The following is a 55,590-nucleotide window of genomic DNA, read 5'->3' on the forward strand; positions in this document are numbered from 1 at the left end:
TTATTCTTTTAATAATGACAATAACGACCGGCAGCGGCCGGCAGGCAAACACAACCCGAGAAAAACTATTGAGGATTTATGGCACACAAAGAGAAACCGCAAGGGCTACACCGAGGCCTTGAGGCCCGGCACATCGAGCTAATCGCTCTCGGGGGCACCATCGGTGTCGGCCTGTTTATGGGATCGGCCAGTACGCTGAAATGGGCGGGGCCGTCGGTACTGCTGGCTTACATCATCGCCGGGCTGTTCGTATTCTTCATTATGCGTTCGATGGGGGAGATGCTATTCCTTGAGCCGGTCGCCGGGTCGTTCGCCGTTTACGCGCACAAGTACATGAATCCCTATTTCGGCTACCTGACCGCCTGGGGCTACTGGTTTATGTGGATCGCCGTCGGCATTTCGGAGATCACCGCCATCGGGGTGTATGTGCAGTTCTGGTTCCCGGAAATACCGCAGTGGGTTCCCGCGCTGATCGCCGTGGCGATGGTGGCGCTGGCCAACCTGGCGGCGGTGCGTCTGTACGGTGAGCTGGAGTTCTGGTTCGCCATGATCAAGGTCACCACCATCATCGTGATGATTTTGGTGGGGCTGGGGGTGATCTTCTTCGGTTTCGGCAACGGCGGTGAACCTATCGGTTTCGCCAATCTGACGGCGCACGGCGGCTTCTTTGCCGGCGGCTGGAAGGGCTTCTTGTTTGCGCTGTGCATCGTGGTGGCGTCCTATCAGGGGGTTGAGCTGGTGGGCATCACCGCCGGGGAAGCCAAAAACCCGCAAGTGACGTTGAAACGCGCGATCAACAATATCCTGTGGCGCATCCTGATCTTCTATGTCGGCGCGATCTTCGTCATCGTGACCATCTTCCCGTGGAACGGCATCGGCACCACCGGCAGCCCGTTCGTGCTGACCTTCGCCAAGATCGGCATCGTCGCCGCCGCCGGCATCATCAACTTCGTGGTGCTGACCGCCGCGCTTTCCGGCTGCAACAGCGGTATGTACAGCGGCGGCCGCATGCTGTACGCCCTGGCCAAGAATCGCCAACTGCCGGCGGCGCTGACCAAGCTTTCCGCCAGCGGCGTGCCGGTCAACTGTATCGCCGTCACCATTGGCTGCCTGTTGGTGGGCTCCGCGCTGAACTACATTATCCCTAATCCGGAGCAGGTGTTCGTCTATGTCTACAGCGCCAGCGTGTTGCCGGGCATGGTGCCGTGGTTCGTGGTGCTGATCAGCCAGCTCTATTTCCGCCGCGCGCACAAGGAAGCGATCAAAAACCACAGTTTTAAGTCGATCATGTTCCCGTATGTGAACTATCTGACCATCGCTTTTCTGGTTTGCGTGCTGGTCGGCATGGGAATCAACCCAGATACGCGAATTTCCCTGCTGGTCGGGGCGATTTTCTTAGCGGGCGTCAGCCTGTGCTACTTCGCTTTCGGCATGCATAAGAAACATCATCCGGCTGAAAATCGGGTAGAAACACGGCAATAAACGGTGAAAAGGGGCTACGGAGTGCGCTTTCCTGCGCAGGAGTGAGCAAAGCGTAATCAAACGCAACATTTCTGCGAAAAAGCACTAGACAGGATTGGCGTAAATCCGTAGTATCCCCTCCCGCAACGGCGCTACGCGCCCGTAGCTCAGCTGGATAGAGCGCTGCCCTCCGGAGGCAGAGGTCTCAGGTTCGAATCCTGTCGGGCGCGCCATTAAGTTTGTGCGCAGGAGCTGCGGTGGTAATATTACCGCGTGAGTAAGAAGAAGTAGTAATGGTGGCTATAGCTCAGTTGGTAGAGCCCTGGATTGTGATTCCAGTTGTCGTGGGTTCGAGTCCCATTAGCCACCCCACTTCCTGATGAAGTGAAGATTTAGCAGTATTTTGTGACAGTGCGAAGGTGGCGGAATTGGTAGACGCGCTAGCTTCAGGTGTTAGTGTTCTTACGGACGTGAGGGTTCAAGTCCCTCTCTTCGCACCACGCAAAATGTCTGATAAATATAAGATTTATATGGACAGCGGTCTGATAAATCGGGTAGTATGAGCAACACAAATCGGCGAGTAGCGCAGCTTGGTAGCGCAACTGGTTTGGGACCAGTGGGTCGGAGGTTCGAATCCTCTCTCGCCGACCACATTCGAAAAACCTGCTTTTAAAGCAGGTTTTTTTTCGTCTGTCGTTTATGAGGATGAGTACCTCCGCAGGAGGAGCCTCGCGAAGCGAGACGAGAAGGCAGGCCCGCGCAGCAATGTGCGGGCTTTTTGCATCCATGAGGGCTGGCATCTTGTGCCTGCCTGTGAGCGTGTTGGTTTTCAGCGACATGACCATCCAGCGCTGTCGTCAGGTTGAGACAAATAATTTATTGATTTTAAAAGATAAAACCGGATTTGGCTTAAGCCGTCGTTTTGAAGCGACATTCTTATAACGGCCGCTGGCATGGAATGCCAGGGAGAGGTATCAGGCAGGGAGGGTGGGGAGGAAGTATAAATTATTTATATTTCAATGCATTGAATTAAATTTCCTATTGGAGATGGGCTCAATCTAAAAGTTGGCACGTCAAATGCAATATCTATAGCGTAGATGCTCATTCCACCTCTTATGTTCGCCTTAGGCTTCATAAACCCTGGGAATGACGCAGAGCCGATTTAGGGTGCCTATCGCCCACGAGAACGATGACTAACCCGTCATCACGCTCAGGGCAAAACGTTGAGTGAGGCACCGCCCCTGTTGTCCTAGACCTGATTGCTTCTTTATACACTTGCCATACGGCAAGTGTTTTTTTTGCGCCACAGAAAACCCCGGGCAAAAAAAGCGCGGCATCGGAGCCGCGCTTTTCTCACTTGGGCAGGGCGTTATTCGCCGCCGTTCTGTTTCAGCGTCAACATCAGTCCCTCACGTCGCATCTGCGCCGCTTCATCCGAACGATGCAGTTTTTCCAGCGTATCGGCCAACCAGGCGTAGTCGTAAGCATCCGGGCGCTGTTTCAGCGCTTCGCGGAAGGCGTCGGCCGCTTGCTGCCACTCGCCGTGCTTCATCAGCAGTTGCCCCAGCGTGCTGTTTAACAGCGGCGTCGCGCCGTGTTGTTTCATCTGCTGACGCAGCGCTTTCTCAAGCTGCTCGGGGTTGCCGGACTTCAGCCGCGGCAGCAATAGCACCAGGCGCTCGTCGTATTGGCGCTTCAGGCTGTCGAGCACAATCTCCTGCGCCAGTTCGTGGTCGTTGCATTCGATCAGGTGTTCCACCATCGCGATTTGCAGCGGCACCTCGTGACGCGTCTTGCGGCTCTGATCTTTCCACCAGCGCTTCAGGCCTTCGCTGCCTTCGTCCGCCATCGCCTGATTCATCAGCCCGATATAAGCCTGTTGCTGCAATGCCTGCAACTGCTCTTCACTGTGGAGTTCGATTTTACGCATCGACGGCAGCACTTCCAGCAGCGACGCGTAGGCGCCGGTGCGCAGATAGGCTTGTTCCGCCAGGCGCAGCACTTCCGGATGGCGCGGCGCCTGGTTCAGCAGGCGATCGACGCCGTGGCGCGCGGCGTGGTTCTCGCCCTGCGCCAGTTGGATACGAACCCGGGTGATATCCACCGGCAGCTGATCGGTGTCGGCGGCTTCAGCGGCGCGCTCCAGATATTGGTTGGTGCGGAAGTCATCGCCGCGTTGTTGTGCGGCCTCGGCGGCCAGCAGGTAGTTCACCACCGGCTGTTCGGCGTGGTCGGCGTTGCGCGTCATCAGCTTTTCAACCTGCTTGTAGTCGCCTTCCGCCAGTTTGATCAGCGCGGCTTTGGTTTGCTGGCGCGCGCGGGTGCGCTTGCGGCCGATAAACCAACCGCGCGTACGGGCGCCGGTACGGAAGATACGGCGCAGGATCCATTCGATCGCCAGCAGCACCACGAACAGCAGCACCAACATGATCACCAGGCCGGTGACGCTGGTTTCGACATTGTAGTTATCGGTCTGGATCAGCACATAGCCCTGATGCCCGGCCAACATCGGCCCGAGCACTACGCTGGCGATCACCACCAGGAACAGAAATAGCACGCGTAACATGGCTTAACCCTCCTGGTGAGCGGCAGGGGACTGGGTCATCAGGTTGCGCACCCGGGTCTGCATCACTTTTTCGAGCAGCGGCTGGCTTTTCAGTTGATCCGGCACGTCCATCGAGATTGACTGTTGGCTCAGGTTGTCCAGCTCTTCCAGGAAGGCCTTGGTCGCCGGATCGGTGGTGTCGAAATAGGCGCGCACCCAGGTGGAGACGGTTTCCAGCGATTGCTTGTAGGTCTCGTTCTGATGGCGCGGGATGGCCTGTGCGGCCACCAGCAGGCGCGAACGGATATTTTCGCGCAGGTAGATGTCCTGGTTCGGCGCCAGCAGCGGTTCGGCGCTGGTGTCGCGGCGGCGGATGGTGATGAAGTCGGCCATGAAATTGCGCCAGCTTTTGGCCAGGTTCTGCCGCCATTCGCCGATCGAGCCGGAGAGCTCGCTGCTGTTTTGATCCATCGGCGCTTCGTCGGTGTCGTTGTCCGCCAGGCGCAGGTTATCCACCTGATTGGACAGCTGATTGACCTTGAGGATGATGCCGTCGTAATCGACCTGGGTCAGCGTGGAAAGCGTGCTGATGTCTTCGGTAATGGCGCGGCGCACATCAAGCAGGCTCGGATCGTTCATATCCGCCAGGCTGGCGTCGGCGCTTTTCAGCAGCGCGGCGGCGCTGGTCACGTCCTGATCGCTCCACAGCTTGCGGCCGGCCATTTTCACCAGGAAATCGGCCTGCGCCAGCAGCCAGGTTTTGGCGTCGCTGCCGGAGATGGTCGCCACTTTTTCCTGCAGCTCGCTCAGTTGGCGCGCCAGGTTCGCCTGCTCGCGATCGGCGGCGTCCAGGGTTTTACCCTGTTGCTGCAGCAGGCCTTCCAGCGCATTTCTTTCCTGCTGTTGGCTCTGCTTCACGCCTTCAAGCTGCTGCTGCAGCGCCTGATTGGCGGCGATCAGCTGTTGCGCCTGCTTGTGCGTGTGGTAATAGCCGCCCGCGCCGAGGGCGATGACCAGCACGATAGCGATCGCGCCGAGCACCGGGCCGGTGTTCTTGCCTTTGCGGCTGGCAGCGGCTGGCTGCTGGGAGCTCTCAACCGCGGTGGTTGGCTCTTCAACCGGGGCGGCTGGGGTATTTTGTTCCGTCATAGTGGCACATCCCATAGTCAGATTATTGTAGCGCGCGGATCAGCGCGTCATTATCGGCGTTGTCAGCTACCCGAATCGTACGCCAGCCCAAATCCCGGGCGAGGGTAGCCAGGCGTTCGCTCACTACTACCAGGCGGCAACGCAGCAGCCATGAAGAACGATAGTAATCAGGAACTAAAGTATAGAGCTGTTGTAACATTTCACCGCTGGTCACCACCAGCGTATCCACACCGGCGCGCTGCCAGTGGGCGCTTTGCTCGCTGCCGTCATAGTGCACCGGGCTGCGTTGATAGCATTCATAATAGCTGACGTCGGCGCCGCGCTCGCTCAGCGTCGACCCCAACAGTTCGCGGCCGCCGTTGCCGCGCAAAATCAACGCGCGTTTGCCCGCCAGCTTTTGCAGCGCCGGCAGCAGCAGCAGCGTTTCGCTGATCTCGCGTTCGCGCGGGTATTCCACCGGCAAACTGCTGATGCGGTGCAGCGCCAGCCCGGTGGTGCGGCCGATGGCGTAATAAGCCAGGTGAGCGGGCCAGCTCAGCCCGGCGCGGCCAATGACCGAATCGGCATAGTTCACCGAATGCTGCGACAGCACGAACACCAGATCGCCGGCGTTCAACTGTTGCAACGCCTGCGGCAGCTGCGGCAGATCGCCGCCGGGGGCGAAGTCGATCAGCGGCGCATGATAGGCAACCCGGCCGAGTGCGCGCAGCCGGCTCACTAACTGCTCTCCCGAAGGCGATGGGCGGGTTACCAAGATCGTCATGCCGGCGGATTTCCCTGATAAACTTCGCGCAGGATCTCGCGCGCGCCGCGCGCCAGCAGCTCTTCCGCCAGCTCAACGCCCATCCGTTCGGCTTCGGCGGCCGGGCCGCGGCGTTCGCCGCGCACCATCTGGCTGCCGTCCGGCGCGCCGACCAGGGCGCGCAGCCACAGGCTGTCGCCATCCAGTTCGGCATAGCTGCCGATCGGCACCTGGCAGCCGCCTTCCAGGCGGGTGTTCATCGCCCGCTCGGCGCGCACGCGGGTTTCGGTGGCCGCATGGTTCAGCGGCGCCAGCAGCGCGCGGGTGACGCTGTCGTCGAGACGGCATTCAATGCCGACCGCACCCTGGCCGACCGCCGGCAGGCACTCTTCGGCGCTCAGCGGGCTGCGGATGCGTTGCTCCAGCCCCAGGCGCTTCAGGCCGGCCACCGCCAGAATAATTGCATCGTAGTCGCCGTTGTCCAGCTTGGCCAGGCGAGTGCCGACGTTGCCGCGCAGGTCGCGCACGATCAGATCCGGGCGGCGTTCGCGCAGCTGGCACTGGCGGCGCAGGCTGGAGGTGCCGACCACGCTGCCCTGCGGCAGCTGATCGAGCGAGGCGAAACGATTGGAAACAAAAGCGTCGCGCGGATCTTCGCGTTCGCAAATGGTGGTCAAACCGAGCCCGGCAGGGAAATCGACCGGCACGTCTTTCATCGAGTGCACGGCGATGTCGGCGCGGCCTTCCAGCAGCGCCAGCTCGAGTTCTTTAACAAACAGGCCCTTACCGCCGACTTTCGCCAGCGGCGTATCCAGAATAACGTCGCCGCGCGTCACCATCGGCACCAACTCGACCTGCAGGCCGGGATGGCAGGCCATCAGACGTTGCTGCACATAATGTGCTTGCCAAAGTGCAAGCGGGCTTTGTCGGGTGGCAATTCGAATAATTTTGTCTAACATGCTTGTTACCGTTTTTATATTTCGCCATCCATCCTACCACTGAGAGCCAATACTGTCAGTGCAAGAAGCCGGAGGCGGAAAAAGGACAACGGAATCAAAGGGACGTGTGATGTGCTTTGGGGCAGTTAACACTGCGGGTAAATCGTTTAGGGAAGCGCTACAATAATTGTGAAGCGTTACCTCCTTTACGGTCAATCAGCAAGGTGTTAAATTGATCACGTTTCCAGCAATAAGTCGCCAAATATTCTTCTTACACTAACGGCGCTTATGGAATACGGGTTTTTTTCTAAACACCGGGATAATCAGGCGAGACGTCTTGTACCTCTACATCGAGACATTGAAGCAGAGACTGGATGCGATCAATCAGCTACGCGTCGATCGCGCCCTGGCGGCTATGAAGCCCGCGTTTCAACGGGTATACAGTCTGCTGCCCACCTTACTGCACCACCACCACCCGCTGATGCCGGGTTACCTGAACGGTAACGTTCCCCACGGCATTTGCCTCTACACGCCTGATGAAACTCAACAAGAATACCTGAACGATTTAGAAGACAAATGGGGCAGCCCGTTTGACAAACCGGCCAGCGGCGAGCTGCCGATCACCGGCGTCTACTCGATGGGCAGCACCTCGTCTATCGGCCAAAGCTGCAGCTCGGATCTCGACATCTGGGTCTGCCACCAGTCCTGGCTGGACAACGAAGAACGCACCCGCCTGCAGCAAAAATGCAGCCTGCTTGAGAAGTGGGCCGCCTCGATGGGGGTGGAAGTCAGCTTCTTCCTGATCGATGAAAACCGTTTCCGCCATAATGAAAGCGGCAGCCTGGGCGGCGAAGATTGCGGCTCGACGCAGCACATCCTGTTGCTCGACGAATTCTATCGCACCGCGGTGCGCCTGGCCGGCAAACGCATCCTGTGGAACATGGTGCCGGGCGAAGAAGAAGCGCACTACGATGAATACGTGCTGTCGCTGTACGCGCAGGGCGCGCTGACGCCGAACGAGTGGCTGGATCTCGGCGGTCTGAGTTCGCTGTCGGCGGAAGAGTACTTTGGCGCCAGCCTGTGGCAACTGTATAAGAGCATCGATTCGCCTTACAAGGCGGTGCTGAAGACCCTACTGCTGGAAGCCTATTCCTGGGAATACCCCAATACCCAACTGCTGGCGACGGACATCAAACACCGGCTGCATCAGGGCGAGATCGTCAGCTTCGGGCTCGACGCCTACTGCATGATGCTTGAGCGCGTGACCCGCTACCTGACCGACATCAACGACACCACCCGCCTCGATCTGGCCCGCCGCTGTTTTTACCTGAAAGTATGTGAAAAGCTGTCGCTGGCCAAGGCCTGCGTCGGCTGGCGGCGCGAGATCCTCAGCCAGCTGGTCAGCGAGTGGGGCTGGAGCGAAGAGCGTCTGGCGATGCTGGACAACCGCGCCAACTGGAAAATCGAGCGGGTGCGCGAAGCGCATAACGAACTGCTCGACGCGATGATGCAGAGCTACCGCAACCTGATCCGTTTCGCTCGCCGCAACAACCTCAGCGTCAGCGCCAGCCCGCAGGATATCGGCGTGCTGACCCGCAAACTGTATGCGGCGTTCGAAGCGCTGCCCGGCAAGGTGACGCTGGTGAACCCGCAGATTTCACCGGACCTGTCGGAAAACGATTTAACCTTTATTCACGTGCCGGTTGGCCGCGCCAACCGCACCGGCTGGTACCTGTACAATCAGGCGCCGGCCATGGATTCTATCGTCAGCCATCAGCCGCTGGAATATAACCGCTACCTGAACAAGCTGGTGGCCTGGGCCTATTTCAACGGCCTGCTGACGCCGCAGACCCGCCTGCACATCAAGAGCGGCAACCTGTGCGACACCGCCAAGCTGCAGGAGCTGGTGGCCGACGTTTCCCATCACTTCCCGCTGCGCCTGCCGGCGCCGACGCCGAAAGCGCTGTACAGCCCGTGCGAGATTCGCCATCTGGCGATCATCGTCAATCTGGAAAACGATCCGACCGCCGCCTTCCGCAATCAGGTGGTGCACTTCGATTTCCGCAAGCTGGACGTGTTCAGCTTCGGCCAGCAGCAGCAGTGTCTGGTGGGCAGCATCGATCTGCTGTACCGCAACTCCTGGAACGAGGTGCGCACCCTGCATTTCAGCGGTGAGCAGTCGGTGCTGGAAGCGCTGAAAACCATTCTCGGCAAAATGCATCAGGACGCCGCGCCGCCGGAGTCGGTGGAAGTGTTCTGCTACAGCCAGCACCTGCGCGGCCTGATCCGCACCCGTATCCAGCAGCTGGTGTCGGAGTGCATCGAGCTGCGCCTGTCCAGTACCCGTTTGGAACCCGGCCGCTTCAAGGCGGTGCGCGTCGCCGGGCAGACCTGGGGGCTGTTCTTCGAGCGCTTGAGCGTATCGGTGCAAAAGCTGGAGAATGCGGTGGAGTTTTACGGCGCCATCTCTAACAACAAGCTGCACGGCCTGTCTATCAAGGTGGAAACCGATCAGGTGCATCTGCCGCCGGTGGTGGATGGCTTCGCCAGCGAGGGGATCATCCAGTTCTTCTTCGAAGACACCTCAGACGACAAGGGCTTCAACATCTATATTCTGGATGAGTCGAATCGGGTTGAGGTGTATCACCACTGCGAGGGCAGTAAAGAGGAGCTGGTGCGCGACGTCAGCCGCTTCTACTCCTCGTCGCACGATCGCTTCACTTACGGCTCCAGCTTCATCAACTTCAATCTGCCGCAGTTCTATCAGATTGTGCAGCTCGACGGGCGCACGCAGGTGATCCCGTTCCGCAGCAACGTGCTGTCCAGCCTGTGCGTGACGGTGGCCGACGGCGCCGCTCAGCCGCTGAAGCAGCAGTTCCAGCTGCATTGACGCCGCAAGGGCTCGGTTGCCGAGCCCTGCTTAGCTTCAGGAAAAATGCAGTTCCTCGCCGGCCTGCGCGCTGGCCGCTTCGCTGAGCAGCTGATAAAACGGCTGCCCGCTGCGATCGCATAGCCAAACGCCGTCGCGGTAGTTGAAGTGGTAACCGCCGGCCTTGGTGGCGAGCCACACCTGGTGCAGCGGCTCCTGGCGGTTGATGACGATTTTGGTGCCGTTTTCGAAGCTCAGCGTCATCACGCCGCCATTGGTTTCGTAATCGATGTCCGCATCGCCGTCAAAATCGTCCAGTGTCTCTTCAATATTCAGCATCAGCTGGTCGGCCAACTGGTGAAACTCGCTGTCGTTCATATTCAATTCCTATTGCTTTTCATGATCCACCTGCGATTATAGAGACCTTGGACGCATGAATTACAGGCATTAATGCAAATGAAAAAACAACTACGCTATGCGCTGATGGCAGTTCTGGTTACCGGCCTCGCCGGCTGTGGTCTGAAAGGCCCGCTTTACTTCCCGCCTGCCGATCCCGCCAGCCAGAAACCGGCCAAGCCGCCGGTGCAAACGGGCGATCAGGTGCAAAAGAACCAGCAGGAGCAGTCTGGCTCTCAGCAAAAACCGTCGATGGTTGACCAGTAACACCCTGTTTGCGGTGGCGAGCGCCGCCGTAAAATCAAGACGGATAGCGCGTCCAGATAGCGGAGTATGATATGCAGTTCTCCAAAATGCACGGTCTGGGCAACGACTTTATGGTGGTCGATGCCGTTACACAGAATGTCTATTTTTCACCTGAGCTGATCCGCCGGCTGGCCGATCGGCACCTGGGCGTCGGCTTTGACCAGATGCTGGTGGTAGAACCGCCTTACGATCCCGAACTGGATTTTCACTACCGAATTTTTAACGCCGACGGCAGCGAAGTGGCGCAGTGCGGCAATGGCGCGCGTTGCTTCGCGCGTTTCGTGCGGCTGAAAGGGCTGACCAACAAACGTGACATCCGCGTCAGCACCCAAACCGGGCGCATGGTGCTCAGCGTCACCGACGACGATCTGGTGTGCGTCAACATGGGTGAGCCGAATTTCGACCCGCAGGCGGTGCCGTTCCGCGCCGCCAAGGCTGAAAAGACCTACATCATGCGCGCGGCGGAACATACCGTGTTGTGCGGCGTGGTGTCGATGGGCAACCCGCATTGTGTTTTGCAGGTGGACGACGTAAAAACCGCCAAGGTGGAGCTGCTCGGGCCGGTGCTGGAAGGGCATGAACGCTTCCCGGAACGGGCCAACATCGGCTTTATGCAGGTGGTCAGCCGCGATCACATCAAGCTGCGCGTTTATGAGCGCGGCGCCGGTGAAACGCAGGCCTGCGGCAGCGGCGCCTGTGCGGCGGTGGCGGTGGGGATCCAACAGGAATTGCTGTCAGAAGAAGTGCATGTAGAACTGCCGGGCGGCAGCCTGCATATTCGCTGGAAAGGGCCGGGCAACCCGCTGTTTATGACCGGTCCGGCAACCCATGTCTATGACGGATTTATTCATCTATGAAAAGCGTAGAAGAACAGAGCGTCGCCGGCCTGGCGCTGGATGACGACACCGTGATGCAGTACCTGCTGCAGAACCCGGATTTCTTTATTCGCAACGCGCGCCAGGTTGAGCAGATGCGCGTGCCGCACCCGGTGCGCGGCACCGTTTCGCTGGTGGAATGGCATCTGGCCCGCCAGCGCAATCACATCGAACGGCTGGAAGAAGAGATCACGCTGCTGATGGAGCAGGCCAGCGCTAACGAAGGGCTGTTCGCCCGGTTGCTGCACCTGCAGGCCGATTTGGCCACCGCCGACAGCTTGCAGGACATGCTCAACCGGCTGCAGCGCTGGGCGCGCGGCTTCGGTTTGGCCGGCGCCACGGTGCGCCTGTTCGCCGAGCGCTGGAATATCGGCGCGCCTTCCGATTTCACCCATCTGGCGCTGACGCGTTCGGCGTTCGAGCCGTTCCGCATCCAGCGGCTGGGCAGCGAACAACACTACCTCGGCGGCCTGAACGGCCCCGAACTGCTGCTGCTGTTGCCGCAGGCCAAACAGATCGGCCAGATTGGTTCGGTGGCGCTGTCGATGCTGGGCGACGACGGCGAGCTGGGCATGGTGATCTTCAGCAGCCGCGATACGCAACACTATCAGCAGGGCATGGGCACGGTGATGCTCAATCAACTGGCGCGCATGCTGCCGGAACTGCTGGAACGCTGGATCGAACGCGCATGACGCCGATTGCGCCCAGCCTGCAGCAGCCGGTGGACGCTTTTCTGCGTTATCTCAAGGTAGAACGGCAACTTAGCCCACTGACGCAGCTCAGCTATTCACGCCAGCTGGCGGCGCTGATGCGCCTGGCGCAGGAGATCGGCGTCACCGACTGGGCGGCGCTGGACGCCGCCCGGGTGCGCATGCTGGCGGCGCGCAGCAAACGCGCCGGCCTGCAGTCCGCCAGCCTGGCGCTGCGGCTCTCTTCGTTGCGCAGTTTCCTCGACTGGCTGGTCAGCCAGGGCGTGCTGCACGCCAACCCGGCCAAAGGCATCCGCACGCCGCGCAGCGGTCGCCATCTGCCGAAAAATATCGACGTCGATGAAATGAACCAGCTGCTGGAGATCGATCTCAACGATCCGCTGGCGGTGCGGGATCGCGCCATGCTGGAGGTGATGTACGGCGCCGGCCTGCGTCTCTCCGAGCTGGTGGGGCTGGATTGCCGCCATGTCGATATGGCGGCCGGCGAGGTGTGGGTGATGGGGAAAGGCAGCAAAGAGCGTAAACTGCCGATCGGGCGCACTGCCGTCACCTGGCTGGAACACTGGCTGGCGATGCGCGATCTGTTCGGGCCGGAAGATGACGCGATGTTCCTGTCCAATCAGGGGCGGCGCATCTCGACGCGCAACGTGCAAAAGCGCTTCGCCGAATGGGGCGTGAAACAGGGCGTCAACAGCCATATTCACCCGCACAAACTGCGTCACTCCTTCGCGACCCACATGCTGGAGTCGAGCGGCGATCTGCGTGCGGTGCAGGAGCTGCTCGGCCATGCCAACCTGACCACCACGCAAATTTATACCCACCTCGACTTTCAACATCTGGCGAACGTGTACGATGCCGCGCATCCGCGCGCCAAACGGGGGAAATCCTGATGCATTTTTATCGCCCGCTGCGCCCGCTGGCGGCGCTGACTTTCGATCTGGACGACACGCTGTATGACAACCGTCCGGTGATCCGGCAAACCGAGCAGCAGTCGGTGGCCTTCCTGCAGAGCTACCATCCCGGCCTGAACAGCTTCCAGTCGGCGGATTTCCACCGCTTGCGCCAGGAGCTGCGCGAGCAGGATCCGGAGATCTACCACGACGTCACCCAGTGGCGCTGGCGCGCCATTCATCTGGCGCTGAGCCGGCAGGGGCTGCGCGACGCCGAAGCGGCGATCGGGGCCGATGCGGCGATGCAAAACTTCGCGCTGTGGCGCAGCCGCATCGAGGTGCCGGAAGCGACCCACGCCACGCTGAAGGCTCTGGCCGCGCGCTACCCGCTGGTGGCGATCACCAACGGCAACGCCGATCCGGCGCAGTGCGGCCTGGACGGCTACTTCCAGTTCGTGTTGCGTTCCGGGCCGGACGGGCGCGCCAAGCCATACCAAGACATGTATCACCTGGCCGTCGAGCGGCTGGGCGTGGCGCCCGAGCAGATCCTGCACGTGGGCGACGATCTGACTACCGACGTCGCCGGCGCGCTGCGCGCGGGGCTGCAGGCGTGTTGGATCAACGATCGGCAACGCTGCCTGATGCAGGCCGCCGACAGCCGCCTGCTGCCGCATATTGAGATTTCGCAGTTGGCATCGCTGACAGCATTGTTATAATCCCTGCCAGAACTCTGTATAAATTTCCAGTGAAAAACCCGTCACCGGCGGGTTTTCCCTTAACCATTAGTGGTGCCTATGGACGTCTCCGATCTGCTCGACAGCCTGAATGAAAAACAACGTGAAGCCGTGGCGGCGCCGCGCAGCAACCTGTTGGTTCTGGCCGGAGCGGGCAGCGGCAAGACGCGGGTGCTGGTGCATCGCATCGCCTGGCTGCTGTCGGTGGAGAACTGCTCGCCGTATTCGATCATGGCGGTGACCTTCACCAACAAGGCGGCGGCGGAAATGCGTCACCGTATCGAACATCTGATCGGCACCAGCCAGGGCGGCATGTGGATCGGCACCTTCCATGGCCTGGCGCATCGTCTGTTGCGCGCCCACCACCTGGAGGCCAACCTGCCGCAGGATTTCCAGATCCTCGACAGCGACGACCAACTGCGGCTGCTCAAGCGCATCATCAAGGCGCTGAACGTCGACGAGAAGCAGTGGCCGCCGCGTCAGGCGATGTGGTACATCAACGGCAAGAAAGATGAGGGCCTGCGCCCGCAGCACGTCGAAACCTACAACAACCCGGTGGAGGCCACCTGGCTGCGCATCTACCAGGCCTATCAGGAAGCCTGCGATCGCGCGGGGCTGGTGGATTTCGCCGAGCTGCTGCTGCGCGCGCACGAGCTGTGGCTGAACAAGCCGCATATCCTCAACCACTACCGCGAGCGTTTCACCAACGTGCTGGTGGACGAATTCCAGGATACCAACAGCATCCAGTACGCCTGGATCCGTCTGCTGGCGGGCGGCAACAGCAACGTGATGATCGTCGGCGACGATGACCAGTCGATCTACGGCTGGCGCGGCGCGCAGGTGGAAAACATCCAGCGCTTCCTGAAGGATTTCCCCGGCGCGGAAACCATCCGCCTGGAGCAGAACTACCGTTCCACCAGCAACATCCTGAAAGCGGCCAACACCCTGATCGCCAACAACGACGGGCGCATGGGCAAAAACCTGTGGACCGAAGGCGGCGAAGGCGAGCCGATTTCCCTCTACTGCGCCTTCAACGAACTCGACGAAGCGCGCTTCGTGGTCAACCGCATCAAGACCTGGCAAGACAACGGCGGCGCGCTGAACGACTGCGCCATCTTGTACCGCAGCAACGCCCAGTCGCGCGTGCTGGAAGAGGCGCTGCTGCAGACGGCGATGCCGTACCGCATCTACGGCGGCCAACGCTTCTTCGAACGTCAGGAAATCAAGGATGCGCTGGCTTACCTGCGCCTGATCTCCAACCGCAACGACGACGCGGCCTTCGAGCGCGTGGTCAACACCCCGACGCGCGGCATCGGCGACCGCACCCTCGACGTGGTGCGCCAGGCGGCGCGCGATCGCCAACTGACGTTGTGGCAGGCGACGCGCGAACTGATGCAGGACAAGGTTCTGGCCGGCCGCGCCGCGTCGGCGCTGCAGCGCTTCATCGAGCTGGTGGAGTCGCTGGCTCATGAAACCGCCGATATGCCGCTGCACGTGCAGACCGACCGGGTGATCCGCGATTCCGGGTTGTTCATCATGTATGAGCAGGAAAAGGGCGAAAAGGGGCAGGCGCGTATCGAAAACCTTGAGGAACTGGTGACGGCGACGCGCCAGTTCAGCTATCAGGAAGAAGATCAGGATCTGATGCCGCTGCAGGCGTTCCTGTCGCATGCGGCGCTGGAAGCGGGCGAAGGCCAGGCCGACGCCTATCAGGATGCGGTGCAGCTGATGACCCTGCACTCGGCCAAAGGGCTGGAGTTCCCGCTGGTGTTTATCGTCGGCATGGAAGAAGGCATGTTCCCGAGCCAGATGTCGCTGGATGAAGGCGGCCGTCTGGAGGAGGAGCGCCGTCTGGCCTATGTGGGCGTAACGCGCGCCATGCAGAAGCTGACGCTGACCTACGCCGAAACGCGCCGTCTGTACGGCAAAGAGGTTTACCATCGGCCGTCGCGCTTTATCGGCGAACTGCCGGAGGAGTGCGTGGAAGAAGTGCGCCTGCGCGCCAGCGTATCGCGCCCGGTCAATCACCGCCGCATGGGCACGCCGATCAGCGAGAACGACACCGGATACAAGCTGGGTCAGCGCGTGCGCCATCCCAAGTTTGGCGAAGGCACCATCGTCAATCTGGAAGGCAGCGGCGAGCACAGCCGGCTGCAGATCGCCTTCCCGGGCGAAGGCATCAAGTGGCTGGTGGCGGCCTACGCTCGGCTGGAAACGGTATAAGAGAGGGGCGATTTGCAGGAGTTTAAGCCCCTGCAATCGTTCATCATCAGTGAGGGTAGCGATCGCCGACCTGCGCGGTGGCATACCAGCGCATCACCGCTTCGGTGCCTTCGCCGCCTTCCTGCGGCGCCCACGGCATGCAGTCTTCTTCGGTCAGCGCCTGATACGGACCCCGCTTCACTTCGAACACCACGCCGCCGGCATCGACCGACAGCACCGCATGCCAGGTAAATGCCGGCATCTCCAGCACTTTGGTTTCTTCGCCGAGCAGGGTGCGCTGCGTCACGACGCCGTCATCGTTGAACTGCAGCACGACAAAACGGCCGCGCAGCGGCGTCAGCAGCTCCCAGGTTTGCGGGTGGCGGTGCGGGCGGATATAGGTGCCGGGTTCCATGGCGATCGCCAGGCGTTGCACCGGGTCGCTCAGCTCTTCGTGTAAGGTGCGGTGCGCGCGCAGGCGGGGCACGCTGGCGGCCTGTTCGCTCATCGCGGTCAGTTCATGGGCGGTAATCTGTTTCATCGTTTAAATCCGCATGCTTGTCGTACCATTAGGGTGATGTCATCTTAGCAACATTCTTGGTGGCGGTAAGCGATCGCCGCGACTTTTTCAGTACGGTTTAAGCGCCATTTCTGCCATTGATCATCGTGATGATTTGTTGCGCAATTATCCCGCCTAACGTGTTGACAGGCTTTTTCTTCTCGGCGTAACATGCGCGCACTATTATCATTGAGGACAGACGCCTTGGACACACCCAGTAGATACTGGCTCACTGACCTGCGCCGCAGGTATAACTTCTAAGGCTCTCCGTTTTTGCTGATAGCCTTCGTGGTTGTCGGCGACCCCGCAAAGCGTCGCTATGAGTCAGATCTCTTCATGGTCTGAAACAATCGGTGATACGCATCCCCTCTGTTTCTGTGCTTCAACGCGTTGTCCGCACCCGTTACCTTCACGGAGTTTTGGCACATGCTGAGCGCTTTTAAATTAGATAACCGCCGCTTGTCCCGTCTGGAACTGGACGACTCGGATGATCTCACGTCATCGCTGTGGGTTGATCTGGTCGAGCCGGAAGAGGGCGAGCGTGAGCGCGTGCAGAATGAGCTGGGACAAAGCCTGGCGACGCGTCCCGAACTGGACGACATCGAAGCCTCCGCCCGTTTCTTCGAAGACGAAGACGGTCTGCATATCCACTCCTTCTTCTACTTCGAAGATGCGGAAGATCACGCCGGCAACTCCACGGTGGCCTTCACCATCCGCGACGGCCGCCTGTATACCCTGCGTGAGCGTGAACTGCCGGCGTTTCGCCTGTACCGCATGCGCGCCCGCAACCAGACCATGCTCGAAGGCAACGCCTACGAACTGCTGCTGGATTTGTTCGAAACCAAGATTGAACAGCTGGCGGACGAGATAGAGAACATCTACAGCGATCTGGAACAGCTCAGCCGGGTGATCATGGAAGGGCATCAGGGCGACGAATACGACGCCGCGCTGTCGACGCTGGCGGAGCTGGAAGATATCGGCTGGAAGGTGCGTTTGTGTCTGATGGATACCCAGCGCGCGCTCAACTTCCTGGTGCGCAAGGCGCGTTTGCCGACCGGCCAACTGGAGCAGGCGCGTGAAGTGCTGCGCGACATCGAATCCCTGCTGCCGCACAACGAATCGCTGTTCCAGAAGGTGAACTTCCTGATGCAGGCGGCGATGGGCTTCATCAATATCGAACAGAACCGCATCATCAAGATCTTCTCGGTGGTGTCGGTGGTGTTCCTGCCGCCTACGCTGGTGGCCTCCAGCTACGGCATGAACTTTGAATTCATGCCGGAACTGAAATGGTCGTTCGGCTACCCGGGCGCCATCACCTTGATGATCCTGGCGGGCCTGGCCCCTTACCTGTACTTCAAGCGCAAGAACTGGCTGTAACCCGGCGGCGCCGGGCTCAGCGCAGCTTGCGCTGGGTATAGAGCGCGTCGAGGGTGAACAGGATCAGCGCCGCCCAGATAAAGCCGAAGGTCACCAGCTTGTCCTGGCCGATGGTCTCGCCGTAGAAGGTTACCGCCAGCAGGAACATCAGCGTCGGGCCGAGATACTGGAAGAAACCGAGCGTCGACAGGCGCAGCCGGGTAGCCGCCGCGGTGAAGCACAGCAGCGGCACGGTGGTGACGATGCCGGCGGCGACCAGCAGCAGATTCAGCGACCACGGGTTGGCGCTCAGGTGGCTGGTGGGGCTGTCGGCGAACAGGAACAGGTAGCCCGCCGCCACCGGCAGCAGCCACAGCGTTTCAATCAGCATGCCGGTCTGCGCGTCGATGGCGATTTTTTTGCGCAGCAGGCCGTAGAAGGCGAAGCTGAACGCCAACCCCAGACCGATGATCGGCAACGAACCGAACTGCCAGAGCTGCACCAGCACCCCGGTGAACGCCAGCGCCACCGCCACCCACTGCATGCGGCGGAAACGTTCGCCGAGAAACAGCATCCCCAGCAGCACGTTAACCAGCGGGTTGATGAAGTAGCCCAGGCTGGCTTCCAGCATATGGTGATTGTTCACCGCCCAGATGAACAGCAGCCAGTTGCCGCCGATCAACAGCGCGGTGACCGCCAGCAACAGCAGCCGTTTGCGGTTTTGGCAGGCGGCGCGCACTTTCGGCCAGTTGCGGCCCAGCGAGATCAGCGCCAGCATGAAGAAAAACGACCAGATGATCCGGTGGGTGAGGATCTCGTCCGCGGACACTTGCTGGATCAGTTTGAAATAGGCCGGGGCGATGCCCCACATAAAATAGGCGGCCAGGGCGAAGAAAATGCCCTGACGCGTTTGCTTTGCGTCCATGACGTCACTCTGGTGGGGAACGTAAGATGCGGTGAGTGTACTGAAGTCGCTCACCGCACACAATCATCAGCCGACCAGATAGGTGGCGGTGGCGGTCGCGATATGCAGGCCGTCGTGGTTATGCAGTTCTACGCGCGCGACGGCGACCTTGTTGCCGCTGCGCAGCACGCTGGCGGAGGCGACGAAGTGTTCGCCGCGGCCGGGGCGCAGATAGTCGACGCGCAGATCGATGGTGCCCATGCGCGACAGTTTGGCGGCGATCTCTTCTTCGATCAGCGGTTCCAGGCGCGTCAGCACGCCGCCGGCGCAAGCCAGCCCGGCGGCGACGTCCAGCACCGCGGCGATCACGCCGCCGTGCAGAATTTCCTGTGCGGCGTTGCCCACCAGCTTGCGCTGGTTGGTGAAGCTCAGTTCGACGTAGTCATCGTCGAAGCGGCGCAGCTCCAGGCCAAGCTCGCGGTTGAACGGCATGTGGTAGACAAAAATTTCGCCGATCTTGCGGCGGGCGGCTTCCAGGGTCAGTGGTGTGGTCGACATAGCGGGTTTCCGTTTTTCTTTTGCGTTTTAAGGGAGCTAACTGGTCAGTCCAGGTTAATGGAATGTTGATTTTATGCTTAACCTTTGTTGCTTTTCAGACTATTCCAATAAAACCGGACCGCGCTGCGGTAAAGCCTCCTTTGTGTGTAAAATGGCCTGATTTTTTCCGGGCTTGCCCTTTTTCGTTGGAGTGAGGAGAGGTTATGCGCATTTTGTCAGGGATCGTTTCCGCCACGCTGCTGATGCCGGCGCTGGCATTGGCTGAGGAAGCCAAAGAGCAGCAGATTCACGATAGGCCGGCGGTGCGCGGCAGCATTATCGCCAACCTGCTGCAGGAGCACGATAATCCGTTCACGCTGTATCCTTACGATCCCAATTACCTGTTGTACACCGACACCAGCGATATCAACAAAGAAGCCATCAAGACGTACAACTGGGCCGACAAGGCGCGCAAGGACGAGGTGAAATACCAGCTTAGCCTGGCGTTTCCGCTGTGGCGGGGCATTGCCGGCGACAATTCGGTGCTCGGCGCGTCTTATACTCAGCGCTCCTGGTGGCAATTGTCCAACCGCGGCGAGTCTTCGCCGTTCCGCGAGACCAACTACGAGCCGCAACTGTTCGTGGGGTGGGCGACCGATTACCGCTTTGCCGGTTGGACGCTGCGCGATGTTGAAATCGGCGTTAACCATCAGTCTAACGGCCGCTCGGACCCGACGTCGCGCAGCTGGAATCGCGGTTATGCGCGACTGATGGCGCAAAACGGCAATTGGCAGGTGGATCTCAAGCCCTGGTTCCGTTTCTCGGAGAGCTCGAGCAACGACGACAACCCGGACATCACCAAATACATGGGATACTACCGGTTGAAGGTCGGTTACGCCTGGGGCGACAGCGTGTTCAGCGTCGACAGCCACTACAACTGGAACAGCGGCTACGGCGGCGCGGAACTGGGCTGGAGCTACCCGATCACCCGCAACGTGCGATTCTATACCCAGGTGTTCAGCGGCTACGGCGAATCGCTGATCGACTACAACTTCCGGCAGACACGGGTGGGCGTTGGTGTCATGCTGAACGATATTATGTAATCATACCCGGTGGGTGTGTACCGATGAAAAAATGGGGAAGTGTGTGTCAACCGCAGCAGTGATTAACAGAGAGTTGCTGGCCGAGCAGGTATTGCGCGATACCTTCGGCTACCAGCAATTCCGTCCGGGCCAACAAACGATTATCAATGCCGCGATCGGCGGGCAGGATTGCCTGGTGGTGATGCCGACCGGCGGCGGCAAGTCGTTGTGCTACCAAATCCCGGCGCTGGTGATGGACGGCCTGACCCTGGTGGTTTCCCCGCTTATCTCGCTGATGAAGGACCAGGTCGACCAACTGTTGGCCTACGGCGTTTCCGCCGCCTGCTACAACTCGACGCAAACCCGCGAGGAGCAGTTGGACGTCATGGCCAGCTGCCGCAACGGCACCATCAAGATGCTGTACATCGCGCCGGAACGGCTGATGATGGAAAGCTTCCTCAACCTGCTCGATCACTGCCCGCCGGCGATGCTGGCGGTGGATGAGGCGCACTGCATCTCGCAGTGGGGCCATGACTTCCGGCCGGAATATCGCGCGCTGGGCCAGCTGAAACAGCGCTTCCCGGCGATGCCGGTGATCGCGTTGACCGCCACCGCCGACGAAGCCACGCGCGGCGATATCGTGCGCCTGCTGTCGCTGCAGGATCCGCTGGTGCAGGTCAGCAGCTTCGACCGGCCGAACATCCGCTACACGCTGGTGGAAAAATTCAAACCGCTCGATCAGCTGTGGCGCTTCGTGCAGGATCAGCGCGGCAAGAGCGGCATTATCTATTGCAACAGCCGCGCCAAGGTGGAAGACACCGCCGCGCGCCTGCAAAGCCGCGGGCTGAGCGTCGGCGCCTACCACGCCGGGCTGGACAACGAGCGCCGCGCCCAGGTGCAGGAAGCGTTCCAGCGTGACGATCTGCAGGTGGTGGTGGCCACCGTCGCCTTCGGCATGGGCATCAACAAACCCAACGTGCGCTTCGTGGTGCATTTCGACATCCCGCGCAATATCGAATCCTATTATCAGGAGACCGGCCGCGCCGGGCGCGACGGCCTGCCGGCCGAAGCCATCCTGCTGTACGATCCGGCCGACATGGCCTGGCTGCGCCGCTGTCTGGAGGAAAAACCCGCCGGGCAACAGCTGGACATCGAGCGCCACAAGCTGAACGCCATGGGGGCGTTCGCCGAGGCGCAAACCTGCCGCCGCCTGGTGTTGCTCAACTACTTCGGCGAAGGCAAGCACGAGAATTGCGGCAACTGCGATATCTGCCTCGATCCGCCCAAGCGCTACGACGGGCTGGAGGACGCGCGCAAGGCGCTGTCCTGCGTGTACCGCGTCGGCCAGCGCTTTGGCCTCGGGTACATCGTGGAAGTGCTGCGCGGCTCCAACAACCAGCGCATTCGCGAATACGGTCACGACAAGCTGCCGGTGTACGGCATCGGCCGCGATCAGACCACCGAACACTGGACCAGCGTGCTGCGTCAGCTGATCCACCTGGGCTTTATCACCCAGAACATCGCCATGCACTCAGCGCTGCAATTGACCGAGGCGGCGCGTCCGGTGTTGCGCGGCGAGGTGGCGCTGCAGTTGGCGGTGCCGCGTATTCAGAGCCTGAAGTCGCGCAGCAGCGCCAACCAGAAATCCTACGGCGGCAATTACGATCGCAAGCTGTTCGCCAAGTTGCGCAAACTGCGCAAATCGATCGCCGACGAAGAAAACATTCCGCCTTACGTGGTGTTCAACGACGCCACGCTGCTGGAAATGGCCGAACAGATGCCGATCAAGGCCGGCGATCTGCTGAGCGTCAACGGCGTCGGCCAGCGCAAACTGGAGCGTTTCGGCGCGCCCTTTATGGCGATGATCCGCGACCATCTCGACAATGACGAAGACTGAGGGCGATATATCATGCTGATGCTGTTTCTCACCGTGGCGCTGGTGCATCTGATTGCGCTGATGAGCCCGGGGCCGGACTTCTTTTTCGTGTCGCAAACCGCCGCCAGCCGCTCGCGCCGCGAGGCGATGATGGGCGTGGTCGGCATTTCGCTCGGCATCGTGGTATGGGCCGGCGTGGCGTTGATGGGGCTGCATCTGATCCTGCAGAAGATGGCCTGGTTGCATCAGATCATCATGGTTGGCGGCGGCATTTACCTGTGCTGGATGGGGTGGCAACTGCTGCGTTCCGCGCGGGCGCAGCAAGCGCAGCCGGCGGCGGAGGCCCAGGTGGCGTTGCCGAAGGCCGGGCGCAGCTTTATTCGCGGCTTCCTGACCAATTTGTCCAACCCGAAAGCGGTGATCTATTTCGGCAGCGTGTTCTCGCTGTTCGTCGGCGACAGCGTCGGCGCCGGAGCGCGCTGGGGGCTGTTTTTGCTGATCGTCGCCGAGACCTTCGTCTGGTTCAGCCTGGTGGCGGTGGTGTTTGCGCTGCCGGCGATGCGCCGCGGCTATCAGCGGTTGGCCAAGTGGATAGACGGGGTGGCGGGCGTGCTGTTTACCGGCTTCGGGTTACATCTGATATTTACCCGCTAACCGCAGTGAAATGCCCAAGGCCGAGCAGCGATGCCCGGCCTTTTTTGTCAGGCTTTGCGGGCGGTCGCCAGCAGCCCCGCCACCAGAATGAACAGCGAACCGAACAGTCGGTTGAGCAGCTGCATCTGGCGCGGCGTTCTCAGCCAGCCGGCGATGCGCGTCGCCAGGGTGGCGTAACCGATCATCACCAGAATATCCACCACCACGGTGGTGACGCCGAGCACCAGATACTGCTCAGCCTGGGGCTGATTGGGCAAGATGAACTGCGGGAACAGCGCGGCGAGGAACACGATGCTTTTCGGGTTGGTCAGGTTGACCAGCACCGCGCGGCGGAACAGACGGCGGCGCGGCATGCTGCCCGCCAGCGCATGCAGATCCAGCGCCCCGGCGGCGCGCCATTGCTGGATGCCGAGCCACACCAGGTAGGCGGCGCCCAGCCATTTCAGCAGCTCGAACGCCAGCAGCGATTGCGATATCAGCGCGCCGAGGCCGATGCCCACCAGCACGATGTGCGCGCTCAACCCGACCTGCAGCCCGGCGATCGACGCGGCGGCGCCGCGATAGCCGTGGCTGATGCCGGTGCTCATGGTATTGATGGCGCCTGAACCGGGGGAGAGGCTCAGGATAAGCGTGGTCAGCAGATAGGTTAACCACCAGTCCAAGGTCATGGTGCTTCGGCTCCCTGAAAGTGTCGTTTTGTGCCACAATGCGCCGAGGCGGCGCCGTTTTTGTAAGAATTGAATCACAATACGCTAGTATGATTTCTTGTGCCAGCGGTCACATTTTTCCGCCGGCCCCACAGGGAAAACGCTCTCGATGACCTCGTTCACTCTCAGCTCCGATGACTGGTTAACGCGTGAAACGCAGTTCGCTGCCTTCGCCACCGGGCCGCTGCTGGATTTCTGGCGGCAGCGCGAAGAAGGCGAATTCAGCGGCGTGGACGGCGTGCCGATCCGCTTTGTGCGCTTCAGTTCCGCGCGGCATCAGCGCGTGGTGGTGGTCAGCCCCGGCCGCATCGAAAGCTATGTGAAATACCCCGAGGTGGCCTACGATCTGTTCCACTGCGGCTACGACGTGGTGATCGTCGATCATCGCGGCCAGGGGCGTTCCGGGCGTTTACTGGCGGATACGCACCGCGGTCATGTGGTAAACTTCGCCGACTACGTGGACGATTTCGAGCAGCTGTGGCTGCGCGAGGTCGAATCGCGCGGTTATCGGCAGCGCTTCGCGCTGGCGCATTCGATGGGCTGCGCGATCCTGGCGCAGTTCCTGCAGCGCCGGCCGCAGGCGTTCGACGCGGCGGCGTTTTGCGCGCCGATGTTCGGCATCCGGTTGCCGATGCCGGGTTGGCTGGCCGATCGCATTCTCGACTGGGCGGAGACCCGCCCGGCGATCCGCGATTATTACGCGGTGGGCACCGGCCAGTGGCGTCCGTTGCCCTATGTGGTCAACGTGTTGACCCATAGCCGCGAGCGTTACCGGCGCAGCCTGCGCTATTATGCCGATTACCCCGAGCTGCAGGTGGGCGGGCCGACCTACCATTGGGTGCGGGAGAGCATCCGCGCCGGCCGGCAGATTATCGCGCAGGCCGGGGAGATCACCACGCCGCTGTTGCTTTTGCAGGCCGGTGAAGAACGGGTAGTCGACAACCGTTCGCACCAGGCTTTTTGTCAGGCTCTGTCAGACGCGGGGCGCCCTTGCGAAGGGGGGCTCCCGTGGGTTATCAACGGCGCACGCCATGAGATCCTGTTCGAGCGGGACGCGCTGCGCGCCGAAGCACTGAACGCAATTCTGCGCTTCTTTGCTCAACACTTAGGCGGCGCGCTGCCGCCGACAACTCCATCAGAGGTTAGAACATAACGCTATGTATCACGTCGTCGCTTCCGATTTAGATGGCACGCTGCTGTCTCCCGACCATACCCTGTCGCCGTACGCTAAAGAAACGCTGAAGTTGCTGACTCAGCGCGGCGTGCATTTCGTGTTCGCTACCGGCCGCCACCATATCGACGTGGCGCAGATCCGCGACAGCCTGGAGATCAGCGCCTTTATGATCACTTCCAACGGCGCACGGGTGCACAACACCGCCGGCGAACTGATTTTCAGCCACAACCTGGACGAAGATATCGCCCGCGATCTGTACGGCATGCTGCACGACGATCCGGATATCACCACCAACGTCTACCGTAACGACGATTGGTTTACCAACCGCGAAAGCCCGGAGCAGGAAGAATTCTTCCAGGAGTCAGTGTTCAAATATCAGTTGTTTGAGCCGGGCCTGCTGGAAACCGACGGCGTCTGCAAGGTTTACTTCACCTGTGAAGATCACGAGCGGTTGCTGCAGGTGGAAGACGCCATCAACGCGCGCTGGGGCGATCGGGTCAACGTCAGCTTCTCGTTCCCGACCTGCCTGGAAGTCATGGCGGGCGGCGTGTCGAAAGGGCATGCGCTGGAAGAAGTGGCCAAGATCATCGGCTATACGCTGCAAGAGTGCATCGCCTTCGGCGACGGCATGAACGATCTGGAGATGTTGTCGATGGCCGGCAAGGGCTGCATCATGCGCGACGCGCATCAGCGCCTGAAGGACATGCTGCCGGAGCTGGAAGTGATCGGTTCCAACGTCGATAACGCGGTGCCGCACTACCTGCGCAAGATGTTCCTCTGAAATAACCTTTAAATAATAAGGGCGCCTTGCGGCGCCCTTGGCATTACTTGTGCTGGCCCTGCTTCTGCAGGAACTGCACGCCCTTGTCCGGGAAGTCGGTGAACACGCCGTCGACGCCGGCCTGGTTGTAAATCACGTCATACAGCTGGTTTACGTCGGTCACATACTTCGGCAGCGCATCGGCGCGGATGGTGAACGGATGCACCGCCAGCTTGCTGGCGTGCGCTTCTTTCACCATGTCGGTCAGCACGATGTGGCCCGGCTTGGATTGATCCGCCACCACCAGCATGTGGTAGTCCGGCCCGATGCCGTCGGCATACTGAGCGATTTTCTTCATCGCGCCCGGTTTGAACATCCAGTCGTAGTCGTATTCCACCCACTTGCCGTCGGCTTTCTGCTCGTAGGTTTCCTGCCAGTCGTTATAGGCGATCAGCTGCACCAGCTTCAGATCCATGCCCAGCTTCGGTTCCAGCTCGTTCTTGATGCGTTTGAGCTCGTTGGCGTCGAAGCACTGCAGGTAGACGTTGTCGTTCTTGCCGGTGTAGCCGTACTGCTTGAGCACCGCCAGCACTTTGCTGGAGATGTCTTTGCCTTCCTGTTTGTGGAACCACGGCGCCTTGATTTCAGGGTAGATGCCGATGTTCTTGCCGGTCGAATGGTTCAGACCCTGCACGAACTCGATCTCTTCCTGGAAGGTGTGCACGCGGAAGTCGGATTTGCCCATCGGGAAGCGGCCAGGGTAGCCCTGCACTTTCTTGCCGTTTTCGATTTCAAAGCCTTCGGTGAACTTCAGCGATTTGATCTCCGCTAGCGTAAAGTCGATGGCGTAATAACGGCCGTCTTTGCGCGCGCGGTCCGGGAAGCGTTCGGCGACGTCGGTGACGCGATCGAGGTAATGGTCGTGCAGCACCACCAGCTCGTTGTCTTTGGTCATCACCAGATCTTGTTCGAGGTAATCGGCGCCTTGCGCGTAGGCCATCGCCTTCGCCGGCAGAGTGTGTTCCGGCAGGTAGCCGCTGGCGCCGCGGTGGGCGATCACCACTTTGTCCGCCGCCTGCGCGGCGCTGACCATTGAGGTGGCGAGAATGATCCCTGTCAGCAGGGCTTTGACTTGAGTCCGCATTCCGTTTTCTCCATGTTGTTGGGGGCAGGGTAGTAAAAAGGCCGCAGGGCGGCCTTTAAATCATGCAAAAGTCGTGTGACGCTTAGCCGCGTTTGCCGGCTGCGATTTCCGCGTGGTGTTTCTTTTCGTTCAGCATGGTCAGCAGCAGCAGGATAACCGCCAGCACGCCGCCGCCGATCATCACCATGAAGCCGCCGTCCCAACCGAAGAAGTCTACGGTGTAGCCGACGATGGCGCTGGCCGCGACCGAGCCGCCCAGGTAGCCGAACAGGCCGGTGAAGCCCGCGGCGGTGCCGGCGGCTTTCTTCGGCGCCAGCTCCAGCGCGTGCAGGCCGATCAGCATCACCGGGCCGTAGATCAGGAAGCCGATGACCAGCATACAGATCATGTCTACGGTCGGGTTACCGGCCGGGTTCATCCAGAACACCACGGTGGCGATGGTCACCAGCGTCATGAAGAACACGCCGGTGGCGCCGCGGTTGCCTTTGAACACTTTGTCCGACATCCAGCCGCACAGCAGGGTGCCCGGGATACCGGCGTATTCGTACAGGAAGTAAGCCCAGGAAGACTTGTCCAGCGCGAAGTGCTTCACTTCTTTCAGGTAAGTCGGCGACCAGTCCAGAATGCCGTAACGCAGCAGGTAGACGAACACGTTGGCGACCGCGATGTACCACAGCAGCTTGTTCGGCAGGATGTACTGCATGAAGATCTGCTTGGCGGTCAGCTCTTCTTCGTCTTTTTCGCTGTAGTCGTCCGGGTAGTCGTTTTTGTACTCTTCAATCGGCGGCAGGCCGCAGGATTGCGGGGTGTCGCGCATCAGGGCGAAGGCGATCAGGGCCACCAGGATGGCGCCGAAGGCCGGCATGTACAGCGCCGCGTGCCAGTCGTTGAACCAGGCCATGCCCAGCAGGAACAGCAGCGGCGGCAGGCCGCCACCCACGTTGTGGGCGCAGTTCCAGATGGAAACGATGCCGCCGCGTTCTTTCTGCGACCACCAGTGCACCATGGTGCGGCCGCACGGCGGCCAACCCATGCCCTGGAACCAGCCGCACAGGAACAGCAGGACGAACATGATGGCGATGCTGGAGGTGGCCCACGGCACGAAGCCCATGAACAACATCACCGCCGCCGCCAGGATCAGGCCGGCAGGCAGGAACACTCGCGGGTTGGAACGGTCGGAGACCGAACCCATGATGAATTTGGAGAAGCCGTAGGCGATGGAGATGCCCGACAGCGCGAAGCCGAGGTCGCCGCGGCTGAAGCCTTGTTCGATCAGGTATGGCATGGCCAGGGTGAAGTTCTTACGCACCAGATAGTAAGCGGCGTAACCGAAGAAGATCCCCAGGAAAATTTGCCAGCGCAGCTTACGGTAGAGCGGGTCTACCTTATCGCTCGGCACACGGGCGATGTGTGCGGCCGGCTTAAAAATACTCAACATGAGCGCCTCCGATGGCTTTATCTGTTATCACATCAATATGACCTTTTACGTTCATTTGATGATTGAGCGGATATCGAATGTGGTGTTTTTGTGTTCCATAACGAGCGCCATTGTCATCAAATACGCCTGGTGTCGCTGTGACGAATGGCGCAATTGTTACACTTTCATGAAACCACGGCGGATTTTGAGCGATTCGTTAACGTTATGAAATAGAAAAACGTCCAAAAATCGTGATTATGATCACATTGATGGTTTTTTTTGGACATTTTTATTTCGTTTTATGTTCGTTCTTGTTCCTTATCAAACAAAGACCCTAATAACCGTGGCTCAATAGGCTCATAACTACCGATCCTGAGGGAGCGACATGAGCAGCTATTTTGACGGCGGCGAAACGGATGTGATCATCATCGGCGGCGGCGCCACCGGCGCAGGCATTGCCCGCGATTGTGCGCGGCGCGGCTTGCGCTGCATTTTGCTGGAGCGTCACGACATCGCCACCGGCGCCACCGGCCGCAACCACGGCTTGCTGCACAGCGGCGCGCGCTATGCGGTGACCGACGGCGAGTCGGCGCGCGAGTGCATCGAAGAGAACCGCATCCTGAAACGCATCGCGCATCACTGTATCGAGCGCACCGATGGGCTGTTCATCACCCTGCCGCAGGACTCGCTGGACTATCAGCAGCAGTTTATCGCCGCCTGCCGCCAGGCCGACATCGACGCCGAGGCGATCGACCCGCAGCTGGCGCTGCGGCTGGAGCCGGCGGCTAACCCGGCGCTGATCGGCGCGGTGCGGGTGCCGGACGGCACCGTCGATCCTTTCCGGCTGACCGCCGCCAACATGCTGGACGCGCGCGAACACGGCGCGCAGATCCTGACTTACCACCAGGTGGTGGGGCTGCTGCGCAGCGGCGACCGGGTGACGGGCGTGCGCGTTTACGACCATCAGAATCAGCGGCGCTATGAGCTGCACGCACCGGTGGTGGTTAACGCCGCCGGCATCTGGGGCCAGCAGATCGCCGAATACGCCGATTTGCGCATCCGCATGTTCCCAGCCAAGGGAGCGCTGCTGATCCTCGGTCACCGCATCAACAATATGGTGATCAACCGTTGCCGCAAACCGGCGGACGCCGACATCCTGGTGCCGGGCGACACCATCTCGCTGATCGGCACCACCTCGACCCATATCGACTACGACCAAATCGATAACATGCTGGTGACGCCGCAGGAGGTGGACATTCTGATCCGCGAAGGGGCGCTGCTGGCGCCCACTCTGGCGCAGACCCGCATTCTGCGCGCCTATGCCGGGGTGCGGCCGCTGGTGGCCAGCGACGACGATCCCAGCGGGCGCAACGTCAGCCGCGGCATCGTGCTGCTTGATCACGCCAGCCGCGACGGGCTGGAAGGGTTTATCACCATCACCGGCGGCAAGCTGATGACCTACCGTCTGATGGCGGAGTGGGCCACCGACAAGGTGTGCGAAAAGCTTGGCGTAAACCGCCCGTGCACCACCGCGCAGGACGCGTTGCCCGGATCCCGCCAGTCGGCGGAGGAAACGGTGCGCAGCGTGGTCTCACTGCCCGCCAGCATTCGCGGCTCGGCGATCTACCGGCACGGCGATCGCGCCAGCCAGGTGCCGGCGGCCGATCGGCTCGACACCAGCCTGGTGTGCGAATGCGAGGCGGTGACCGCCGGGGAAGTGCGCTATGCGGTCAATTCGCTGACCGTCAATAACCTGGTGGATCTGCGTCGCCGCACCCGCGTCGGCATGGGCACCTGCCAGGGGGAACTCTGCGCCTGCCGCGCCGCCGGACTGCTGACGCGCTTCAAGGTCAGCACGCCGCAGCAATCCATCGTGCAGCTGTCGCAGTTCCTCAACGAACGCTGGAAAGGCGTGCGGCCGATCGCCTGGGGCGACGCGCTGCGCGAGAGTGAATTTACCAGTTGGGTTTACCAGGGATTATGCGGGCTTGAGGCCCAGGCAGACAAAGAGCAGGAGGCGGATGATGCGATTTGACGTAGTGGTGATTGGCGGCGGCCTGGCGGGCCTGAGCTGCGCCATTGCCGTGGCCGAACAGGGCAAGCGCTGCGCGGTGGTCAGTTCTGGCCAGAGCGCGCTCTACTTCTCCTCCGGCTCGCTCGATCTGCTGGCGAGATTGCCGGACGGCACGCCGGTCGAGATGCCGCTGGCGGCGTTGCCGCAGCTGGCGCAACAGGCGCCGCAGCATCCGTACGCCCTGATCGGGCCCGGCCGGGTGGCGGCGCTGTCCGCCGCCGCGCAGCGGTTGCTGGAGCGCTGCGGGCTGCACCTGCAGGGCGAGGGAGCCAACAACCATCTGCGCATTACGCCGCTTGGCACGCGCCGCGCCACCTGGCTCAGCCCGCAGGCGATCCCGACGCTGCCGCTGACCGGCCAACTGCCATGGCGGCGCATCGCGGTGATCGGCATCGAGGGTTTCCTCGACTTCCAGCCGCAGATGGCCGCCGACGCCTTGAGCCGCGAGCTCGGCGTAGAGACGGAGGTAGCCTATCTGCACATGCCGGCGCTGGACAGATTGCGCAATAACCCCAGCGAGTTCCGCGCGGTGAACATCGCCCGGGTTCTGGATTTGATGGAAAACCTGCCGCCGATGGCCGAGGAGCTGCGGCGGCTGGCGGGCGAGGCCGAGGCGCTATTCCTGCCGGCCTGTCTGGGCCTGGAGGATGACGCGTCGCTGGCGGTGCTGCAGGATGCGGTCGGCAAGCCGATCCGGCTGCTGCCGACGCTGCCGCCTTCGGTGCCCGGCATGCGCTTGCATCAGGCGCTGCGGCGGCGTTTTCAGCAGCTGGGCGGCGTTTTCATGCCCGGCGACAGCGTGCTGCGCGCCGAGAGCGAGGCCGGTCGCATCACCGGTTTGTACACCCGCAACCACGGCGATATTCCGCTGCGGGCGCAGCAGGTGGTGCTGGCCAGCGGCAGCTTCTTCAGCAATGGGCTGGTGGCCGATTTCGACCGGGTACGCGAGCCGATCTTCGGGCTGGACGTGCACAGCCGCGCCGATCGCGCCGACTGGAGCCGGCGCGAGCTGTTCGCGCCGCAGCCTTATCTGCAGTTTGGCGTGCGCACCGACGGCAGGCTGCGGGCGATGAAGCAGGGAATGCCGTTCGACAATCTGTATGCCATCGGCGCGGTCGCCGGCGGCTACGATCCGCTGCAGCAGGGCTGCGGCGCCGGCGTGTCATTGATCGGTGCGCTGCACGTCGCGCAGCAGATCGCCGCGGAGGAGTGCGTATGAGCCTGCATCAGGACCACAGCTTTGAAAGCTGCATCAAATGTACCGTCTGCACCACCTACTGCCCGGTCGCCAAAGTGAACCCGCTCTATCCGGGGCCGAAACAGGCGGGGCCGGACGGCGAGCGGCTGCGGCTGAAAGACCCGGCGCTGTACGACGAAGCGCTGAAATACTGCACCAACTGCAAGCGTTGTGAAGTGGCCTGCCCGTCCGACGTCAAAATCGGCGACATTATTCAGCGCGCCCGCGCCGACTTCGCCCAGAGCAAGCCGACGCTGCGTGACGCCATCCTCAGCCACACCGATATCATGGGCTCGCTGTCGACGCCGTTTGCGCCGATCGTCAACGCCGCCACCGGGCTGAAACCGGTGCGCAAGCTGCTGGACAAGGCGTTGAAGATCGATCACCGCCGCGAACTGCCGAAATACTCGTTCGGCACCTTCCGCCGCTGGTACCGGCAACAGGCGCAGGCGCAGCAGCGTTACGCCGAGCAGGTGGCGTTTTTCCACGGCTGCTTCGTCAACTATAACCACCCGCAGCTGGGCAAGGATTTGATCCGGGTGTTCAATGCGCTGGATATCGGCGTGCAGTTGCTGAAGCGCGAGAAATGCTGCGGCGTGCCGCTGATCGCCAACGGGTTTATCGAGCAGGCCAAGAAGCAGGCCAGGGTTAACGCCGAGTCGCTGCATGAAACGGTGCTGGAGCGCGGCATTCCGGTAGTGGCGACCTCATCGAGCTGCACCTTCACCCTGCGCGACGAATACCCCCACTTGCTGGACGTAGACACCACCCCGGTGCGCGATCGGGTGGAGCTGGCGACGCGCTATCTCTATCGCCTGATCAATCAGGGGCGCAGCCTGCCGCTGAAACGCACGTCGCTGCGGGTGGCGTATCACACGCCTTGCCATATGGAGAAGATGGGCTGGACCGCCTACACCCTGGAGCTGCTGCGGCAGATACCGGGGCTGGAGCTGGTGGTGCTGGATTCGCAGTGCTGTGGCATCGCCGGCACCTACGGGTTCAAATCGGAGAACTACGCCACGTCCCAACGCATCGGCGCGCCGCTGTTCCGGCAGATAGAAGAGAGCGGGGTGGATCTGGTGGTGACCGACTGCGAGACCTGCAAATGGCAGATAGAAATGTCCACCAGCAAGCGCTGCGAACATCCGATCACCCTGCTGGCGCAGGCGTTGGCATAAAACGAAAGGGCCGGCAGGCCGGCCCCTGCGGGATTACTGTTTCAGCTTCAGGGTAGAGATGATGCCTTCGGCTTCAGTCTGCGCCTGCTGCTGATTGTCTGCCGGCAGCGTTACCTGGATGGTCAGCATGTTGTTGTTCAGCGAACCGATCAGGACGGAAGAATAAGCCTTTTCACCGCCGCTGGTGATGATGCTGTCCAGCTGACGCAGCGGCACGCCGTTGACGTCGAGCGCCTTGTTGGTGATCACCTGCAGGTTGGCGTCACGTGCGCGCTGGGTATTCTCCAGGCGTTTGGCCAGAGTCTCCAGGCTGTCGGCGGTCTTGTCGCCCAAGATGACGATCACCGCGCGTTGACCGGTGCTGTCTGCGTAAACATGCATGTTGTTGGCCTGGTTGCCCAGCTTACCGCTCTGATCCGCCATGCCGACCGGCAGGGTGAACGCCAGTTTACCGTCCAGCAGGCTCACCTGCTGCCCGGCCGGCGCGCTGGCCGCCGCGCCGTCTGGCGCTGCCTTGGTGTCTTTGGTTTCGCCGTCGCAGGCCGCGAGGCCAAGCGCCAGCAGGCTGATACCCATCAATTTCGCTACTTTACGCATCGGGCTTCCTTCTTCCTTTCCGGTAGGGATTCACTGTCGTATCGCAACCTATTCCAGGTTGAAATGCAAGGCAGATGTTGTCACAAGTTTTTTTCCAGTAATAGCCGATAATCAGCCACTTCGCCTTTCTTTTCCAGCTGAACAATCTGATAGTGGTGGGCGATCAGCATCGTCAGCATGGCGCGGAACCGGTTACGGGTTTTGACCGTCAGTTGGCGATAGCCCTGCGCCCGCGCCCAACGTTCCTGTTCAGCCAACAAGGCCTGCGCCACGCCGTGGCGACGAAATGCCGGCAGCACGCCGCCCAGCCAGCTGTAAAACACCGTTTCCTGCCGTTGATAACCGAGTTTGAAACCGGCCGGCTGTCCGGCTATCTCGGCGATCAACAGGCTGGCGGGGGCGGCGCCGATACGTTGCTGCAGATCGGCCAGGCTATGCAGGCCGCCGAATTCGGGGATGCGTTGGTAAAGGCGGTGGATGTCTTCGAGCGTGGCGGTGCGGACGATTGGGGTCATGAGCGGCCTCCAAAGGATAAGGCCGCCCAGAATAACACGACTCAGCCCGGCTGCAGGCCGCCGCTGCGCGCCGCGATGCGTTTGAGCAGCATGTTCAGCAACACGCCGTACATCGGCAGGAAGAACAGCAGGCAGATCATCACCTTGAAGCTGTAATCCACCAGCGCGATCTCCACCCAGTTGTTGGCCATGAAGGGATCGCTGCTCTTATAAAAGGCGATGAAGAAGAACGCCAGCGTATCGCTGATGTTGCCGAGGAACATCGCCGCCGCCGGCGCCACCCACCAGGCGCTGCGTTGGCGCAGGCGGTTGAAGACGTGTACGTCGAGGATCTGGCCGAGCACATAGGCCATAAAGCTGGCGACAGCGATGCGCGCCACGAACAGGTTAAAACTGCTCAGCGCCGCGAAGCCCTGCCATTCTCCCTGATAGGTGACGGTGGAGATCACATAAGAGATGAATAGCGCCGGCACCATCACCGCCAGGATAATGCGTCGCGCCAGCGGCGCGCCGAAAATGCGTACGGTCAGATCGGTCGCCAGGAAGATAAACGGGAAGGTAAAGGCGCCCCAGGTGGTATGGAAGCCGAAAACGGTGATCGGCAGCTGCACCAGGTAGTTGCTGGAGGTAATGATGGCGATATGAAACAGCGAAAGCCAGACCAACGCGGTGAAGCGCTGCTGTGCGGTAAACGAATACATGTTGTAGCCTTTTTAGCAGTGGGGTGAGGGAACCCAGTGTGTCTTGTCAAAACAGCAAAAAACGCTGCGCGGCGGCATGATACGCGTTTGCGCAACCAATGCAATGGTTAAATTTAACGCAAACGTTAACGCATCTTGCGCAGAAAAACTACCGGCGTAAACTAGGCGCTAATGAGATGCGGCGAGCGTTCGCCGATCGTTTTTGAACGAGAAAAATTGCATGACTGACTTATTTGCCCAGGCAGACCAGACGCTCGATGCGCTGGGGCTGCGTTGCCCGGAACCGGTGATGATGGTGCGCAAAACCGTGCGCCATATGGACAACGGCGAAACGCTGCTGATTATCGCCGACGATCCGGCCACCACCCGCGATATCCCGGGGTTCTGCCGCTTTATGGAGCACACGCTGGTGGCGCAGGAGACCGAGCAGGCGCCATACCGTTATCTGCTGCGTAAAGGCGTCTAACGGCGGCGCGGCCGAGTTAAAAGTTCCCTCCCCCAAATGACAACGGGCGCGGTATGCCGCGCCCGTGTTTGTTTCCAAACTTAGCTGCGCTTTCTCAATAGCCGCAGCGCGTTGGCGGTGACCAGCGCGGTGGCGCCGGAGTCGGCCAGCACCGCCAGCCACAGCCCGGTCAGCCCCAGCAGGCTGGTGATCAGGAAGACCCCTTTCAACCCCAGCGCGATGGTGATGTTTTGCCGGATATTGGCGTGGGTGGCGCGCGAGATGCGGATCATCTCCGCGACGCCCACCAGCCGATTGTGGGTCAGGGCGGCGTCGGCGGTTTCCAATGCCACGTCGGTGCCGCTGCCCATGGCGATGCCGATGCTGGAGGCTTTCATCGCCGGGGCGTCGTTGATGCCGTCGCCGATCATCGCCGTCGGGCGCAGTTCGCTCAGTTCGGTGACCGCGCTGACCTTATCTTCCGGCAGCAGACCGGCGCGATAGTCGAGGCCCAGCTCGCCGGCGATCGCCGCGGCGGCGCGCGGGTTGTCGCCGGTCAGCATCACGCCGCGAATGCCCAGCGCGTTCAGTTCGGCTATCGCCTGCCTGGCGTCGCCGCGCAGCGTATCGCGCAGCGCCAGCAAACCGATGGGCGCGCCGTCTTCCAGCACCACCACCGCCGTTTTACCGGCGTTTTCCAGCTTGTCTACCTGGTTCTGCCATTGGGTGGCGAGCAGGCCCGGCGCCAGCTTGCCCGGCGCACTGATCAGCACGGTCTTGCCGTCCACGATCCCTTCCACGCCGACGCCGGCCAGCGCGCGGCGCGCCTGCGCCAGCGGCAACTCAGCCCCGCTTGCGGCGGCGCGGTTGATGATCGCCTGCGCCAGCGGGTGATGTGAACCGGCTTCCACCGCGGCGGCAAGCTGCAACAGCCGTTGTTCGGTCAGCGCGCCGATAGGCAGCACGTCGGTGACCGTCGGCTTGCCTTCGGTCAGGGTGCCGGTCTTATCGAAGGCGATGGTTTGAATCTGGCCCAGTTGCTCCAGCGCCGCGCCGCCTTTAATCAGCGCGCCGCGCCGCGTGGCGGCCGCCAGCCCGGATGTGATGGCCGCCGGCGTTGAGATCACCAGCGCGCATGGACAGCCGATCAGCAGCAGCGTCAGGCCGCGATAGATCCAGGTCTCCCACGGCTGTGAGAACAGCAGCGGCGGTACCAGGATCACCGCGACCGCCAGCAGCATAATGGCCGGGGTGTAGTAGCGGCTGAAGCGATCGAGGAAGCGTTCGATCGGCGCGCGGCGCTCTTCGGCCTCTTCAATCAGCTGCAAAATGCGGTCGATGGCGTTTTTGCCAGGCTCGGAGATCACCTTCATCTGCGCCGCCTGATCGACGGACAGGCTGCCGGCGGCCACTTTCTCACCCTGTTGGCGCTCGACCGGCACCGATTCGCCGGTCAGGGCGCTTTCATCGAAGCTGGCGAACGGATTGAGCAGCTCGGCGTCGGCCGGCAGGCGCCCGCCGGGCGCGATTTCAATCACGTCGCCGGGGCGCAGGCTGGCGACCGGCACGCGTTTGCGTTCCGTGCCTTGCAGCAGCAGCGCATCTTCAGGCACCAGCTCCATCAGCGCCGTCACCCCGCGCCGTGCGCGGTTGGCGGCGTAGGATTCCAGCAGTTCGCCGACCATAAACAGCAGCAGCACCATCGCCGCTTCGGCGGTGGCGCCGATGAACAGCGCGCCGATGGCCGCCACGCTCATCAGCGTTTCGATGGCGAACGGCGTACCGGAACGAATCAAACGCAGCGCCTTGGCGGCGACCGGCGCCAACCCGACCAGCGTGGTGGCGATAAAGGCGATGCGGCCCAGCTCCGGGTTAACCCGATCCAGCGCCCAACTGACCACCATCAGGGTGGTTAACAGCAGCAGCGGCGCGAATTCGCCGAAGCGTGAGGTTTTCGGCGCGGCGGCTTTGGCGGTCTGAGCGCCGAGCAGGGTAAAACCGGCCTGAGCGACCGCGTCCTGGATCCGCAGGCTGATATCGGACTGTGCGTCGACCACCAGTTTCTCGGTGGCGAACAACACGCGCGCGCTGTCGACGCCGGGAAGTGCCGTGACGGCATTTTCGATTTTTTTGGCGCAGCTGGGGCAGTCCATGCCGGTGACTTTCCAGCTGAAACGTTGGCTGCCGGAAGGGGGAGCGGCGGCCAGCCTGTCGCTTTCCTCGTCCGGATCGTCGGGCGCGGCGGTGCAGCAGCCGCTATCGCCATGATCGTGATGATGGTGGGCGTGTTCGGCCTGTGCGGCGGCGTTTTTCGGTTCGCTGCTGCAGCCATGTTGAGTTTTGCTGTGGCTGTGGTTGCAGCCGCATCCGCCTTCGGCGTGGTAATGTTCCTGATGATTATGGTTTTGCTGATTGTGCATAACGTCCCCCTTCGGGCTGTTAAACGGGTTTGCTCAACTGACTCTACACCCTGGAGTCCACTCCAGAGTCAAGCGCCGGATGAGAATTATTGCTAACGACGTTCAAGCGTAGAAAGGGGGAATCATTCAATAATGAATAATGCGAATTTAAATATATCGGCTTTTCTTATCCCCTATTTGGGCGAAAAGGCTCGCTGCCGTTAGTTTAAATAAGAAAATAATATTCCTATAGAAACTAAAAAATCGCCCGACCTAATAATAAAGAGTTATTAATCTATAACGCTTTAGCAAAATTTACCTTTTCCCCCGAGTAAAGCCAGCATGATTCGCTTGAGTCTGCAGGCCGCATTGCTATTGAAGTTTGGTGCCAACTTATCCTCATCAAGTTTCATTTGCTTTGTAAAGAAGCCTAAAAAGCAGCATAACAAACTTTCGTTGCGATAATAAATGGTTGATTATTTTATGTGCAGTTTTACGGTCCTGCCTATAATTGGAATCGATTACCATTTTTAATGGTGATCTTATTTGCTGATATATATGCATTAATTCTACCTAACACACTGCCGGTAACGGCGCATAAGCCCCTTCCAGCAAGCTTGAGGTTCATTAACCGTGGCTTACGGGGAGGTTATGTCTATCTGTCTGATTGATATCAATCAGGTAATGAGTGGAATCGAACCAATGCAATCTACTAAAAAGGCAATTGAAATTACTGAATCCAGCCTCGCTGCCGCGACAACCGGTTACGATGCTGTAGACGACCTGCTGCATTATCATGAGCGGGGTAACGGGATTCAGATTAATGGCAAGGATTCATTTTCTAACGAGCAAGCTGGGCTGTTTATTACCCGTGAGAACCAAACCTGGAACGGTTACAAGGTATTTGGCCAGCCGGTCAAATTAACCTTCTCGTTCCCGGACTATAAGTTCTCTTCCACCAACGTCGCCGGCGACACCGGGCTGAGCAAGTTCAGCGCGGAACAGCAGCAGCAGGCTAAGCTGTCGCTGCAGTCCTGGGCCGACGTCGCCAATATCACCTTCACCGAAGTGGCGGCCGGTCAAAAGGCCAATATCACCTTCGGCAATTACAGCCAGGATCGTCCCGGCCACTATGATTACGGCACCCAGGCCTACGCCTTCCTGCCGAACACCATTTGGCAGGGCCAGGATTTGGGCGGCCAGACCTGGTACAACGTCAACCAATCCAACGTGAAGCATCCGGCGACCGAAGACTACGGCCGCCAGACGTTCACCCATGAGATTGGCCATGCGCTGGGCCTGAGCCACCCGGGCGACTACAACGCCGGTGAGGGCAACCCGACCTATAGAGATGTCACCTATGCGGAAGATACCCGCCAGTTCAGCCTGATGAGCTACTGGAGTGAAACCAATACCGGTGGCGACAACGGCGGTCACTATGCCGCGGCTCCGCTGCTGGATGACATTGCCGCCATTCAGCATCTGTATGGCGCCAACCTGTCGACCCGCACCGGCGACACCGTGTACGGCTTTAACTCCAATACCGGTCGTGACTTCCTCAGCACCACCAGCAACTCGCAGAAAGTGATCTTTGCGGCCTGGGATGCGGGCGGCAACGATACCTTCGACTTCTCCGGTTACACCGCTAACCAGCGCATCAACCTGAACGAGAAATCGTTCTCCGACGTGGGCGGCCTGAAGGGCAACGTCTCGATCGCCGCCGGTGTGACCATTGAGAACGCCATTGGCGGTTCCGGCAACGACGTGATCGTCGGCAACGCGGCCAACAACGTGCTGAAAGGCGGCGCGGGTAACGACGTGCTGTTCGGCGGCGGCGGGGCGGATGAATTGTGGGGCGGTGCCGGCAAAGACATCTTCGTGTTCTCTGCCGCCAGCGATTCCGCACCGGGCGCTTCAGACTGGATCCGCGACTTCCAGAAGGGGATCGACAAGATCGACCTGTCGTTCTTCAATAAAGAAGCGCAGAGCAGCGATTTCATTCACTTCGTCGATCACTTCAGCGGCACGGCCGGTGAGGCGCTGCTGAGCTACAACGCGTCCAGCAACGTGACCGATTTGTCGGTGAACATCGGTGGGCATCAGGCGCCGGACTTCCTGGTGAAAATCGTCGGCCAGGTAGACGTCGCCACGGACTTTATCGTGTAACACAGCAACGGAACGCCCGGCGCAGTCTCGGCCGGGCGTGATGCGGGAGCCCGGTATGAAAGGTACTTTAGCGCGCACCGCCTTGGCGGCGGGCGGCATGATGGTGACGAGCGCGGTGATGGCCGGCAGTTTGGCATTGCCGACCGCGCAGTCGCTGGCGGGACAATGGCAGGTGGCCGACAGCGAACGGCAATGCCAAATCGAGTTTCTGGCGGATGAACAAAGCGAGACCAACGGCTATCAGCTGGTGGATCGGCAACATTGTTTGCAGAGCGTGTTTGCGGCGGAAGTGGTGGGCTGGCGCCCGGCGCCGGACGGCATCGCCCTGCTGCGGGCGGATGGCAGCACGCTGGCGTTCTTCTCGCGCGACGGCGATCTGTACCGCAATCAGCTGGGTGCGGATGAGGCTTTGACGTTGAAAGCGCTGGCTTGATGAAGAAACGGGTTCGGCGCGCCGAACCCGCGGCAGGTCTCTACAGGTAGAGCGAACGCACGATCAGGAAGTGGCCGGAGAAGTAACAGAAAGCCACGATGGCGTCCGCCGCGCGGAAGGTGAAGCGGTAGCGGTTGAGCAGCCAAACCACGTTGGCCAGCAGCAGCAGCGAGGTGCCGATCAGCAGCGAGAAGCCGAAATCGGTGCTGCGCAGGAAATATTGTTCGCCCGCCAGCCAGACCATCAGCAGCGTCATCGCCACGTAGGTAACGATCGGCCAGCGCATCTCTTCCAGCCGGGTCCAGACGGTGGCCAGCAGCAGTGCGCCGATCGCCAGCAGCGCCAGCGGCAGCGGCCAGAACAGGCTGAACGTCATCTGGCTGGCGAAACTCAGGGTGTACAGCAGGTGGGACAGGAAAAAGGCGCCGATGGCGTACAGCACCCGTTCGCGCGGCAACAGGAGCAATGCGTCGCCGATCAGCGTCGCCAGCAGGCCGAGTACGATCAGATAACCCGCCGCGCCGAGCACCGGCGCCTGCCAGGCCAACAGCAACAGCAACAGCAGCGTGACGGGTTTGAACACCCAGCGCTGCCAGCGCGGCCCACGGTAAGAGGCGTCGACGAACAGCCAACCGGAAAAGAATACGGCAAGGAACGGCCAACTCATTTATGTCTTCCTTATGTATGAGGGAGCCGCAACCACCGGCTCCAAACTGTCACCCATGTCACTTCTTCATTTCAGTGTAGGTAGCCTGCCGGCGATCGACAATGCTTTCTTGAGAATGCTATGTTTACGCTGATTTAGCCGCGAAGGAAATGGGAAACCGATGAGTAAGCCACCGTTGTTTTTTGTCGCCGTGATGGCGTTGATCGCCGTGTTGGCCACGCAACGCTACTTCAAACAGCGCCAGCAGGAGGCGGAAAACGATCGCGCGCCGATGCGCAGTCTGCAGGTGACGGTGAGCGACAAACGCGCGGTGCCGGTCGCCAAGACCCGTGCGCCGCAGCGCGAACCGCTGGTCAATGAGCCGATGTATTACGAGGTGGTGTTCAGCCCGAACCAGGGCGGTGAAGACATCCAGCTGCGGCTGAAGCAATGGCAGTACAACCCGATTGAAAAAGGCGCGCAGGGCACGTTGAACATGCAGGGCACGCGCTTCGTCTCGTTCACCGCTCAGCCGTAGCGGTCACTTCTTCTTGATGGGCGGCTGTTTCTTTTGCCAGGCCAGCAGCTCGAACACGCCAAAGATAAAGATCTTGGCCTCTTGCCAGTAGCTGATCGGCTGATCCTTCGGCTGGGTGGATTTCAACAGCACCAGCTGCAGGCCGTGCATCACCACCATAAAGAACAGCGCCACGTCGATGAAATACTTCAGCGGCTTGGGAAATGGATGGAACAGGTTAGAGAGCAGGAAGCCCCACACGCACAGCATCAGCAGGCGGCCCAGATTAATCAGCATGATCGGTTTTCTCTTGCGAACGAATATAAAGGCGATAGGCCACCTGGCCGGCGACCTTCTCCCGGTGCAGCTGCCAGCTGGCAGGCACGTCCGCCGCGGCGCTTTCCGCCTCGGCTTCTACATAGATCCAGGCCTCGTCGGCCAGCCAGCCGCGCTGTTCCAGCAACAGGGCGGTCTCCGCCAGCAGGCCTTTGCGAAACGGCGGATCGAGGAAGACCACGTCGAACGGTTGACCGTCACCCGCCAGCCAGCTCAACGCGTTGGTGTTGATAACCACCCCTTTGCCCTGCAGCAGCGCCAGATTTCTTTCCAGCTGCTGCGCCACCGGCCGTTCGAATTCCAGCAGCGTGGCGCTGCCGGCATAGCGCGACAGCGCTTCCAGCCCCAATGCGCCGCTGCCGGCGAAGCAGTCCAGACAGCGCGCGCCCTGAATCACCGGCGCCAGCCAGTTGAACAGGGTTTCGCGCACCCGATCGGTGGTGGGGCGCAGCCCCGGGCTGTTCGGCACCGGGAGTTTGCGGCCGCGCCATTGGCCGCCGATGATGCGGATCTGTCCGGCTGCGGCCTGGGGCGGTTTTTTGGCCGCCGCCCGTGGCGAGAGTCTTGTCATAAGCGTTGTTTGGTTTCTTTCGCGGCGCGGGGCCGCCGAGGTTAACGAAAAGTTGTCCCTATTCTACCGGTGACGGGCGTCGGGGGGAACGGTAAAACGTTGTTGTCTGATTTCACGCCGGAAAGCATGCCGGATGCGTGTTGCTGCGCGAGGGAAAGTGATAGACTCGGCGGATTATTGTCAGCATATATCCTTCAGGTATGGAGGGTAAGCGAGCCTTCGGTACGGAGTAGAGTCATAACATGGCAAAAGATAAGAAACGTGGGTTTTTCTCCTGGCTGGGCTTTGGCCAGAAGGAAAAGGAAGAAGAGCAACAGCAACCTGAGCCGTCGGTAGAGCAGGCGGAACCTCAGGCCGCGGAGACGCCGGCTGAACCGGCCGCCGCCAAGCTGGATGACAAGCTCCCCGCCCAGGAATCTGAACCTGCCGCCTCCGTCGACACCCCGGGAGAGTGGGATAACGGTCAGGCCGGTGAACAAATCGCGGAAAACCTACCGGCGGCGGCTGAACATCCGGCGGCGCCGCAAGCGTTAGCTGAAGAGATCGTCAGCGTCACCGAGCAAGTGGCGGCGCAGCAGCAACCGGTGGTCGAGCCAGAGCCGGTCGTCGAGCCTGAGCCGGTGGTTGAACCTGAGCCGGTCGTCGAGCCTGAGCCGGTGGTTGAACCTGAGCCGGTGGTTGAACCCGAGCCGGTCGTCGAGCCAGAGCCGGTGGTTGAACCCGAGCCGGTGGTCGAGCCCGAGCCGGTCGTCGAGCCTGAGCCGGTCGTCGAGCCAGAGCCGGTGGTTGAACCTGAGCCGGTCGTCGAGCCAGAGCCGGTGGTTGAACCTGAGCCGGTCGTCGAGCCAGAGCCGGTGGTTGAACCCGAGCCGGTCGTCGAGCCAGAGCCAGTGGTTGAACCCGAGCCAGTCGTCGAACCTGAGCCGGTCATCGAGCCCGAGCCGGAAGAAGAGCCGCTGGAGCCTGTCGTGCCGGCCGTTGCGCAAGAGCAGGAGCGCCCGACCAAAGAGGGCTTCTTCGCGCGCCTGAAGCGCAGCCTGCTGAAGACCAAGCAAAACCTCGGTTCCGGCTTTATGGGGCTGTTCCGCGGTAAAAAGATCGACGACGACCTGTTCGACGAGCTGGAAGAACAGCTGCTGATCGCCGACGTCGGCGTGGACACCACGCGCAAGATCATCACCTCCCTGACCCAGCACGCCAGCCGCAAGCAGCTGAAAGACGCCGAAGCGCTGTACGGCAAGCTGAAGGAGGAAATGTCCGAAATTCTGGCCAAGGTCGATCGGCCGCTGGATGTCAGCGGGAAAACCCCGTATGTCATCCTGATGGTCGGCGTGAACGGTGTGGGTAAAACCACCACCATCGGCAAGCTGGCGCGTCAGTTCCAGGCGGAGGGCAAGTCGGTGATGCTGGCGGCGGGGGACACCTTCCGCGCCGCGGCGGTGGAACAGCTGCAGGTGTGGGGCGAACGCAACCGCATTCCGGTGGTGGCGCAGCATACCGGCGCGGATTCCGCTTCGGTGATCTTCGATGCGGTGCAGGCCGCCAAGGCGCGCGGCATCGATGTGTTGATCGCCGATACCGCCGGCCGTCTGCAGAACAAATCGCACCTGATGGAAGAGCTGAAGAAGATCGTCCGCGTCATGAAAAAACTGGACGACCAGGCCCCCCATGAGGTTATGCTGACGCTCGATGCCAGCACCGGCCAGAATGCCGTCAGTCAGGCGAAATTATTTAATGAGGCCGTGGGCTTAACCGGCATCACGCTGACTAAACTGGACGGTACCGCCAAGGGCGGGGTGATCTTCGCCATCGCCGATCAGTTCGGTATCCCGATCCGCTATATCGGCGTCGGGGAAGGCATCGAAGATTTGCGGCCGTTTAAGGCTGACGATTTTATTGAGGCACTTTTTGCCCGAGAGGATTAATACGGATGATTCGCTTTGAACAGGTCAGTAAAGCTTATCTGGGCGGACGGCAAGCGCTGCAGGGGGTCGATTTCCATCTGCGCCCGGCGGAGATGGCGTTTCTGACCGGCCATTCCGGCGCGGGGAAAAGTACCCTGCTGAAACTGATTTGCGGTATCGAACGGCCCAGCGCCGGCCACATCTGGTTTGGCGGCCACGACATCAGCCGCTTGAAAAACCGCGAGGTGCCGTTCCTGCGTCGGCAGATCGGCATGATCTTCCAGGATCACCACTTGCTGCTGGATCGCACGGTGTATGACAACGTGGCGATGCCGCTGATCATCGCCGGCGCCAGCACCGAAGATATCCGCCGCCGCGTTTCCGCCGCGCTGGACAAGGTCGGTTTGCTGGATAAAGCGAAGAACTTCCCGATTCAGCTGTCCGGCGGTGAGCAGCAGCGCGTGGGCATCGCCCGCGCGGTGGTGAACAAGCCGGCGGTGCTGCTGGCGGATGAACCGACCGGTAACCTGGACGATGCGCTGTCGGAAGGCATTCTGCGCCTGTTTGAAGAATTCAATCGCGTCGGCGTGACCGTTCTGATGGCGACGCACGACACCGGGCTTATCGCCCGCCGCAATTACCGCATCCTGACGCTGAGCCAGGGCCGCATGCAAGGAGGCGCTCACCATGGCCAATAACGCAAAAACCGCCAAGAGCAAGGCGCTGCGCGGCGGCTGGCGCGAACAGTGGCGTTACGCCTGGATGAATGCCATCAAAGACATGCTGCGTCAGCCGTTGGCGACGCTGCTGACGGTGATGGTGATCGCCATTTCCCTGACGCTGCCGAGCGTGTGCTATATCGTGTGGAAAAACGTCAGCACCGCGGCCAGCCAGTGGTATCCGACGCCGCAGCTGACCGTCTATCTGGATAAATCGCTCGATGACGACGCGGCGCTGAAAGTGCTCGACGCCATCAAGGCGGAAGCCGGCGTGGAGAAGGTGAACTACCTGTCGCGTGAAGAAGCGCGCGGCGAGTTCCGCAACTGGTCGGGCTTTGGCGGCGCGCTGGACATGCTGGAAGAGAACCCGTTGCCGGCGGTGGCGATCGTCACGCCGAAGCTGAGTTTCCAGAGTTCGGACACCCTCAACACCCTGCGCGATCGCGTGGCGGCGGTGCAGGGCGTCGAAGAAGTGCGTATGGATGACAGCTGGTTTGCCCGCCTGGCGGCGCTGACCGGGTTGGCGGGCCAGATTGCGGCGATCATCGGCGTGCTGATGATTGTGGCGGTGTTCCTGGTGATCGGCAACAGCGTGCGTCTGAGCATCTTCAGCCGTCGCGACACCATCAACGTGATGAAACTGATCGGCGCCACCGACGGTTTTATCCTGCGGCCGTTCCTCAACGGCGGGGCGATGCTGGGCTTTGCCGGCGCGCTGCTGTCGCTGGTGCTGTCCGGGGCGCTGGTGTGGCAGCTGGAGTCGGTGGTCGCCGGCGTGGCCAAAGTGTTCGGCACCACCTTCACCTTGCACGGGCTGGGCTGGGATGAGGCGCTGCTGCTGCTGATCATCTCCGCGATGATCGGCTGGATCGCCGCCTGGTTGGCGACGGTGCAACATTTACGCCGATTTACACCACAGTAAGATTTTTTTGGTATACTCTTCTCCTGCTGCTTTTGATCGCGTTGCGGGAGAAGAGTGACCTCAAGCGAAGTCAGCACCATCCCTCTCTTCTTAGCGCACAAATTCCCTATCGGCCTGCACCCTCGTCACGTATTGTCAGCGACAATGCTTGCAAAAAAGGGTGAACTTCTAGGGCGGAGTACGGTCAAAAATTGCAGCAAATGTTAAGGTGTCCGGCGTGTGGAACCGCTTTTGCTTCAGCAACTGCCGTAGAATCAATCATTTCCCCGCTGTAATAATCACCTGCATGATTTTGTATTCTCATAGAGAGGGTTTGAATGACCAAAGAAATGCAAACTTTAGCCTTAGTACCCCAAGGTAGCTTGGAAGCCTATATCCGGGCAGCCAACGCCTATCCGATGCTGACGGCAGAGGAAGAGCGGGAGCTGGCTGAACGGCTGCATTATCAGGGCGATCTGGATGCCGCTAAGCAGCTCATCCTGTCTCACCTGCGCTTTGTCGCTCATATTGCCCGCAACTATTCAGGCTATGGTCTGCCGCAGGCGGATCTGATTCAGGAAGGCAACATCGGCCTGATGAAAGCCGTTCGCCGCTTCAACCCTGAAGTCGGCGTGCGTCTGGTTTCCTTTGCGGTGCATTGGATTAAGGCGGAAATCCACGAGTACGTATTGCGCAACTGGCGCATCGTGAAAGTGGCGACCACCAAAGCGCAGCGCAAGCTGTTCTTTAACCTGCGCAAAACCAAACAGCGTTTGGGCTGGTTCAACCAGGACGAAGTGGAACTGGTGGCCCGCGAGCTGGGCGTAACCAGCAAAGACGTGCGCGAGATGGAATCGCGCATGGCGGCGCAGGACATGACGTTCGATCCGACTCCGGACGACGAGGCCCGCGATGGCCAGTCGATGGCGCCGGTGCTGTACCTGCAGGACAAGAGCTCGGACTTCGCCGAAGGCATCGAGGAAGATAACTGGGAAAGCAACGCCGCAGACAAACTGGCCTATGCGCTGGAAGGTCTGGACGAGCGCAGCCAGCATATCATTCGCGCCCGTTGGCTGGACGACGACAACAAATCGACGCTGCAGGAGCTGGCCGATCAGTACGGCGTTTCCGCCGAACGCGTGCGCCAGCTGGAAAAGAACGCCATGAAGAAACTCAAAATGGCGATCGAAGCCTGAGTCGATGCGAGATTCGATAAAAAAGCCCGGCAAGCCGGGCTTTTTAGTGCCTGAAATTCGGCGTTATGGCGCCACGGCGGCGAAGTCCGGCGCCGGGCAGTCGTAGCCGAATTTCGCCGCCCACGGATAACGGGTGCCGGTGTTGATATAGCGCTGATAAAGCGCGCGGCCGGTTTTGGCGTCGCGCTTGATAACCCAGCTGGCGGCGTTACACAGCACGGCGGCATAGGCCTGGCTCTTCGGCGGCAGCAGATCGGCCGCCTGTTGCGCCAGCCCCACCGCCTGCCAGCGATAGTGCAGGAAACGGTTGTCTTCCTCCGGTAGCGCCGCCTTGGCGCGCGCCGCTTCTGCGCTGTCGATCCAGCTTTTATGCTTCAGCTCGCGAGTATCGAACGCATCCCCCAGATAGGAATAGCCGGCGCCATAGATGGCGTAATCCGGCGTCATCTCATACCCGGTAAACTCCAGCCCCTGGGCGCGCAGCAGGTTGGCGGCGCGATAGTAAGCCTGCGCGCGCGTCAGCGGCGCGGCGGATTTGTCCTTGGCGGCCTTCAGCTCATCGGCATACTGCTGCGCCGCTTGCCGGTAGTTGGGAATATCGAAATAGGCCAGCGCTTCCGGCGCGCGTCCGACGCGCATCAGCCGCCGCGCCAGCAGTTCGCGCAGCTGCACTTCCGGCGTGATCTGCTGGCCGCCGTAGTCGTCCGGGTTTACCGGCTTGAGCGGCGTCGTCGGCGCCGGGGCGTGCTTATCGACAAAGCCTTTCAACTCATCGACGGTCAGCACCCGCTCCGCCACGTCGGCCACGTCGGCCCAGTAGAGCGCTTTGCCGCGATACAGCAGATCCATCGCCTGCAGATAGTCGCCGCGGTTCAGCGCCAGGATGGCCTGTTCGCCGGCCACCCGGCACTCGGGCACGATGGTTTCCGCGACGAAGTCGGCGTTGCGCTGTTCACCCCAGCTTTCGTCGGCGGGGAACGCGCTTGCCGCCTTGGCGTAGGCGGCGGTGGCGGCTTTCACGTCGCCGTCGCGCAGCGCCATTTTGGCGCGCAGCCACCACGCCAGGCCGCTGTCGCCGGCGTTTTTCAGCAGGCTCGCCGCCATCGGGTATTGCCCCGAACGGTAAGCCAGCGCCGCCAGCCGATCGCTGCCGGCGAAGCCGCTTTTCACTGAGCCGTCCAGCAGCGTCAGGATCTGGCTGATGATTTGCGCGGAGCGGCCGTTGCCGTCGGTATCCGCCATTTGCAGGTTGCCGCTGCGGGCGAACAGCTCAATGGTCACCAGCTGCTGGATCAACGGATCGCCGATAACCTGCTTCAGCGTGTCCAAATGGTCGGGATTGACCAGGAGGCTGGAGACGTACTGCAGCGACTGCCCGCCGCTCGGATCGCCCTGCGCCGCCTGTTGCGCGTACAGGTGGGCGGCGGGGGCGACGTCACCCAGCCACAGGTGAATGCGCGCCTGTTGCCCAAGACTGCTCAGCGCCAGCTGATCGGGATCGGCGACGCCGTTTTTCACCCGATCGATCACCTGCTGGAATGCCGCCAGCGCCTGTTCAAGCGCGGTTTTTGGCGGATGCTCGGCGGCGGGGGCGGTTTCACCAGATTCATTCACCGGCGTCCCGTGGTCCGCCATCAGTACCCGCCCCAGCGAATACTGCGCCCGCAGTCCCCAGTCGCCCTGCTCGGCGGCCGGTAGCTTCAGCACCTGCTGGAAATAGTCTGCGGCGCGCGGATCGTGGCTGGCGAAAGCCACGGCGCCCAGTTGATAGAGACGCGCGGCGTTGGACAACCCCTGCGTATTGACGGCGTCAGCCTCTTCCACCGTTTTGGCGGCGCGCATTTTGCCGATCGCGATCGTTTCCGGCGATTGCGGCATCGGTTTCGGCGGCATCGGCGGCGGCGGGGCTTGCCAGTGCGGCAGCTGTTTATCCATCGGCACCAGCCGGCCGGCTTCGAAGGCGAAATTGCCCTCCGGCATATACAGCAGGGTGCCGTTGCGGTCGATCAGCAGCCGGTTAGGAAAATCCGGGCCGCAGGCATAGCCGTTCAGCGGCAGCGCCAGCGCGGCGCCGATCAGCATGGCCAGCGGAAGAAGGCGGCGGGTGTTCCGTGCCGCGCGCGTATCAAGGTGTGACAAGGGTGCCTCCTGGCGTCAGTTGTTGGCAGCGCAGCCAGCCCAGCGGCCGGGATTGTCCGGCGCGCAGCTGATCGCCGCTGATTCGAATAAAGCGTTGCCGTTGCGGTGCGGACTCCAGCCGGTAGTTGCCGACCGCGTCCGCCGCCAGGCAGTCGTCGGCGCGGATGATGACTTCTTGCGGCAGCGGGGCGTCCACCGGCCCGTTGTTATGAATTATCAGATCATACAGCCCGTTTTGCTGTGGCTGAGGCCTAAATTTTACCTGCCAGTCGACATTCAGCGGCCGCCGTTCGATCACCGCTCGCAGCGTGGCGAGCGACCAGGCGCGCCGATCGTCCGCCAGCGGCAAGCGGAACCAGATAATGCCGCGCAGCCGGGGCGGCGTTTGCTGCGCCAGCGTTTGCAGAAAATCGGCGATCTGCTGCGGCGCGACCGCCAGCTCACGGCCGTTGCCCGCCACGCGCAGCGAGGATTCGCTCTCCACCTGCGCACCCTGCGCATCAAACCCCAGCAGCGCCATGCCATAAGCCGGCAGCGCGACGCGAAACGGCTTCGGTGTGACGGCGGCGTACTGCCGCACCCAGCGTAGCGCCAAGGGGCCGTCAAACAGCCCCTGCTGCGGCGAGAGCACCGCATGCACCTGCAGGACGGAGCTGTCGGCCTGTTGCAGTACGCCGGGCAGGTCGGGCGAGCCGATCCAGGCCGGCAGGGCGGTGATGCCGAGCTGCACAGCGACGGGCAGCCGTTGGCGTAACCGCTGCAGAAAGCGTTGGTAGTCCGGCAGGCGGGCGGTGGCGGCGTCATGATCGATCTCGACGCCGGTGACGGGCAGCCCGGCCGCCTGCCAGCGCTGGGTGAGCGCCAGCAGGCGCTGGATAATGGCCGCCTGGTCCAGCTGCGGCAGCTGGCCGTCGAGGCGCGCCACCAGCCAGAGCGGGCGGCCGTCCTGCTTCAGCAGGCTGAGATCGGCCGGGATTTCCCGCCAGCCTTCACGCGGATGCACCTGCAGCGCCAGCACTCGCACCCCGCTGAACAGATCGCGGCTGTGCGCCAGCGCATCGGCGTGCTGCGGCGTCCACACCCGCTGCCAGACATAAACCTGCTGATCCCAGCCTGAGGCCAGGCGCAGCGCCTGCTGATGCCCGGCGAACCAGGCCGCCAACCCCAGCGCAATCAAAACCAGCGCCGCCAACCGGCGTTTCATTTTTGCCAGAGATCGCCCTGCGGTGCAAAGCCGCAGGCGCGCATGAAGTTATCGACTTCCCCGCGTTCGCGCGGCGCCAGACCGGCGGTCGACAGCTGCCAGTGGGCGACCTGCGGCAGCTGACGCTGTGCATCCTGCACCAGGTAAAGACCGACGCCGCGGCGGCGCGTCACTTCGCGCACCAGCAGATCCTGCAGTTCGGCGCGGTCGTCCTGCAGCGCAATTTTCACCGCGCCCAGCAGACGCTCGTTGAAGCGGGCGGCGAACAGCGCCCTGCCGTCGCTTAGCCAGCGCTGCCACTGTTCCGGCTGCTGGTGCGGCCAAATTTTACCGAGGTCGATAAGGTCTTGCGGGGATAGCGCGGTCAGGCGCTCGATGGTCAGTTTCATGCAGAATTTCCGCGCAGCTAAATGATGCCGACAGTGTAATAGATCTTGTGCAGAGCGTTGTGTAAGTTTTTCTGTACGATTACTGTGCAATATGTTTTTTGCACGGGGCATTTTCCGAGTAAATAGTTAGTAAAGGGATTGTTAACCAGCACAACGCGCTACGCCTCAAGGTAAACGGCGCAGATTTAATTCGAATTTTATCCTGTTTACACCGCTTGTTTCTGCCTGATGAAGTTGATTTGCAGCAGAAAATTCCTGTTTAATGGCATGAAAAATAAAGTCTTATTAGAAAATAATGCCGACAAAGCGCCTAAATCATTATTACTTATAACAAAAGCGGTCAATAACGATCGGGCGCAGGCAAACACAACAGGTACGTTCACAACGACAGATGGGGATTTGCGGATGAAATTAACAACAGGTAAGGCACTGCTGGCGGGTTGCATTGCGATGGCCATGAGCCAGGCGGCCATGGCGAAAGACATCAAGGTGGCGATCGTCGGGGCGATGTCCGGCCCGGTCGCGCAGTATGGCGACATGGAGTTTACCGGCGCGCGCCAGGCGATTGCCGACATCAACGCCAAGGGCGGCATCAAGGGCGACAAGCTGGTCGGCGTGGAATATGACGACGCCTGCGATCCGAAACAGGCGGTTGCGGTCGCCAACAAGGTGATCAACGACGGCATTCGCTACGTGATTGGCCACCTGTGTTCCTCTTCCACCCAGCCGGCGTCCGATATCTATGAAGACGAAGGCGTGATCATGATTACCCCGGCGGCCACCAACGCCGATCTGACCACCCGCGGCTACAAGATGATCCTGCGCACCACCGGCCTGGATTCGGATCAGGGCCCGACCGCCGCCAAATACATCCTCAGCGACATCAAACCGAAGCGCATCGCCGTGGTGCACGATAAGCAGCAATACGGCGAAGGTTTGGCGCGCTCGGTGCGCGACAGCCTGAAAAAACAGGGCACTGAAGTGGCGATGTTTGAAGGCATCACCGCCGGCGACAAAGACTTCTCCACCCTGGTGGCGCGCCTGAAGAAAGAGAATATCGACTTCGTATACTTCGGCGGTTACTACCCGGAAATGGGCCAGATCCTGCGTCAGGCCAAACAGGCCGGGTTGACGACCCGCTTTATGGGGCCGGAAGGCGTGGGCAACTCCTCACTGTCCAACATCGCCGGCGCCGCTTCGGAAGGCATGTTGGTGACGTTGCCGAAACGCTACGATCAGGTGCCTGCCAACCAGCCGATCGTCGATGCGTTGAAAGCCAAGAAGCTGGATCCGACCGGCCCGTTCGTCTGGACCACCTATGCCGCGCTGCAGTCGCTGACCACCGGGATGGAGCGCAGCGGCAGCCAGGAGCCGGCGGACATCGTCAAGGATCTGAAAACCGGCAAGCCGGTGGACACCGTGATGGGGCCGCTGAGCTGGGATGACAAGGGCGACCTGAAAGGCTTCGAGTTCGGCGTGTTCGAGTGGCATGCCAACGGCACGTCCACACCGATCAAATAAGCCATAATGATTAGGGTGGGGCGCAGTTTGCTGTGCCCGGTGGGTCGGCTTGCCGGCCCCGTCTCCCTTTACCCGCCGGTTCTCCGTCGGCGGGTTTCGCAGCCAAGGGTTCAGAGTATGTCAGAGCAGCTCCTCTATTTTCTGCAGCAGATGTTCAACGGCTTAACGTTGGGCAGCACCTATGCATTGATCGCCATCGGTTACACCATGGTTTACGGCATCATCGGCATGATCAACTTCGCCCACGGCGAGGTGTACATGATCGGCAGCTATGTCTCCTTTATCGTTATCGCCGCCCTGATGATGCTCGGCATCGACGTCGGCTGGCTGCTGATCGGCGCCGCGTTTCTGGTCTCGATCGTCATCGCCAGCGCCTACGGCTGGAGCATCGAGCGGGTGGCCTACAAACCGGTGCGCAACTCCAAGCGCCTGATTGCGCTGATCTCGGCCATCGGCATGTCGATATTCCTGCAAAACTACGTCAGCCTGACGCAGGGCTCGCGCGATCTGGCGCTGCCCAGCCTGGTGACCGGCCAGTGGGTGCTGGGGGAAAGCAACGGCTTCGCCGCCACCATCAGCACCATGCAGCTGACCATCTGGCTCGTGACCTTCCTGGCGATGCTGGCGCTGACGCTGTTTATCCGCTATTCGCGCATGGGCCGCGCCTGCCGCGCCTGTGCGGAAGATCTGAAGATGGCCAGCCTGCTGGGCATCAACACCGACCGGGTGATCTCGCTGACCTTCGTCATCGGTGCGGTGATGGCGGCGGTGGCCGGGGTGTTGCTCGGCCAGTTCTACGGCGTCATCAATCCTTACATCGGCTTTATGGCCGGTATGAAAGCCTTTACCGCCGCGGTTCTGGGCGGCATCGGCAGCATTCCAGGCGCGATGATCGGCGGCCTGGTGCTGGGCGTGGCGGAAGCGCTGACCTCCGCCTATCTGAGCACCGAATACAAAGACGTGGTGTCGTTCGCGCTGCTGATCGTGGTGCTGCTGATCATGCCGACCGGCATTCTCGGGCGTCCGGAGGTTGAGAAAGTATGAAACTCAATCTGCTCAATGCGCTGATCGCCACGGCGGTGCTGTTCGTGATGGCGTCGTTCCTGATGGGCATGCAGCTCAGCCTGGACGGCACCAAACTGGTGGTGCACGGCGCGGCGGAAGTGCGCTGGATGTGGATCGGCATCGGCTGCGTCATCGTCTTTTTATTCCAGCTGTTGCGCCCGCTGCTGCAACAGGGATTGAAAAAAGTCTCCGGCCCGGCGTTCGTGCTGCCGAGCTTCGACGGCACCACGCTGCGGCAAAAGCTGCTGGCGGCTCTGCTGCTTGTGGCGGCGGTCGCCTGGCCGTTCCTGGTGTCGCGCGGCACGGTGGATATCGCCACCCTGACGCTGATCTACGTGATGCTGGGCCTCGGCCTCAACGTGGTGGTGGGCTTGTCCGGTCTGCTGGTGCTCGGCTACGGCGGTTTCTACGCCATCGGCGCCTACACCTACGCGCTGCTGAATCACTATTACGGTTTCGGCTTTTGGGAGAGCCTGCCGCTGGCGGGCATCGTCACCGCCGCCTTCGGCTTCCTGCTCGGTTTCCCGGTGCTGCGGCTGCGCGGCGACTATCTGGCGATCGTGACGCTCGGCTTCGGCGAGATCGTGCGCATTCTGCTGCTGAACAATACCGAGATCACCGGCGGGCCGAACGGCATCAGCCAGATCCCGAAACCGACCTTCTTCGGCCTGGAGTTCAACCGCAGCGTGCGCGACGGCGGCTGGGATACTTTCCATAACGTCTTCGGCCTGAAATACGATCCGAGCGATCGCATCGTATTCCTGTACCTGGTGGCGTTGCTGCTGGTGGTGCTGACGCTGTTCGTCATCAACCGCCTGCTGCGCATGCCGCTCGGGCGCGCCTGGGAAGCGCTGCGCGAAGACGAGATCGCCTGCCGCTCGCTGGGCCTCAGCCCGACGCGCATCAAGCTGACCGCCTTTACCATCAGCGCCGCATTCGCCGGGTTTGCCGGCACGCTGTTCGCCGCGCGCCAGGGGTTCGTCAGCCCGGAATCTTTCACCTTCGTCGAGTCGGCCTTCGTGTTGGCGATCGTCGTACTGGGGGGCATGGGCTCGCAGTTCGCGGTCATTCTGGCGGCAATCCTGCTGGTGGTGTCGCGCGAGCTGATGCGCGATCTGAATGAATACAGCATGTTGCTGCTGGGTGCGTTGATGGTGCTGATGATGATTTGGCGGCCGCAAGGGCTGCTGCCGATGAAACGGCCGCAGTTGAAGCTGCAGGCGGCGGACATTCACGCGGGCAAGGGGGAACAGGCATGAGCGTTCAACCTTTACTGCAGGTGGAAGGCCTGTCGATGCGTTTCGGCGGGCTGCTGGCGGTCAACAATGTGGCGCTGACGCTGAACGAAGGCGAAATCGTGTCGCTGATCGGCCCCAACGGCGCCGGTAAAACCACGGTATTCAACTGCCTGACCGGTTTTTACCGCCCGACCGGCGGCACCATCAAATTGCGCGATCGCCACCTGGAAGGGTTGGCGGGGCAGGCCATCGCCCGTATGGGCGTGGTGCGTACCTTCCAGCATGTGCGGCTGTTCCGTGAAATGACGGTGATTGAGAACCTGCTGGTGGCGCAGCATCAGCATCTGAAAAGCGGCGTGTTCGCCGGGCTGCTGAAAACCCCGGCCTTCCGCCGCGCCGAAGCCGAGGCGCTGGCGCGCGCGGCGGAGTGGCTGGAGCGCGTCGGCCTGCTGGAGATGGCCAACCGTTCGGCGGGCAACCTGGCCTATGGGCAGCAGCGGCGGCTGGAGATCGCCCGCTGCATGGTGACCCGGCCGGAGCTGCTGATGCTGGACGAACCGGCCGCCGGTCTGAACCCGAAAGAGACCGACGAGCTGGATCATCTGATCGTCGAGCTGCGCGATCGGCATAAGGTCTCGGTGTTGCTGATCGAGCACGACATGAAGCTGGTGATGGGCATCTCCGATCGCATTTACGTGGTGAATCAGGGCACGCCGCTGGCGCAGGGCACACCGGCGGAGATCCGCAACAACCCGGACGTGATCCGGGCTTATTTGGGCGAGGCTTAAGACTGTGTCCCATCATTGTTCGTGCCATCGTCGCAGACCCAAAAACCCGCTATCAAGGCGGAAGATGAAGAACATAGCGGGACTATGTTCGAATCTGACAACGCAGAGAGCGGGTTTTTGGGGCGCGACCCGCAGGGCTGGGGCTATTTCGCCGCGCCGCTGCGTTACTCACCGTTTATTTGGCCCACCAAACCTCACGGCTCGCGCCTTGCTGCGCAGCGAAATAATCACCAGCGATGCTCACGCACAATGACGGGGCGCAGTCTTTATGTTGTCATTCAATCAGGTATCCGCCCATTACGGCAAAATTCAGGCGCTGCATCAGGTCAGTCTCACGATAAGTCAGGGCGAAATCGTGACGTTAATCGGCGCCAACGGCGCCGGTAAAACCACGCTGCTCGGCACCCTGTGCGGCGAACCGCGCGCCAGCGAAGGCAGCATCGTCTTCCAGGGGCAGGACATCACCCAGTGGCAAACCTCGCGCATCATGCGCGAAGCGGTGGCGATCGTGCCGGAAGGGCGGCGCGTCTTCTCGCGCATGACGGTGGAAGAAAACCTGGCGATGGGCGGCTTCTTCGCCGATCGTCACCAATATCAGCAGCGCATCGAACGGGTGTTCACGCTGTTCCCGCGCCTGCTGGAGCGCCGAAGCCAGCGCGCCGGCACCATGTCCGGCGGCGAACAGCAGATGCTGGCCATCGGCCGTGCGCTGATGAGCCAGCCG

General features: G+C 61.1%; 51 protein-coding genes and 4 tRNA genes (1 of these 55 cut by a window edge). 34 read left to right on the forward strand and 21 right to left on the reverse strand.

All coding sequences use genetic code 11. The annotated features are described in order from the left end of the window. The first annotated feature begins 78 nt into the window (after positions 1-78). The 5 genes from thrP to ACJ8PL_RS20775 all read left to right on the forward strand — a co-directional run bounded on the left by thrP (position 79) and on the right by ACJ8PL_RS20775 (position 2,112). Positions 79-1,482: a bifunctional threonine/serine APC transporter ThrP gene (gene thrP, locus ACJ8PL_RS20755; protein ID WP_004934226.1), complete on the forward strand. Its 1,404-nt coding sequence runs from the start codon at positions 79-81 to the stop codon at positions 1,480-1,482. Positions 1,483-1,617: 135 nt separating this feature from the next. Beyond that, positions 1,618-1,694, forward strand: a tRNA-Arg gene (locus ACJ8PL_RS20760). A gap of 63 nt (positions 1,695-1,757) precedes the next feature. Further along, positions 1,758-1,833: transfer RNA gene (locus tag ACJ8PL_RS20765), tRNA-His, on the forward strand. A 41-nt stretch (positions 1,834-1,874) separates the two neighbouring features. Then, positions 1,875-1,961 (forward strand) — tRNA-Leu (locus tag ACJ8PL_RS20770). Positions 1,962-2,035: 74 nt separating this feature from the next. Beyond that, a tRNA-Pro gene (locus ACJ8PL_RS20775) sits at positions 2,036-2,112 on the forward strand. Between the two features lie 718 nt (positions 2,113-2,830). On the opposite strand, the gene hemY is transcribed toward ACJ8PL_RS20775, so the two are convergent. Genes hemY through hemC form a run of 4 tightly spaced genes read right to left on the reverse strand, consistent with a single transcriptional unit; the run spans position 2,831 to position 6,856 of the window. Beyond that, positions 2,831-4,027, reverse strand: coding sequence for a protoheme IX biogenesis protein HemY (gene hemY / locus ACJ8PL_RS20780; RefSeq protein ID WP_033639014.1), 1,197 nt, complete (start codon positions 4,025-4,027; stop codon positions 2,831-2,833). A gap of 3 nt (positions 4,028-4,030) precedes the next feature. Continuing rightward, positions 4,031-5,155, reverse strand: coding sequence for a uroporphyrinogen-III C-methyltransferase (hemX, locus tag ACJ8PL_RS20785; RefSeq protein ID WP_016929498.1), 1,125 nt, complete (start codon positions 5,153-5,155; stop codon positions 4,031-4,033). Positions 5,156-5,177: 22 nt separating this feature from the next. Further along, the gene (gene hemD, locus ACJ8PL_RS20790) at positions 5,178-5,918 is read right to left on the reverse strand and encodes a uroporphyrinogen-III synthase (RefSeq protein WP_028127629.1); all 741 of its coding nucleotides are present in this window, start codon (positions 5,916-5,918) and stop codon (positions 5,178-5,180) included. Then, positions 5,915-6,856 (reverse strand): hydroxymethylbilane synthase, encoded by a 942-nt coding sequence (hemC, locus tag ACJ8PL_RS20795; RefSeq protein ID WP_004934233.1) that lies wholly within the window; start codon positions 6,854-6,856, stop codon positions 5,915-5,917. Before hemC ends, hemD begins: the two co-directional genes overlap by 4 nt. Before the next feature lie 316 nt (positions 6,857-7,172). Here hemC and ACJ8PL_RS20800 point away from each other — a divergent pair, with 316 nt between their 5' ends. Further along, entirely contained in the window at positions 7,173-9,725 is a 2,553-nt protein-coding gene (locus tag ACJ8PL_RS20800) for a class I adenylate cyclase (protein WP_004934235.1), read from the forward strand. Between the two features lie 36 nt (positions 9,726-9,761). Here ACJ8PL_RS20800 and cyaY read toward each other — a convergent pair whose 3' ends face one another. Then, positions 9,762-10,082: an iron donor protein CyaY gene (gene cyaY / locus ACJ8PL_RS20805; RefSeq protein WP_004934237.1), complete on the reverse strand. Its 321-nt coding sequence runs from the start codon at positions 10,080-10,082 to the stop codon at positions 9,762-9,764. Positions 10,083-10,160: 78 nt separating this feature from the next. Between cyaY and lptM the strand changes: the two genes are divergently transcribed. The 6 genes from lptM (at position 10,161) to uvrD (ending at position 15,838) form a co-directional block, all read left to right on the forward strand. Beyond that, on the forward strand, positions 10,161-10,367 hold the full coding sequence (gene lptM, locus ACJ8PL_RS20810) for an LPS translocon maturation chaperone LptM (RefSeq protein ID WP_004934241.1): 207 nt from the start codon (positions 10,161-10,163) through the stop codon (positions 10,365-10,367). A gap of 71 nt (positions 10,368-10,438) precedes the next feature. Next, positions 10,439-11,263, forward strand: coding sequence for a diaminopimelate epimerase (dapF, locus tag ACJ8PL_RS20815; RefSeq protein ID WP_004934244.1), 825 nt, complete (start codon positions 10,439-10,441; stop codon positions 11,261-11,263). Then, the gene (locus tag ACJ8PL_RS20820; RefSeq protein WP_004934247.1) at positions 11,260-11,973 is read left to right on the forward strand and encodes a DUF484 domain-containing protein; all 714 of its coding nucleotides are present in this window, start codon (positions 11,260-11,262) and stop codon (positions 11,971-11,973) included. The genes dapF and ACJ8PL_RS20820 overlap by 4 nt, the downstream gene beginning before the upstream one ends. Beyond that, positions 11,970-12,881, forward strand: a complete 912-nt coding sequence (gene xerC / locus ACJ8PL_RS20825) for a tyrosine recombinase XerC (protein WP_016929495.1) — start codon at positions 11,970-11,972, stop codon at positions 12,879-12,881. The genes ACJ8PL_RS20820 and xerC overlap by 4 nt, the downstream gene beginning before the upstream one ends. After that, positions 12,881-13,597 carry a 5-amino-6-(5-phospho-D-ribitylamino)uracil phosphatase YigB gene (gene yigB, locus ACJ8PL_RS20830; RefSeq protein ID WP_016929494.1) on the forward strand — a complete coding sequence of 239 codons (717 nt, stop codon included), beginning with the start codon at positions 12,881-12,883 and terminating at the stop codon, positions 13,595-13,597. The genes xerC and yigB overlap by 1 nt, the downstream gene beginning before the upstream one ends. A 78-nt stretch (positions 13,598-13,675) precedes the next feature. After that, positions 13,676-15,838 (forward strand): DNA helicase II, encoded by a 2,163-nt coding sequence (gene uvrD, locus ACJ8PL_RS20835; protein WP_025304874.1) that lies wholly within the window; start codon positions 13,676-13,678, stop codon positions 15,836-15,838. Positions 15,839-15,884: 46 nt separating this feature from the next. On the opposite strand, the gene ACJ8PL_RS20840 is transcribed toward uvrD, so the two are convergent. Next, entirely contained in the window at positions 15,885-16,358 is a 474-nt protein-coding gene (locus tag ACJ8PL_RS20840; RefSeq protein WP_016929492.1) for a WbuC family cupin fold metalloprotein, read from the reverse strand. A 444-nt stretch (positions 16,359-16,802) separates the two neighbouring features. Here ACJ8PL_RS20840 and corA point away from each other — a divergent pair, with 444 nt between their 5' ends. Next, complete coding sequence (gene corA / locus ACJ8PL_RS20845; RefSeq protein ID WP_004934262.1) at positions 16,803-17,753, forward strand: magnesium/cobalt transporter CorA; 951 nt, start codon at positions 16,803-16,805, stop codon at positions 17,751-17,753. 16 nt (positions 17,754-17,769) lie between these two features. Here the strand turns inward: corA and rarD are convergent, their stop codons facing one another. Together rarD and ACJ8PL_RS20855 are read right to left on the reverse strand one after the other, a co-directional pair. Further along, on the reverse strand, positions 17,770-18,657 hold the full coding sequence (rarD, locus tag ACJ8PL_RS20850) for an EamA family transporter RarD (protein ID WP_016929490.1): 888 nt from the start codon (positions 18,655-18,657) through the stop codon (positions 17,770-17,772). Between the two features lie 66 nt (positions 18,658-18,723). Then, complete coding sequence (locus tag ACJ8PL_RS20855) at positions 18,724-19,194, reverse strand: thioesterase family protein (protein WP_016929489.1); 471 nt, start codon at positions 19,192-19,194, stop codon at positions 18,724-18,726. Between the two features lie 203 nt (positions 19,195-19,397). On the opposite strand from ACJ8PL_RS20855, the gene pldA reads away from it, so the two are divergent. From pldA to rhtC, 3 genes are read left to right on the forward strand one after another with little or no spacing between them, the layout of a single operon-like run. Next, a complete protein-coding gene (gene pldA / locus ACJ8PL_RS20860; RefSeq protein ID WP_016929488.1) occupies positions 19,398-20,276 on the forward strand; it encodes a phospholipase A in 879 nt (292 codons plus the stop codon). A gap of 43 nt (positions 20,277-20,319) precedes the next feature. Beyond that, on the forward strand, positions 20,320-22,152 hold the full coding sequence (gene recQ / locus ACJ8PL_RS20865; RefSeq protein WP_442531360.1) for an ATP-dependent DNA helicase RecQ: 1,833 nt from the start codon (positions 20,320-20,322) through the stop codon (positions 22,150-22,152). A 12-nt stretch (positions 22,153-22,164) separates the two neighbouring features. Then, positions 22,165-22,785 (forward strand): threonine export protein RhtC, encoded by a 621-nt coding sequence (gene rhtC / locus ACJ8PL_RS20870; protein ID WP_016929486.1) that lies wholly within the window; start codon positions 22,165-22,167, stop codon positions 22,783-22,785. Between the two features lie 47 nt (positions 22,786-22,832). On the opposite strand, the gene rhtB is transcribed toward rhtC, so the two are convergent. Beyond that, positions 22,833-23,453, reverse strand: coding sequence for a homoserine/homoserine lactone efflux protein (rhtB, locus tag ACJ8PL_RS20875; RefSeq protein ID WP_004934282.1), 621 nt, complete (start codon positions 23,451-23,453; stop codon positions 22,833-22,835). Between the two features lie 148 nt (positions 23,454-23,601). Here rhtB and pldB point away from each other — a divergent pair, with 148 nt between their 5' ends. Together pldB and yigL are read left to right on the forward strand one after the other, a co-directional pair. Then, positions 23,602-24,645: a lysophospholipase L2 gene (gene pldB / locus ACJ8PL_RS20880; RefSeq protein ID WP_079452296.1), complete on the forward strand. Its 1,044-nt coding sequence runs from the start codon at positions 23,602-23,604 to the stop codon at positions 24,643-24,645. A 4-nt stretch (positions 24,646-24,649) separates the two neighbouring features. After that, on the forward strand, positions 24,650-25,447 hold the full coding sequence (yigL, locus tag ACJ8PL_RS20885) for a sugar/pyridoxal phosphate phosphatase YigL (RefSeq protein ID WP_047025953.1): 798 nt from the start codon (positions 24,650-24,652) through the stop codon (positions 25,445-25,447). Positions 25,448-25,490: 43 nt separating this feature from the next. On the opposite strand, the gene glpQ is transcribed toward yigL, so the two are convergent. Together glpQ and glpT are read right to left on the reverse strand one after the other, a co-directional pair. Beyond that, positions 25,491-26,570, reverse strand: a complete 1,080-nt coding sequence (gene glpQ / locus ACJ8PL_RS20890; RefSeq protein ID WP_015376272.1) for a glycerophosphodiester phosphodiesterase — start codon at positions 26,568-26,570, stop codon at positions 25,491-25,493. An 82-nt stretch (positions 26,571-26,652) separates the two neighbouring features. After that, complete coding sequence (gene glpT / locus ACJ8PL_RS20895; RefSeq protein ID WP_004934295.1) at positions 26,653-28,008, reverse strand: glycerol-3-phosphate transporter; 1,356 nt, start codon at positions 28,006-28,008, stop codon at positions 26,653-26,655. Between the two features lie 364 nt (positions 28,009-28,372). Between glpT and glpA the strand changes: the two genes are divergently transcribed. The 3 genes from glpA to glpC are packed head-to-tail and all read left to right on the forward strand — an operon-like array spanning position 28,373 to position 32,476. Then, positions 28,373-30,022 carry an anaerobic glycerol-3-phosphate dehydrogenase subunit A gene (glpA, locus tag ACJ8PL_RS20900; protein ID WP_016929484.1) on the forward strand — a complete coding sequence of 550 codons (1,650 nt, stop codon included), beginning with the start codon at positions 28,373-28,375 and terminating at the stop codon, positions 30,020-30,022. Further along, positions 30,012-31,280, forward strand: coding sequence for a glycerol-3-phosphate dehydrogenase subunit GlpB (gene glpB / locus ACJ8PL_RS20905; RefSeq protein WP_442531364.1), 1,269 nt, complete (start codon positions 30,012-30,014; stop codon positions 31,278-31,280). The genes glpA and glpB overlap by 11 nt, the downstream gene beginning before the upstream one ends. Then, a complete protein-coding gene (gene glpC / locus ACJ8PL_RS20910; protein WP_442531361.1) occupies positions 31,277-32,476 on the forward strand; it encodes an anaerobic glycerol-3-phosphate dehydrogenase subunit GlpC in 1,200 nt (399 codons plus the stop codon). Before glpB ends, glpC begins: the two co-directional genes overlap by 4 nt. 33 nt (positions 32,477-32,509) lie before the next feature. On the opposite strand, the gene ACJ8PL_RS20915 is transcribed toward glpC, so the two are convergent. The 3 genes from ACJ8PL_RS20915 to ACJ8PL_RS20925 all read right to left on the reverse strand — a co-directional run bounded on the left by ACJ8PL_RS20915 (position 32,510) and on the right by ACJ8PL_RS20925 (position 34,289). Next, a complete protein-coding gene (locus ACJ8PL_RS20915; RefSeq protein WP_016929481.1) occupies positions 32,510-33,073 on the reverse strand; it encodes a DcrB family lipoprotein in 564 nt (187 codons plus the stop codon). 80 nt (positions 33,074-33,153) lie between these two features. Continuing rightward, positions 33,154-33,588 carry a GNAT family N-acetyltransferase gene (locus ACJ8PL_RS20920; protein WP_016929480.1) on the reverse strand — a complete coding sequence of 145 codons (435 nt, stop codon included), beginning with the start codon at positions 33,586-33,588 and terminating at the stop codon, positions 33,154-33,156. Positions 33,589-33,629: 41 nt separating this feature from the next. Continuing rightward, complete coding sequence (locus ACJ8PL_RS20925) at positions 33,630-34,289, reverse strand: 7-cyano-7-deazaguanine/7-aminomethyl-7-deazaguanine transporter (RefSeq protein ID WP_016929479.1); 660 nt, start codon at positions 34,287-34,289, stop codon at positions 33,630-33,632. A 220-nt stretch (positions 34,290-34,509) separates the two neighbouring features. Here ACJ8PL_RS20925 and tusA point away from each other — a divergent pair, with 220 nt between their 5' ends. Beyond that, on the forward strand, positions 34,510-34,755 hold the full coding sequence (gene tusA, locus ACJ8PL_RS20930; RefSeq protein WP_025304890.1) for a sulfurtransferase TusA: 246 nt from the start codon (positions 34,510-34,512) through the stop codon (positions 34,753-34,755). Between the two features lie 80 nt (positions 34,756-34,835). Here tusA and ACJ8PL_RS20935 read toward each other — a convergent pair whose 3' ends face one another. Beyond that, complete coding sequence (locus ACJ8PL_RS20935) at positions 34,836-37,154, reverse strand: zinc/cadmium/mercury/lead-transporting ATPase (protein ID WP_442531362.1); 2,319 nt, start codon at positions 37,152-37,154, stop codon at positions 34,836-34,838. 681 nt (positions 37,155-37,835) lie between these two features. Here ACJ8PL_RS20935 and ACJ8PL_RS20940 point away from each other — a divergent pair. Together ACJ8PL_RS20940 and ACJ8PL_RS20945 are read left to right on the forward strand one after the other, a co-directional pair. Beyond that, complete coding sequence (locus ACJ8PL_RS20940) at positions 37,836-39,299, forward strand: serralysin family metalloprotease (protein ID WP_016929476.1); 1,464 nt, start codon at positions 37,836-37,838, stop codon at positions 39,297-39,299. 55 nt (positions 39,300-39,354) lie between these two features. Then, entirely contained in the window at positions 39,355-39,732 is a 378-nt protein-coding gene (locus ACJ8PL_RS20945) for an AprI/Inh family metalloprotease inhibitor (RefSeq protein ID WP_016929475.1), read from the forward strand. 40 nt (positions 39,733-39,772) lie between these two features. Here the strand turns inward: ACJ8PL_RS20945 and ACJ8PL_RS20950 are convergent, their stop codons facing one another. After that, positions 39,773-40,399, reverse strand: coding sequence for a lysoplasmalogenase (locus ACJ8PL_RS20950; RefSeq protein ID WP_016929474.1), 627 nt, complete (start codon positions 40,397-40,399; stop codon positions 39,773-39,775). A gap of 160 nt (positions 40,400-40,559) precedes the next feature. On the opposite strand from ACJ8PL_RS20950, the gene ACJ8PL_RS20955 reads away from it, so the two are divergent. Further along, entirely contained in the window at positions 40,560-40,916 is a 357-nt protein-coding gene (locus ACJ8PL_RS20955; protein ID WP_028127633.1) for a DUF2500 domain-containing protein, read from the forward strand. Positions 40,917-40,919: 3 nt separating this feature from the next. Here the strand turns inward: ACJ8PL_RS20955 and ACJ8PL_RS20960 are convergent, their stop codons facing one another. Both ACJ8PL_RS20960 and rsmD read right to left on the reverse strand, forming a co-directional pair. Further along, positions 40,920-41,192: a DUF1145 family protein gene (locus ACJ8PL_RS20960; RefSeq protein WP_004934327.1), complete on the reverse strand. Its 273-nt coding sequence runs from the start codon at positions 41,190-41,192 to the stop codon at positions 40,920-40,922. Beyond that, positions 41,182-41,802, reverse strand: coding sequence for a 16S rRNA (guanine(966)-N(2))-methyltransferase (rsmD, locus tag ACJ8PL_RS20965; RefSeq protein WP_016929471.1), 621 nt, complete (start codon positions 41,800-41,802; stop codon positions 41,182-41,184). The genes ACJ8PL_RS20960 and rsmD overlap by 11 nt, the downstream gene beginning before the upstream one ends. A 242-nt stretch (positions 41,803-42,044) precedes the next feature. Between rsmD and ftsY the strand changes: the two genes are divergently transcribed. The 4 genes from ftsY to rpoH all read left to right on the forward strand — a co-directional run bounded on the left by ftsY (position 42,045) and on the right by rpoH (position 46,522). After that, entirely contained in the window at positions 42,045-43,727 is a 1,683-nt protein-coding gene (ftsY, locus tag ACJ8PL_RS20970; RefSeq protein WP_123867935.1) for a signal recognition particle-docking protein FtsY, read from the forward strand. 5 nt (positions 43,728-43,732) lie between these two features. After that, a complete protein-coding gene (ftsE, locus tag ACJ8PL_RS20975) occupies positions 43,733-44,404 on the forward strand; it encodes a cell division ATP-binding protein FtsE (protein ID WP_004934337.1) in 672 nt (223 codons plus the stop codon). Then, positions 44,394-45,347 (forward strand): permease-like cell division protein FtsX, encoded by a 954-nt coding sequence (gene ftsX / locus ACJ8PL_RS20980; RefSeq protein ID WP_004934340.1) that lies wholly within the window; start codon positions 44,394-44,396, stop codon positions 45,345-45,347. Before ftsE ends, ftsX begins: the two co-directional genes overlap by 11 nt. A 317-nt stretch (positions 45,348-45,664) precedes the next feature. Beyond that, positions 45,665-46,522, forward strand: a complete 858-nt coding sequence (gene rpoH, locus ACJ8PL_RS20985; RefSeq protein ID WP_004934345.1) for an RNA polymerase sigma factor RpoH — start codon at positions 45,665-45,667, stop codon at positions 46,520-46,522. A gap of 63 nt (positions 46,523-46,585) precedes the next feature. Here the strand turns inward: rpoH and ACJ8PL_RS20990 are convergent, their stop codons facing one another. The 3 genes from ACJ8PL_RS20990 to panM are packed head-to-tail and all read right to left on the reverse strand — an operon-like array spanning position 46,586 to position 50,254. Continuing rightward, the gene (locus ACJ8PL_RS20990; protein WP_016929468.1) at positions 46,586-48,604 is read right to left on the reverse strand and encodes a hypothetical protein; all 2,019 of its coding nucleotides are present in this window, start codon (positions 48,602-48,604) and stop codon (positions 46,586-46,588) included. Between the two features lie 43 nt (positions 48,605-48,647). After that, complete coding sequence (locus ACJ8PL_RS20995; protein ID WP_239442382.1) at positions 48,648-49,865, reverse strand: DUF3142 domain-containing protein; 1,218 nt, start codon at positions 49,863-49,865, stop codon at positions 48,648-48,650. Then, entirely contained in the window at positions 49,862-50,254 is a 393-nt protein-coding gene (panM, locus tag ACJ8PL_RS21000; RefSeq protein ID WP_016929466.1) for an aspartate 1-decarboxylase autocleavage activator PanM, read from the reverse strand. The genes ACJ8PL_RS20995 and panM overlap by 4 nt, the downstream gene beginning before the upstream one ends. A 405-nt stretch (positions 50,255-50,659) precedes the next feature. Between panM and ACJ8PL_RS21005 the strand changes: the two genes are divergently transcribed. From ACJ8PL_RS21005 to livF, 5 genes are all read left to right on the forward strand, one after another. Continuing rightward, complete coding sequence (locus ACJ8PL_RS21005) at positions 50,660-51,775, forward strand: branched-chain amino acid ABC transporter substrate-binding protein (protein WP_015376289.1); 1,116 nt, start codon at positions 50,660-50,662, stop codon at positions 51,773-51,775. Positions 51,776-51,892: 117 nt separating this feature from the next. After that, positions 51,893-52,819: a high-affinity branched-chain amino acid ABC transporter permease LivH gene (gene livH / locus ACJ8PL_RS21010; RefSeq protein ID WP_015376290.1), complete on the forward strand. Its 927-nt coding sequence runs from the start codon at positions 51,893-51,895 to the stop codon at positions 52,817-52,819. Then, on the forward strand, positions 52,816-54,099 hold the full coding sequence (locus ACJ8PL_RS21015) for a high-affinity branched-chain amino acid ABC transporter permease LivM (protein WP_079450403.1): 1,284 nt from the start codon (positions 52,816-52,818) through the stop codon (positions 54,097-54,099). The genes livH and ACJ8PL_RS21015 overlap by 4 nt, the downstream gene beginning before the upstream one ends. Next, positions 54,096-54,866: a high-affinity branched-chain amino acid ABC transporter ATP-binding protein LivG gene (livG, locus tag ACJ8PL_RS21020; RefSeq protein ID WP_038874156.1), complete on the forward strand. Its 771-nt coding sequence runs from the start codon at positions 54,096-54,098 to the stop codon at positions 54,864-54,866. The genes ACJ8PL_RS21015 and livG overlap by 4 nt, the downstream gene beginning before the upstream one ends. Positions 54,867-55,134: 268 nt before the next feature. Next, positions 55,135-55,590, forward strand: partial view of a high-affinity branched-chain amino acid ABC transporter ATP-binding protein LivF gene (livF, locus tag ACJ8PL_RS21025; RefSeq protein WP_015376292.1) — the 5' portion only. It continues 246 nt past the right edge of the window; 456 of the gene's 702 nt are visible here — the first part of the coding sequence; its start codon is at positions 55,135-55,137; its stop codon lies beyond the right edge, outside the window.

The organism is Serratia sp. CY83965 (assembly GCF_052166375.1).
Taxonomy (GTDB): Bacteria; Pseudomonadota; Gammaproteobacteria; order Enterobacterales; family Enterobacteriaceae; genus Serratia; species Serratia marcescens.

Excerpts from the sequence above, each read along its gene's own strand:
- xerC (WP_016929495.1), top strand. The coding sequence starts at position 11,970 with ATGACGCCGATTGCGCCCAGCCTGCAGCAGCCGGTGGACGCTTTTCTG.
- panM (WP_016929466.1), bottom strand. The coding sequence starts at position 50,254 with ATGAAACTGACCATCGAGCGCCTGACCGCGCTATCCCCGCAAGACCTT.
- thrP (WP_004934226.1), top strand. The coding sequence starts at position 79 with ATGGCACACAAAGAGAAACCGCAAGGGCTACACCGAGGCCTTGAGGCC.
- glpQ (WP_015376272.1), bottom strand. The coding sequence starts at position 26,570 with ATGCGGACTCAAGTCAAAGCCCTGCTGACAGGGATCATTCTCGCCACC.
- ACJ8PL_RS20920 (WP_016929480.1), bottom strand. The coding sequence starts at position 33,588 with ATGACCCCAATCGTCCGCACCGCCACGCTCGAAGACATCCACCGCCTT.
- ACJ8PL_RS20960 (WP_004934327.1), bottom strand. The coding sequence starts at position 41,192 with ATGCTGATTAATCTGGGCCGCCTGCTGATGCTGTGCGTGTGGGGCTTC.
- ACJ8PL_RS20995 (WP_239442382.1), bottom strand. The coding sequence starts at position 49,865 with ATGAAACGCCGGTTGGCGGCGCTGGTTTTGATTGCGCTGGGGTTGGCG.
- ACJ8PL_RS20935 (WP_442531362.1), bottom strand. The coding sequence starts at position 37,154 with ATGCACAATCAGCAAAACCATAATCATCAGGAACATTACCACGCCGAA.
- hemD (WP_028127629.1), bottom strand. The coding sequence starts at position 5,918 with ATGACGATCTTGGTAACCCGCCCATCGCCTTCGGGAGAGCAGTTAGTG.
- glpB (WP_442531364.1), top strand. The coding sequence starts at position 30,012 with ATGCGATTTGACGTAGTGGTGATTGGCGGCGGCCTGGCGGGCCTGAGC.
- glpC (WP_442531361.1), top strand. The coding sequence starts at position 31,277 with ATGAGCCTGCATCAGGACCACAGCTTTGAAAGCTGCATCAAATGTACC.
- ACJ8PL_RS20950 (WP_016929474.1), bottom strand. The coding sequence starts at position 40,399 with ATGAGTTGGCCGTTCCTTGCCGTATTCTTTTCCGGTTGGCTGTTCGTC.
- ACJ8PL_RS20940 (WP_016929476.1), top strand. The coding sequence starts at position 37,836 with ATGCAATCTACTAAAAAGGCAATTGAAATTACTGAATCCAGCCTCGCT.
- ftsE (WP_004934337.1), top strand. The coding sequence starts at position 43,733 with ATGATTCGCTTTGAACAGGTCAGTAAAGCTTATCTGGGCGGACGGCAA.
- ACJ8PL_RS21005 (WP_015376289.1), top strand. The coding sequence starts at position 50,660 with ATGAAATTAACAACAGGTAAGGCACTGCTGGCGGGTTGCATTGCGATG.
- ACJ8PL_RS20820 (WP_004934247.1), top strand. The coding sequence starts at position 11,260 with ATGAAAAGCGTAGAAGAACAGAGCGTCGCCGGCCTGGCGCTGGATGAC.
- pldA (WP_016929488.1), top strand. The coding sequence starts at position 19,398 with ATGCGCATTTTGTCAGGGATCGTTTCCGCCACGCTGCTGATGCCGGCG.
- tusA (WP_025304890.1), top strand. The coding sequence starts at position 34,510 with ATGACTGACTTATTTGCCCAGGCAGACCAGACGCTCGATGCGCTGGGG.
- ACJ8PL_RS21015 (WP_079450403.1), top strand. The coding sequence starts at position 52,816 with ATGAAACTCAATCTGCTCAATGCGCTGATCGCCACGGCGGTGCTGTTC.
- rhtB (WP_004934282.1), bottom strand. The coding sequence starts at position 23,453 with ATGACCTTGGACTGGTGGTTAACCTATCTGCTGACCACGCTTATCCTG.
- ftsY (WP_123867935.1), top strand. The coding sequence starts at position 42,045 with ATGGCAAAAGATAAGAAACGTGGGTTTTTCTCCTGGCTGGGCTTTGGC.
- rhtC (WP_016929486.1), top strand. The coding sequence starts at position 22,165 with ATGCTGATGCTGTTTCTCACCGTGGCGCTGGTGCATCTGATTGCGCTG.
- rarD (WP_016929490.1), bottom strand. The coding sequence starts at position 18,657 with ATGGACGCAAAGCAAACGCGTCAGGGCATTTTCTTCGCCCTGGCCGCC.
- ACJ8PL_RS20990 (WP_016929468.1), bottom strand. The coding sequence starts at position 48,604 with ATGCTGATCGGCGCCGCGCTGGCGCTGCCGCTGAACGGCTATGCCTGC.
- yigB (WP_016929494.1), top strand. The coding sequence starts at position 12,881 with ATGCATTTTTATCGCCCGCTGCGCCCGCTGGCGGCGCTGACTTTCGAT.
- ACJ8PL_RS20925 (WP_016929479.1), bottom strand. The coding sequence starts at position 34,289 with ATGTATTCGTTTACCGCACAGCAGCGCTTCACCGCGTTGGTCTGGCTT.
- ACJ8PL_RS20840 (WP_016929492.1), bottom strand. The coding sequence starts at position 16,358 with ATGAAACAGATTACCGCCCATGAACTGACCGCGATGAGCGAACAGGCC.
- hemX (WP_016929498.1), bottom strand. The coding sequence starts at position 5,155 with ATGACGGAACAAAATACCCCAGCCGCCCCGGTTGAAGAGCCAACCACC.
- livH (WP_015376290.1), top strand. The coding sequence starts at position 51,893 with ATGTCAGAGCAGCTCCTCTATTTTCTGCAGCAGATGTTCAACGGCTTA.
- ftsX (WP_004934340.1), top strand. The coding sequence starts at position 44,394 with ATGGCCAATAACGCAAAAACCGCCAAGAGCAAGGCGCTGCGCGGCGGC.
- corA (WP_004934262.1), top strand. The coding sequence starts at position 16,803 with ATGCTGAGCGCTTTTAAATTAGATAACCGCCGCTTGTCCCGTCTGGAA.
- dapF (WP_004934244.1), top strand. The coding sequence starts at position 10,439 with ATGCAGTTCTCCAAAATGCACGGTCTGGGCAACGACTTTATGGTGGTC.
- ACJ8PL_RS20945 (WP_016929475.1), top strand. The coding sequence starts at position 39,355 with ATGAAAGGTACTTTAGCGCGCACCGCCTTGGCGGCGGGCGGCATGATG.
- rpoH (WP_004934345.1), top strand. The coding sequence starts at position 45,665 with ATGACCAAAGAAATGCAAACTTTAGCCTTAGTACCCCAAGGTAGCTTG.
- ACJ8PL_RS20955 (WP_028127633.1), top strand. The coding sequence starts at position 40,560 with ATGAGTAAGCCACCGTTGTTTTTTGTCGCCGTGATGGCGTTGATCGCC.
- ACJ8PL_RS20855 (WP_016929489.1), bottom strand. The coding sequence starts at position 19,194 with ATGTCGACCACACCACTGACCCTGGAAGCCGCCCGCCGCAAGATCGGC.
- lptM (WP_004934241.1), top strand. The coding sequence starts at position 10,161 with ATGAAAAAACAACTACGCTATGCGCTGATGGCAGTTCTGGTTACCGGC.
- glpT (WP_004934295.1), bottom strand. The coding sequence starts at position 28,008 with ATGTTGAGTATTTTTAAGCCGGCCGCACACATCGCCCGTGTGCCGAGC.
- yigL (WP_047025953.1), top strand. The coding sequence starts at position 24,650 with ATGTATCACGTCGTCGCTTCCGATTTAGATGGCACGCTGCTGTCTCCC.
- glpA (WP_016929484.1), top strand. The coding sequence starts at position 28,373 with ATGAGCAGCTATTTTGACGGCGGCGAAACGGATGTGATCATCATCGGC.
- cyaY (WP_004934237.1), bottom strand. The coding sequence starts at position 10,082 with ATGAACGACAGCGAGTTTCACCAGTTGGCCGACCAGCTGATGCTGAAT.
- hemY (WP_033639014.1), bottom strand. The coding sequence starts at position 4,027 with ATGTTACGCGTGCTATTTCTGTTCCTGGTGGTGATCGCCAGCGTAGTG.
- ACJ8PL_RS20915 (WP_016929481.1), bottom strand. The coding sequence starts at position 33,073 with ATGCGTAAAGTAGCGAAATTGATGGGTATCAGCCTGCTGGCGCTTGGC.
- hemC (WP_004934233.1), bottom strand. The coding sequence starts at position 6,856 with ATGTTAGACAAAATTATTCGAATTGCCACCCGACAAAGCCCGCTTGCA.
- livG (WP_038874156.1), top strand. The coding sequence starts at position 54,096 with ATGAGCGTTCAACCTTTACTGCAGGTGGAAGGCCTGTCGATGCGTTTC.
- pldB (WP_079452296.1), top strand. The coding sequence starts at position 23,602 with ATGACCTCGTTCACTCTCAGCTCCGATGACTGGTTAACGCGTGAAACG.
- uvrD (WP_025304874.1), top strand. The coding sequence starts at position 13,676 with ATGGACGTCTCCGATCTGCTCGACAGCCTGAATGAAAAACAACGTGAA.
- rsmD (WP_016929471.1), bottom strand. The coding sequence starts at position 41,802 with ATGACAAGACTCTCGCCACGGGCGGCGGCCAAAAAACCGCCCCAGGCC.